The 44,814-nt window shown below is 59.3% G+C and carries 37 protein-coding genes, 1 other RNA gene and 1 pseudogene; 17 read left to right on the top strand and 22 right to left on the bottom strand.

The features are described from left to right. Positions 1-79: 79 nt before the first annotated feature. Positions 80-2,365 (bottom strand): alpha-amylase family glycosyl hydrolase, encoded by a 2,286-nt coding sequence (locus J7E24_RS13305; protein ID WP_215138641.1) that lies wholly within the window; start codon positions 2,363-2,365, stop codon positions 80-82. 350 nt (positions 2,366-2,715) lie between these two features. On the opposite strand from J7E24_RS13305, the gene J7E24_RS13300 reads away from it, so the two are divergent. Further along, positions 2,716-3,516 carry a murein L,D-transpeptidase catalytic domain family protein gene (locus tag J7E24_RS13300; protein WP_251047192.1) on the top strand — a complete coding sequence of 267 codons (801 nt, stop codon included), beginning with the start codon at positions 2,716-2,718 and terminating at the stop codon, positions 3,514-3,516. Positions 3,517-3,620: 104 nt separating this feature from the next. Here the strand turns inward: J7E24_RS13300 and J7E24_RS13295 are convergent, their stop codons facing one another. From J7E24_RS13295 to J7E24_RS13285, 3 genes are all read right to left on the bottom strand, one after another. Continuing rightward, a complete protein-coding gene (locus J7E24_RS13295) occupies positions 3,621-4,514 on the bottom strand; it encodes a family 16 glycosylhydrolase (protein WP_215138640.1) in 894 nt (297 codons plus the stop codon). A gap of 227 nt (positions 4,515-4,741) precedes the next feature. After that, positions 4,742-5,596, bottom strand: coding sequence for a M12 family metallopeptidase (locus J7E24_RS13290; protein WP_215138639.1), 855 nt, complete (start codon positions 5,594-5,596; stop codon positions 4,742-4,744). Between the two features lie 287 nt (positions 5,597-5,883). Then, complete coding sequence (locus J7E24_RS13285; RefSeq protein ID WP_215138638.1) at positions 5,884-6,180, bottom strand: DUF202 domain-containing protein; 297 nt, start codon at positions 6,178-6,180, stop codon at positions 5,884-5,886. A gap of 138 nt (positions 6,181-6,318) precedes the next feature. Between J7E24_RS13285 and J7E24_RS13280 the strand changes: the two genes are divergently transcribed. Then, positions 6,319-7,371, top strand: a complete 1,053-nt coding sequence (locus J7E24_RS13280) for a mechanosensitive ion channel family protein (protein ID WP_215138637.1) — start codon at positions 6,319-6,321, stop codon at positions 7,369-7,371. A 117-nt stretch (positions 7,372-7,488) separates the two neighbouring features. Here the strand turns inward: J7E24_RS13280 and J7E24_RS13275 are convergent, their stop codons facing one another. The 5 genes from J7E24_RS13275 to dnaX form a co-directional block, all read right to left on the bottom strand. Beyond that, positions 7,489-7,779 (bottom strand): nucleotidyltransferase family protein, encoded by a 291-nt coding sequence (locus J7E24_RS13275; protein ID WP_215138636.1) that lies wholly within the window; start codon positions 7,777-7,779, stop codon positions 7,489-7,491. Positions 7,780-7,811: 32 nt separating this feature from the next. Continuing rightward, entirely contained in the window at positions 7,812-8,543 is a 732-nt protein-coding gene (locus J7E24_RS13270) for a hypothetical protein (RefSeq protein ID WP_215138635.1), read from the bottom strand. Between the two features lie 92 nt (positions 8,544-8,635). After that, positions 8,636-9,898, bottom strand: a complete 1,263-nt coding sequence (gene icd / locus J7E24_RS13265; RefSeq protein WP_215138634.1) for an NADP-dependent isocitrate dehydrogenase — start codon at positions 9,896-9,898, stop codon at positions 8,636-8,638. Positions 9,899-10,119: 221 nt separating this feature from the next. Then, on the bottom strand, positions 10,120-13,155 hold the full coding sequence (locus J7E24_RS13260; protein WP_317195658.1) for a M16 family metallopeptidase: 3,036 nt from the start codon (positions 13,153-13,155) through the stop codon (positions 10,120-10,122). 295 nt (positions 13,156-13,450) lie between these two features. After that, the gene (gene dnaX / locus J7E24_RS13255; RefSeq protein WP_215138633.1) at positions 13,451-15,622 is read right to left on the bottom strand and encodes a DNA polymerase III subunit gamma/tau; all 2,172 of its coding nucleotides are present in this window, start codon (positions 15,620-15,622) and stop codon (positions 13,451-13,453) included. A gap of 222 nt (positions 15,623-15,844) precedes the next feature. Here dnaX and ssrA point away from each other — a divergent pair. Beyond that, positions 15,845-16,216: a transfer-messenger RNA gene (gene ssrA / locus J7E24_RS13250) on the top strand. A 212-nt stretch (positions 16,217-16,428) separates the two neighbouring features. Continuing rightward, entirely contained in the window at positions 16,429-16,800 is a 372-nt protein-coding gene (locus tag J7E24_RS13245) for a hypothetical protein (RefSeq protein ID WP_215138632.1), read from the top strand. A gap of 78 nt (positions 16,801-16,878) precedes the next feature. On the opposite strand, the gene J7E24_RS13240 is transcribed toward J7E24_RS13245, so the two are convergent. The 5 genes from J7E24_RS13240 to J7E24_RS13220 all read right to left on the bottom strand — a co-directional run bounded on the left by J7E24_RS13240 (position 16,879) and on the right by J7E24_RS13220 (position 21,327). Then, the gene (locus tag J7E24_RS13240; RefSeq protein ID WP_215138631.1) at positions 16,879-17,226 is read right to left on the bottom strand and encodes a hypothetical protein; all 348 of its coding nucleotides are present in this window, start codon (positions 17,224-17,226) and stop codon (positions 16,879-16,881) included. Between the two features lie 74 nt (positions 17,227-17,300). Continuing rightward, complete coding sequence (gene uvsE / locus J7E24_RS13235) at positions 17,301-18,218, bottom strand: UV DNA damage repair endonuclease UvsE (protein WP_215138630.1); 918 nt, start codon at positions 18,216-18,218, stop codon at positions 17,301-17,303. 145 nt (positions 18,219-18,363) lie between these two features. Beyond that, positions 18,364-19,032 carry a carboxypeptidase-like regulatory domain-containing protein gene (locus J7E24_RS13230; protein ID WP_215138629.1) on the bottom strand — a complete coding sequence of 223 codons (669 nt, stop codon included), beginning with the start codon at positions 19,030-19,032 and terminating at the stop codon, positions 18,364-18,366. 176 nt (positions 19,033-19,208) lie between these two features. Beyond that, positions 19,209-19,874 (bottom strand): hypothetical protein, encoded by a 666-nt coding sequence (locus J7E24_RS13225; protein ID WP_215138628.1) that lies wholly within the window; start codon positions 19,872-19,874, stop codon positions 19,209-19,211. A 205-nt stretch (positions 19,875-20,079) separates the two neighbouring features. Continuing rightward, entirely contained in the window at positions 20,080-21,327 is a 1,248-nt protein-coding gene (locus tag J7E24_RS13220) for a metallophosphoesterase (protein WP_215138627.1), read from the bottom strand. Between the two features lie 193 nt (positions 21,328-21,520). On the opposite strand from J7E24_RS13220, the gene radC reads away from it, so the two are divergent. Both radC and J7E24_RS13210 read left to right on the top strand, forming a co-directional pair. After that, complete coding sequence (gene radC, locus J7E24_RS13215; protein ID WP_215138645.1) at positions 21,521-22,210, top strand: RadC family protein; 690 nt, start codon at positions 21,521-21,523, stop codon at positions 22,208-22,210. Between the two features lie 147 nt (positions 22,211-22,357). Continuing rightward, a complete protein-coding gene (locus tag J7E24_RS13210) occupies positions 22,358-22,972 on the top strand; it encodes a DUF1684 domain-containing protein (protein ID WP_215138626.1) in 615 nt (204 codons plus the stop codon). Between the two features lie 239 nt (positions 22,973-23,211). Here J7E24_RS13210 and J7E24_RS13205 read toward each other — a convergent pair whose 3' ends face one another. Further along, on the bottom strand, positions 23,212-25,674 hold the full coding sequence (locus J7E24_RS13205; protein WP_215138625.1) for a T9SS type A sorting domain-containing protein: 2,463 nt from the start codon (positions 25,672-25,674) through the stop codon (positions 23,212-23,214). Between the two features lie 274 nt (positions 25,675-25,948). Between J7E24_RS13205 and pheT the strand changes: the two genes are divergently transcribed. From pheT to J7E24_RS13180, 5 genes are all read left to right on the top strand, one after another. Beyond that, entirely contained in the window at positions 25,949-28,387 is a 2,439-nt protein-coding gene (gene pheT / locus J7E24_RS13200) for a phenylalanine--tRNA ligase subunit beta (RefSeq protein WP_215138624.1), read from the top strand. A 151-nt stretch (positions 28,388-28,538) separates the two neighbouring features. Beyond that, a complete protein-coding gene (locus J7E24_RS13195) occupies positions 28,539-28,838 on the top strand; it encodes a hypothetical protein (RefSeq protein ID WP_092769557.1) in 300 nt (99 codons plus the stop codon). A gap of 50 nt (positions 28,839-28,888) precedes the next feature. Then, positions 28,889-29,179 (top strand): cell division protein ZapA, encoded by a 291-nt coding sequence (locus J7E24_RS13190; protein WP_176907658.1) that lies wholly within the window; start codon positions 28,889-28,891, stop codon positions 29,177-29,179. A 248-nt stretch (positions 29,180-29,427) separates the two neighbouring features. After that, positions 29,428-31,125, top strand: a complete 1,698-nt coding sequence (gene rny, locus J7E24_RS13185) for a ribonuclease Y (protein ID WP_215138623.1) — start codon at positions 29,428-29,430, stop codon at positions 31,123-31,125. Between the two features lie 160 nt (positions 31,126-31,285). After that, entirely contained in the window at positions 31,286-32,056 is a 771-nt protein-coding gene (locus J7E24_RS13180; protein ID WP_215138622.1) for a hypothetical protein, read from the top strand. 9 nt (positions 32,057-32,065) lie between these two features. On the opposite strand, the gene J7E24_RS13175 is transcribed toward J7E24_RS13180, so the two are convergent. Together J7E24_RS13175 and J7E24_RS13170 are read right to left on the bottom strand one after the other, a co-directional pair. Then, a complete protein-coding gene (locus J7E24_RS13175) occupies positions 32,066-32,764 on the bottom strand; it encodes a hypothetical protein (protein WP_215138621.1) in 699 nt (232 codons plus the stop codon). A gap of 89 nt (positions 32,765-32,853) precedes the next feature. Continuing rightward, positions 32,854-34,254, bottom strand: a complete 1,401-nt coding sequence (locus J7E24_RS13170) for a mercuric reductase (protein WP_215138620.1) — start codon at positions 34,252-34,254, stop codon at positions 32,854-32,856. 239 nt (positions 34,255-34,493) lie between these two features. Between J7E24_RS13170 and J7E24_RS13165 the strand changes: the two genes are divergently transcribed. Further along, positions 34,494-35,237 carry a hypothetical protein gene (locus J7E24_RS13165; protein WP_215138619.1) on the top strand — a complete coding sequence of 248 codons (744 nt, stop codon included), beginning with the start codon at positions 34,494-34,496 and terminating at the stop codon, positions 35,235-35,237. 94 nt (positions 35,238-35,331) lie between these two features. Here the strand turns inward: J7E24_RS13165 and J7E24_RS13160 are convergent, their stop codons facing one another. The 4 genes from J7E24_RS13160 to sucD form a co-directional block, all read right to left on the bottom strand. Beyond that, positions 35,332-36,012 (bottom strand): formyltransferase family protein, encoded by a 681-nt coding sequence (locus tag J7E24_RS13160; RefSeq protein WP_215138618.1) that lies wholly within the window; start codon positions 36,010-36,012, stop codon positions 35,332-35,334. Between the two features lie 18 nt (positions 36,013-36,030). Next, positions 36,031-36,963: a glycosyltransferase family 2 protein gene (locus J7E24_RS13155; protein WP_215138617.1), complete on the bottom strand. Its 933-nt coding sequence runs from the start codon at positions 36,961-36,963 to the stop codon at positions 36,031-36,033. Continuing rightward, the gene (locus J7E24_RS13150) at positions 36,963-37,679 is read right to left on the bottom strand and encodes a WbqC family protein (RefSeq protein WP_215138616.1); all 717 of its coding nucleotides are present in this window, start codon (positions 37,677-37,679) and stop codon (positions 36,963-36,965) included. Before J7E24_RS13150 ends, J7E24_RS13155 begins: the two co-directional genes overlap by 1 nt. Positions 37,680-37,871: 192 nt before the next feature. Beyond that, positions 37,872-38,753, bottom strand: coding sequence for a succinate--CoA ligase subunit alpha (gene sucD, locus J7E24_RS13145; protein ID WP_092738415.1), 882 nt, complete (start codon positions 38,751-38,753; stop codon positions 37,872-37,874). Between the two features lie 217 nt (positions 38,754-38,970). Between sucD and J7E24_RS13140 the strand changes: the two are divergent. Continuing rightward, positions 38,971-39,945, top strand: a pseudogene (locus J7E24_RS13140) (PLP-dependent cysteine synthase family protein); the annotation flags it as partial. A 43-nt stretch (positions 39,946-39,988) separates the two neighbouring features. Then, a complete protein-coding gene (locus J7E24_RS13135; protein ID WP_215138614.1) occupies positions 39,989-40,399 on the top strand; it encodes a response regulator in 411 nt (136 codons plus the stop codon). A 188-nt stretch (positions 40,400-40,587) separates the two neighbouring features. Here the strand turns inward: J7E24_RS13135 and ade are convergent, their stop codons facing one another. Then, positions 40,588-42,264, bottom strand: a complete 1,677-nt coding sequence (gene ade / locus J7E24_RS13130) for an adenine deaminase (protein WP_215138613.1) — start codon at positions 42,262-42,264, stop codon at positions 40,588-40,590. A gap of 307 nt (positions 42,265-42,571) precedes the next feature. On the opposite strand from ade, the gene J7E24_RS13125 reads away from it, so the two are divergent. The 3 genes from J7E24_RS13125 to J7E24_RS13115 all read left to right on the top strand — a co-directional run bounded on the left by J7E24_RS13125 (position 42,572) and on the right by J7E24_RS13115 (position 44,781). Beyond that, complete coding sequence (locus tag J7E24_RS13125; RefSeq protein WP_215138612.1) at positions 42,572-42,964, top strand: hypothetical protein; 393 nt, start codon at positions 42,572-42,574, stop codon at positions 42,962-42,964. 38 nt (positions 42,965-43,002) lie between these two features. After that, positions 43,003-43,698, top strand: coding sequence for a (d)CMP kinase (cmk, locus tag J7E24_RS13120; RefSeq protein ID WP_215138644.1), 696 nt, complete (start codon positions 43,003-43,005; stop codon positions 43,696-43,698). Between the two features lie 198 nt (positions 43,699-43,896). Next, positions 43,897-44,781 (top strand): 4-hydroxy-3-methylbut-2-enyl diphosphate reductase, encoded by an 885-nt coding sequence (locus J7E24_RS13115; RefSeq protein WP_215138611.1) that lies wholly within the window; start codon positions 43,897-43,899, stop codon positions 44,779-44,781. Positions 44,782-44,814: the final 33 nt, after the last annotated feature.

The following is a 44,814-nucleotide window of genomic DNA, read 5'->3' as shown; positions in this document are numbered from 1 at the left end:
TGCCCCCTTACAGTCCCGAACTCAACCACATCGAATTGCTCTGGCACCGCTGCAAGCATTACTGGATAAGGCCACAAGACTATGCCACCGACCAAAGCCTGCTCCAACGACTCGAAGACGTCTTAACCAACGTCGGCAAACAATACACGATTACTTTTGCATGACTACTTAGGTCGCGGGGTGTCTGGAGCACCATGTCGATGCGCCCGGCGCTGGTGGGGTTCGGGTACACCAGCAGGTCGGTGCCGGAGGGGGCGGCCGAAATTGCCGTGCTGGTTACCACGCTTTCGCGCAGGGCAACGCTCGTGAGCACGGCCGGGGCAGTGTAGGTCGCTTTCAGGAAGGCGCGCTGAGCGGGGTTGGCCGTGGAGGTGTTCTTGGCCCGCAGCGTAATCCAACCGGTGGCGGTGGGCGAATAGGTGCCGGTGAGGTTGCCGGTGCCGGTTTTGCTGCTCAGAATAGCGTTGGAGGGGCTCACCAGCTCCACGGCCAGGCTGCGCGTGGCATTGGTTGGGAAGAGGGTATAGGTAACCGTTTTGCCCGATTGCACATAGATGCGGCCCGCCGTGCGGTATGCCGTAGACGCGGCCGGCAGCTGCCCGCCCTGTTTAAGCGACGAAGGGTGCGAGTCGCCTAAATCGTCGGCCAGCTCCCATTCCTGCGTGGTGGGCATAGCAGCCCGCACGTAGTTGGTGCCGATGCCCGTGGGGGCCCATACCGAGTAGCCGCGGCGGCCACCGGCGGCCGTGCCGTTGCAGGGCGGCGTGTTGATGGTGACCGTCTGGGAGCCGCTTACCGTAACGGTAGTGGTGCCATTGGCCCCCGAGTAGTCCTTGAGCACGGTGCCGGGCGCAAAATCGGTGCTGACCGTGCTGTTCTGCCAGGCATTGAAATTGTCGTTGATGCCGATAATGGCCTTCGTGCTCCGCTCAATCACGAGGTGGTCGGCGGCCTGCCAGCGCACTTTGTAGGCGCCATCCTTGAACCGCAGGTTCTGGTGGCACCAAATCAGGTTCTCGATGTCGGAGCGCTGGGGCAGGTCGACGGTGCTGGTGGGCTGGTGCGAATACCGTTTGCCCGTGTTACCGATATTGAACAGGTCTTCAAAGAAAATCTGGGGCGAGCCATCAACGGCCAGCGCGGCGGCATACGCGGCCGAAAGGCGCGGGTCGAAGGGGTCGATGTGCGGGGCCAGCTCCGAGCCCGAATTCCAGCCGGTATAGTTGCCCGTTGCGCTTACCTGGGGCCGGAACGTGTCGTGGTTGTTTACAAACGGTACGGTGCGGTGCACGAATGTGCCGTTGATATTGAATACACGGGCATTCTGCTGATAGCCTGGCAAGGAGCCTATATCGAAGTTACCACCCCCGCTCACGATGCTGTACAAGGCGTTGCGCAGCGAAAAGTCGAAGGTGCCGGCGCGGTTCTGCACGCTGGCCACCCAACTGTCCATCTGGCCGCTGCTGCCCACCCATTCGCCCACGGCGTACATGGTGGCCCCGCCGCTGGCCCAGCCGGCATTGGTTTGTAGGTTATACAGGAAATCCTCCATGGCAAATTCGGGGAAGTGCTTCACGGCATCCAGCCGCACCCCATCAAAGCCCTGCTGCTTCTTGTACCAAACCAGCCAGTTGCGCTGGCCGGTGCGCATATAGTCGGCCCCTTGTGCCGGGTTGAAGGTGGCATTGGAGCTCTGCCCGTACGAGCCGTTGTAGTAGCTGATATCGGGGCCGAACAGCACCTGGTTCTGGTCGCCGGAAGTGGAGTTGTTGCCGGGGTTGGGCGTGAAATTCTGCCAGTTTTTCGGGAAGCGGCCGTTGCGGGCCAGGTAGTTGGCGGCCGTTTCGTCGGTGGCGGGCTTGCTGTAGCTCGCGTACCGGAAGTTCTTGTACTTGCTGGTCGTGAAGTCTTCCCAGGCCGCCGGGTCCTGGCCGCCGGCACCGGTTTGCGAGCCGGCCCCGTCGTTGTGGTTTAGCACGATGTCCTGCACTACCTCAATGCCGTTGGCATGCAGCACGGCCACGGCCCGCAGCAGCTCGTCTTTGTTGCCGAGGCGGGTGGCCGTAAAGCCCTTCTGGTACTTGTCGCCGAGGTCGTAGTTGTCGAAGGGCGAGTAGCCGTTGCCCTGGTTGCCGTTTTTGATGCTGGGGGGCAGCCAGACGGCATCAATGCCCATGGCTTTCAGGCGCGGGGCCAGCAGGGCAATGTAGTTGGCCCAGCCATTGGGGTAGTTGGTGTTCCAGTAATCCCACCAGTAGCCCTGCAGAACTACTTTTTGGGCTTTGGCCGGATGGCCCCCTAATACAAGAAGAGCAGCGGCGGCCAGCGTAAGCTTGCGCCACCAGGAATTGGTAGAAGTGTGCATGTGGGAATTGGGGGAATTGGTTGAGAATTGGCCGGCAGAAATCTGTAGGGCGGTGCCGGCTGTAAGGCACAGAATGGGGTGTTCTAAATTCGGTATTTAAATAGTAAAATACCGATGTTGTGTTGCCGTATACTGGTCGTGCTTTGCCCCTTACATCCAAGCCTGGGAATTTATCGGGTTAGGGCTATGTTTATGCAGGTACCAGGGTCCTGTACCACGCGTTCAACCGCAAAGGCCAGCGCTACGTATATAGGCACCCGGGCGCTTCAGGCGCGTAACGCCCTATCCTGCAACCGAAACGACCTGTGATGATGGAAAATAAAAGTGTGGTTCGCCGTCAGCGGCTCAAATTGAAGTCGCGTCGCCTGGTCCGGCAGGTGCTGCCTTTCGTGGCCGCCCTGTTTATGGCCACGCCCATGGCCGCGCCGGTTACGCGCTCCAAAGCGGCAGCCACTGGTTCCAGAATGCAGCTGCCAGCCCCTGCGCCAGTGATAGTTTCCAATGCCACCGTGTTCGAGCAGAAGGTGCACGACCTGTACCGCGACCTGCAGGTAGAGCAGCAGGGCCTGACCTTCGAGGTATTTGAAAAGGCTATGACCGGCTACCTCAATCTGGAAGAAACTGATAAGCTCAGTGAAAAGAAGCTGCTCACCGTCGTCGATTTTAGTCTGCCCTCCACCGAAAAGCGCCTTTGGGTGCTCGATCTGGAAGCCAAGCAGGTGAAGTTCCATACGCTGGTGGCCCACGGCCGCAACTCGGGCGAGAACATGGCCACGACTTTTTCCAACGAAAACGAGTCGTATAAAAGCAGCCTGGGTTTCTACGTAACCGAAGGTGAGTACGTGGGCAAGCACGGCCGCTCGCTCAAGCTGGCTGGCGTCGATGAGGGCTACAATACCAATGCGCTCATGCGCTCCGTTGTAATGCACGGGGCCGATTATGTGAGCGACGAGTTTATCCGGCAGAACGGCCGCCTGGGCCGTAGCCTGGGTTGCCCGGCCTTGCCCATGGACCAAAAAGACGCCATTATCGAAGCTATTGGCGGTCAGACGGCTATGTTCATCAACGGCCCCGATACCGGCTACTCGTCCAAATATCTCAACCAGGACGTGGCCATTACCACCTTACTCGGCAGCAACTCCATGATTTAGGCTGTTTGCTTCCTGGCGCAGAAAAATGTCAGACTACAAGCCCCAATGCCCGGCTATATGCGGAGGCGTTGGGGCTTTTTTGCAGCTGGCTGGGTAAGCCAGCGCTACTTTCTGGGCTTATACACTTTTATATAGTCTACTACCAGGGCGCTGTAGGGGCCGTTGGGGCCTATAGGCCAGGTCGATACATCGGCGTACGATACTACGGCCTGGTTGACAATAACGTTGGCCGGGGCCGGGAAGGTGGGCACTTGGCGGGCAGGTACGGTTCGCAGCCACCGGCCGTCAAAGTAGAATGTCACTTCAATAGGTGTCCAGATAGCCGAAAAGGTGTGGAAGTCGGCGCTCAGGTCTTTCCAGGGGGGCGAGCGGTAAGAGGCCTGTGCGATACGGGCAGGCTGCTCGTTATTGTAGTGCACATTGTTGGAATACTCTTGGCCGTCACCACCTTCAAACACATCTATTTCGGTGGGGCCGCTGAACAGCCAGAAGGCCGGCCAGGTGCCCGCACCACCGCCAAGCCGGCAGCGAATTTCGAACAGGCCGTACTCAAACCCATAGTTACCCGGCCAGCGCGCCGTGTCGCCTAAAGTGCGGTTTGCCCCAAATTCAGGTTTCAGGCTTAGCCACCCCGACTCGAAGTGCAGCTTTTTGAGCGTGTCGCGGTCGGCTACCTTGAAGGCGAACGTGCGCGGTTCGGGCAACGGTCGGGCTGTGAGGTAGGCGTAGCCGTCGCGCAAGGAAACGGCGGCCTGGTCGTAGTACTCATCCTCGTACTGGTTGCCGGTGAGGGTAGGGCCGTGGTCGGGCGTGAACTGCCAGGGCGAACGGGCAGCCATGTCGGCCACGTCGCGGTAAGTATCAAAGTCTTCCAGAAAAACCAGCTGCCAGTTGGTGTAGCGCAGGCGGCGCTGGGCATCAGCCGGCAGCCCCACCGCTATCAGCGGTAGCAGGCAGAGGAGCAAACGGCAGATGGCCGGCAGATACGGTTTGGACACGTTGAGTGGTTTGGGAACTTGCAAAAGCAGCTTCACTGCCTCCATTGTGAGCTGACAACTGAAGCAGAATAACTTTCTGACATGCCGTAAACGCAGAACGTGCAGGCCGTGATACAGGCTGAAGGGCAAAAAATCGGGCGGCCTTCCCCGAAGGAAAGCCGCCCGATTTAAAACAAAGGCTGCTGGCAGGTGCTTGGCCAGCCTGCCAGCAGCCCAGTGGTTGTCGGTTAATACATGGCGTCGATGCCGCTCTTATCGCCGGCCGAGAGGCCCGTGCGCTGGATGTTGAATGTGGAACCATCCTTTTTGGTGATGGTCGGCTGGCCGTTCGAGGAGAACGAGAACGAGCCGTACATCATGATGGAGCCAAAATCGAGGGCGCCGTAATCGGTGCCGCCGTAACCCGAGGCCGCGTACTTGCTGAAGTTGTTTTCGTAGCCCGACTGGATGTTTTGGGTGAGAATGTTAACGAATGTGTCGCGGTCGTTGCGGGTTTGCTCATGGAACAGGCCTACGGCGTGGCCGATTTCATGAATGGTGTTGCCTGTGCTGCAGCCCGAAGCCAGGTTGATGTACTGGCGGCTGCCAGTACGCCCGATGTTGGAGGAGCAGCCTGAGCCCACCCGGAACGTTACGTAGGCCGTTTGGGTGGTGCGGGCCACAAACCGGACAGGTGAGTTGGCCTGCCAATGCGCAATGGCATCGGTTACGCGGGCCTTGTTGGGCAGGGCCGAGTCGATGGTGTAGTACACGATGCCCGAAGGCCAGCGGCCGGTGGTGCGGCCGGCGCTGCCGGGGCGCTGCTGGTCGCCCTCGGCGCTGGCCGTTAGCTGCTCGCTGGTAAGCAGAATGTCGCCTTCGTACACTTTATCCCCGTTGATTTCCTGGTAGCTGACGGGCTCGCCGCCCCACTCTCCGGTTTTCAACTCCCCGGTTTGGCCGGGGTAAGCCAGCTCGGCCTGATCCTGGGCTACTTGCTCGGGCTGGCTGGGCTGGGCCTGCTGGTCTTTGCTGCAGCTGGCTAATGAAATAGTACCAAATAAGGCCAAATAGGCCAGGGCGGAAAAAGATGGTTTGCGCATGAGGTAGAAGGGTTTGGTTGTGGAGTGTGGTCGAAACGCCAATGATAAAACAATATTTCATTCGCGCCGAAAAGAAGCCCGTGCTTAGCTTTCGTCTCCAACCCAACTTCCTGTTAGTCCAACGCTTCTCGGTACCTATACCTTCCCTGGAAAATGCCCTGTACCTTATTTCAGTGCCATAAAAGAAAACCTGTACGCGGCTGCCTCTATATAGGGCTGAGACAGAGCAAGTCCTGTGCAATGACATAATCATGCACGGTCAGGCGAAGCCCGGAAAGACAGGCTACTTAAACCATTGCATCGGCGGCAGCCACAAACTGCTCGATGTGGCGGGCGCGCACCCGGTAGCGCAGCCAGCCCAGTGCCACAATGGTCAGGCCCAGGGGCAGAAACAGCACGCCAACCCACACATAGGCGCTGCTGCGGAAGAATCTGAAGAACGTTAGGCCGGCAATAACCAGCGTCAGGCCGGTGCGCAGGTAGGCCAGCAGGGTCCGTTCGTTGGCCAGGCGGGTGCGCTCCATGGCCAGCCGGTCGCGCAGTTCGAGGGGGGAGTCGGGGGTGGCGGTGTGCAGCTTTGTCATGATAAGGCCTACGCAGAAAGCGGCAGTCGGGCCGATGCGGGGCTGGCGGCCGCTACAACTATTGGCCGGGTAATTACGTGTGCTATACTGCCGGCCGCTACGCAACGGCCCGTATTCCCAATTATTCCCCGACGTTGTATGGATTTTTCTATTGCCTGGCAGAAGCTCAACGGCATGGGCCGCAGCTTTATGGCCATATTGCCCAACCTGCTTATCGGGTTGATAGTGCTCGTGGTGTTCGTGTTCATTGCCCGGGGTGTCCGCTCATTGGTGCAACGCTTCACCGCCAGCCGCCACCAGAGCCTGACGCTACTGCTGAGCCGCCTGGCCTACGTGTTCGTGCTCATGCTGGGCGTGCTGGTGATGTTTACCATCATGATTCCCAGCTTCACACCTACCAGCCTGCTCAGCGCGTTGGGTATCGGGGGCGTGGCTATCGGCTTTGCGTTCAAGGATATCTTCCAGAACTTCCTGGCCGGCATCCTGCTGCTGCTCACCGAGCCTTTCCGCATCAACGACCAGATCAAGTACAAGGACTTCGAGGGCACCGTGGAAACCATCCAGACCCGGGCCACCACCATCAAAACCTACGACGGCCGCCGGGTGGTGATTCCCAACGCCGAGCTGTTCATCAACGCCGTTACCGTAAACACGGCCTACGATAAGCGCCGCCTGCAGTATGACATCGGCATTGGCTACGGCGACGATATTGAAAAGGCCCGCCAGCTGATTCTGGAGGCCGTTAAATCGGTTGCCGATATCATGTCCGACCCGGCCCCCGAGGCGCTGGTGGTCGAGCTGGCCGACAGCACCGTCAACATCCGGGCCCGCTGGTGGATCGACCCGCCGCGCCGCGCCGACTACATGAACTCGCAGGACGCGGTGCTCACGGCCATCAAGAACAAACTAACCGAAGCCGGCATCGACATGCCCTTCCCCACCCAGCAAATCCTTTTCCACGACCAGACCGAGGAAACCGACGGCAACCGCAAGCAGCAGCGCGAAGGCTGGCCCGCCGGCTCCGGCGACGTGCCCCAGTCGCGGGCCCAGGCGCAGCAGGAGCAGCGCGAGAAACAAGCGGAGCAGCAGCGCCAACTGGCCGACCGCCAAACCGAGCCGTTGCAGCTACCCGAGTCGGCAGAGAAGCCACAGCCCGAGCCCCGGCAGCCGCAGACCGATTCGGTTGGTTAGTGGAGTATTTGCCAGAATTGAAAAGGCCGGACTTCCCTTAGTGGGGGAGTCCGGCCTTTTCAATTCCGACATATTTTTCTGCCTCTCAACTGCGGTAGTAGGAGCGAGGTGCAGGCATCAGATATAGCGGACTTGAGCCAGGATGCCTTCCCGCAACTGCTGCTTCAAAGCGGCTGGTGTCACCAAATCCACCTTTCGGTTTAACGCCTGTTCCAGCAGTTCTTCCAGCTCGAAGAAGTCCCAACCCAACGGCTCACTGAATTCGGCCAAAATATCCACGTCGCTATTCGGGCCTGCTTGGCCGGTAGCAAAGGAGCCAAAATACCCCAGGCGCCGCACATGAAACCGCGCTGCCAGCAGCGGCATCAGGTCGCGGAGAGTAGCTTCGAGCTGCTGATGAGTTTGCATGGACTTAGAATGATTAGCTAACCTTTGTATTCCTACTTGCCAAGTAATTTATCGAAGCTATCCAATTCCCCACGCATCATAAGTTGAATTACTATTTTTATTAATTCGGGTCTATCCGATAGACTACCCAATATGGCTGCATTCTTTTCTTCAGGAGTTAAACTGTCATCTGATGCAGCCTGCATAAAACTTGGATTAGTCATAAGCATAGTAAAAAGATTAACCATGGAATCTACAGGGTTATCCTCCTTTTCTATGTTATACTGTGGGAAATTATGTCGAATGAGTTGAGCATATTGTAGGACTTGGTTATCTGGCTTGGTGGGATTTTTATCGAACCAAGTAAAATATTCTCTAAAAGTCTTAGATAACTCTTTTATTCCTCTTGGGGTGGCTTCATACTCAATGTATCTTTGGTTTGATATATCAAATGGGGCGCGTGTTGTAGCAGCGCTATTTCTAATTAGTATAGTGCCAGGCTTACAACAATGTCTAACGCCTAATTCATAATAAACATTAGGATTAGGATGAGTTATATCTACGATTACATATTCATCATACATTATATGTGATAAAATATCTGTAGTTATACTTCCAGGTATTGCCACTTCATCAGCCCTAACTATTTCTAATGATGGTCGAGCGGAAAGTAAAGCAACCTTTATAACATCTTCATATGTGGATTTTAGATCATCTGAAGATATTACTGTTTCCCCTACTATTTGCTCACTAATTGCCATGACGACGAAACATTTCTCATCCATAAAATTAAGATTTTGAGTTGAGCAAAACCCCCGCGCCGACCTTGCAGCCAACGCGGGGGTTCCGGTTAAAGTAGTTGGCCTATGCCAAGCTACTACATATCCTGAATAATTTCGTCGCCGAATTCGCTGCACTTGAGCAGAGTGGCACCGTCCATCAGGCGCTCGAAGTCGTAGGTGACACGCTTGCTGGCGATGGCGGCTTCGAGGCCTTTGTAGATGAGGTCGGCGGCCTCGTTCCAGCCCAGGTGCTCCAGCATCAGGGCGCCGGAGAGGATAACCGAACCGGGGTTCACCTTGTCGAGGTTGGCGTACTTGGGGGCCGTACCGTGGGTGGCTTCGAAGATGGCGTGGCCGGTGTCGTAGTTGATGTTGGCCCCCGGCGCAATGCCGATACCGCCCACAATGGCGGCCAGCGCGTCGGAGATGTAGTCGCCGTTCAGGTTGAGCGTGGCTACTACCGAGTAGTCGGCGGGGCGGAGCAGGATTTGCTGCAGGAAGGCGTCGGCAATGCTGTCCTTGATGAGAATTTTGCCGCTGTCGAGGGCCAGCTTCTGCTGGGCGTCGGCCATTTCCTGGCCCTGCTTGGCCAGCACCTTGTCGTACTGGGCCCAAGTGTACACCTTGTCGCCAAACTCCTTCTCGGCCAGCTCGTAGCCCCAGGTTTTGAACGCGCCCTCGGTGAACTTCATGATGTTGCCCTTGTGCACGATGGTCACCGAAGGCTTCTTGTGCTTGATGGCGTACTCGATGGCCGCACGCACGAGGCGCTCGGTGCCTTCCTTGCTCACCGGCTTGATGCCGAAGGAGGACGTTTCGGGGAAGCGGATTTTCTTCACGCCCATCTCGTCCTGCAGGAATTCGAGCATTTTCTGGGCCTGGGGCGTGCCGTTCATGTACTCGATGCCGGCGTAGATGTCCTCGGTGTTCTCACGGAAGATGACCATATCGGTCAGCTCGGGCTGCTTTACGGGCGAGGGTACGCCCTCGAACCAGCGCACGGGCCGCACGCAGGCGTACAGATCAAGCTCCTGGCGCAGGGCCACGTTCAGGCTCCGAATGCCGCCGCCCACGGGCGTCGTCAGGGGGCCTTTGATGCCTACCAAGTATTCGCGGAAGGCGTCGAGGGTTTCGTTGGGCAGCCAGTTGTTTACCTGCTTGAAGGCCTTCTCACCGGCCAATACTTCCTTCCACTCCAGCTTACGCTTGCCGTCGTAGGCCTTCTCTACCGCCGCATCAATTACGCGGACGGCAGCCGCCCAAATATCTGGTCCGGTGCCGTCGCCCTCAATGAACGGAATAATCGGCTGATCCGGCACGTTGAGCTTGCCGTTTTTGATGGTTATTTTCTCTGCCATTATTGAAAAAAAGGTGTCAGGTGTTACGTGACAGGTATTTTGAGGTTAGTGCGTGTGTTGTGGGTAAGCGGTGGGCTGGGTGATAAAAAGACGAATGTCATGCTGAGCGCAGCCGAAGCATCTCTACCGTAGTAGTAAACTCAACGACTGGGTTAGCATTGCAGTAGAGATGCTTCGGCTGCGCTCAGCATGACGTTCTTTTTGCCCATTCTATCATACTTCTAATACCCGAAAATCTCCTTCAGCGTCAGCTGCTCGACCTTGCCGTACTTGGCCAGGGCCTTGAAGTTGAGGCGGTCTTTCGAGCCAATGACGAGGATGGTCTGTGGCTGGCCTTTCACGCGGTCCTGCTGAAACTGGAGCAGGTCGGCGAAGCTCATGTTGGCCGTCTGCTCGTACACGTCGCGGCGCAGGTCATAATCGAGGCCGAGGCGCTTGGCGCGCTCGTAGCTGAAGAGGATGTCGGATTTGGTGATGCGGTCGGTGGCGATGCTGTTGCGAATAGACGCCTTGGCAATCTGCAGGTTGGCTTCGGCGGCGGGCATATCGGTGAGCAGGGTTTGCATGCCGGCCATGGCCTCGGGCAGCTTGTCGGCCTGCGCCCCGATGTAGCTCATATTGTAGGAGCTGCGGCCCAGCTTGTCGGCGTTGGAGAAGCGAGAGGAGGCCGAGTAGGCCAGCGCCTGGCTCTCGCGCAGCTCCTGAAACACAATGCTCCCCATGCCGCCCCCAAAGTACTCGTTGTAGAGGCTGGTGGTCGGCACAATGCCCTTGTCGAACACGGGCCCTTTGCTTAGGAACAGGATTTCGGCCTGCACCATGTTGTAATCCACCCAGTACACCTTGGGCGTATTCAACGGCTGCTCGGCGAAGTCTTTGTTGGCAGGCACGGCGGTCAGCGTAGCGGGCGTTTTGTGCAGCGCATCAAGTGTCCAAAGTAAGCCACCACCTACCACACTGTTACCGTCGGGGCGTGGGTCTTTTTCTTTGTAGACTGCTAAAGGAGTGTTATCAGCCTTCCGTGGACCATAGTACAGCACCCGGTGCTCATACGTCGGCAGCTGCTGGATGAGGCTGGTGAGCTGCTCAGGCTTGAGGGCTTTGAGCTCCTTTTCGCTGAGCTGGGTGGTGAAGGGGTTTTTGGGGCCGTACTTGGCGTAGTTCACCATAGCCTGCTGCAAAATCACGCCCTTGTTGAGCTTGGCATCTTCGCGGGCTTTGAGCACGCCGGCCACCATGTTTTTAAGGGCGGCGGCATCGGGCTTGGGCGCGGCCAGCAGGCTTTCGAACAGCGCCAGCGCGGGCTCCATGTTGCTGTCGAGTCCGCTGAGGCTAACCGTGGTGCGGTCCTGGGAACTCTGCACGGCAAATGAGCAGCCCAGCTTATAGAACTCCTGCTGCAGCTGGGCGGCCGAGTATTTGCCGGTGCCCAGATACTGCAGGTAGTCGGTGGCCAGCCCTAGCCGCGGGTTGGTGTTGGTGCCCATATCGAGCACGTAGTACAGGTTGAACAGGTTGTTCTCGGTGTTGCGGGTGTAGAACACCGGAATGCCCGAGGCCAGCTTGGTTTCCTGGATATCCTGCTTGTAATCCAGAAACACCGGCTGCAACTCCGGCGCCGACATGGCCATCACCTGCTTGTAGAACCCGGACGATACCTCGCGGTTGACGGGCACGGGCGTAATGGCGGGCTTCACCACTTTCACCTTGTTGGGGTCTTCGCCGGTGCGCTTGTACACCAACGCGTAGCCCGGGCCGTAGTACTGCTGGGCCACGCGCATCACATCGGCCCGCGTAATTTTGCCGAAGTCGTCCACCTGCTGCAGATAATCCTTCCAGTCTTGGCGGGCCACAAAGGCATCCACGAACGCGCCGGCGCGGGCCTCGTTGCTCTCGTAGCTTTTGGTGCGCTGCAGCTTGTCGTTGTTGATGATGGCCGGAATCAGCCACTCCGGGAAGTCGCCCTTTTTTACCTTGTCGAGCTGGGCCAGCAGCAGGTCGCGCACTTCCTCCAGCTTCTGACCCTGGCGGGGCGTGGCATACAGGATGTGGGCCGAGTAATCGTTGTTGATATTGGTGAACGACGCCGCCTGCAACACTTTCTGCTGCTGGTTGAGGTTGAGGTCAATCAGGCCTGCCTGGCCGTTGCTGAGAATCTTGTCAATCATGCGCAGCACCAGCGCGTCGGGGGTGCTGGTGCCCGGAAAGCGGAAGCCCAGCATCACGTTCTCGGCGCTCGGGCCCACGATTTTGGTAACCACCGGAGCGGTTAGCGGAGCCTGCTGAGCCACCGTGAAGGCGGGCACCGGCTTGCGCTTCAGCTGGCCAAAGTACTTATCAATCGTGCGGATGGTCTGGTCGTAGTCCAGGTCGCCGCTCAGGGCCAAGGCCACGTTGTTGGGCACGTAGTACTTGTCGAAATACGCCTTGATTTCCGTGATGGACGGATTCTGCAGGTGCTCAACGGTGCCGATGGTGGTTTGGGTGCCGTACTGGTGCTGCCGGAACAAGGTGCGGTTGATAGCCTCAAACTCCTTACTGAAGTCGTTGTCGAGGCCCCGGTTTTTTTCCTCGTACACGGCCTCCAACTCGGTATGGAACAGGCGCGGAACCAATTCGCCCAGCCGCTCGCTCTGGATGGCGGCCCACTTTTCCAGCTGGTTGCTCGGAATATCCTCCTGGTACACCGTCTGCTCGACCGAAGTGTAGGCGTTGGAGCCCTGCGAGCCGATGGCGCCCATCACCTTGTCGTACTCGTTGGCCACGGCGTACTTGGCCGCCACGCCCGAAATCGAGTCAATCTGATGGTAGGTTTTCTGGCGGGCAGCGGGGTTGTCGCGCTGGCTGCGGTACTGCTCATACAGCGCCTCAATCTTGTCGAGCTCGGGCTTTTCGGCGGCCCAGTTCTGGGTGCCCAGCTGCGAGGTGCCCTTGAACACCATGTGCTCGAGGTAGTGGGCCAGGCCGGTGGCCGTAGCCGGGTCGTTCTTCGAGCCCGCGCGCACCGCTACGTACGTCTGGATGCGGGGAGCATCTTTGTAATCGGAAAGGTAAACCGTCAGGCCGTTGTCGAGGGTGTAGATGCGGGCCTTGAGCGGGTCGCCGGGAACGGTCTGGTAGGTGTATTCCTTCTGCCGGGGCGTTGCGGGCGCTTCAGTGGCTGGGGTCGAGGCCGAAGTAGCGGGCTTACTGGATTGACACTGGGTCAGGCCAAGGGCAGCCAGGGCCGGAACGAAAAGCAGAAAGGGTTTTCTCACGAGGAAAGGGGGGCGGAGAGAGCAGATTCTAATAATAAACTCAAAGATAGGCGTCCCCCCCGGGAATAAAAAGCCTACCGATACCCGTTCCGCCTTTGAATTGCGAAAAATTGCTTATAGGACCACGGATTAGCACGGATTTTAGCGGATTTCACGGATTTTGTAGCTGGGCCTACCGAGCGTCAGTTCAGGTTGGCACAACTGCAAAACCGAGAAGGCTGCCTCGCCAGAGGCAGCCCTTCACAATCGACTACAAAATCCATGAAATCCGCTAAAATCCGTGCTAATTCGTGATCTAGTCGGCATCCAGCCCCAGGCGCTGCTTCATCTCGGCCAGCATAGGGTACTTTTCGGTCAGGTATTCCAGCTTGTCGGTGGCGGTATAGAGCTTGCGGCCGGTTTCCTGGCGCTCTACAATGCTTACCTGCACGTTTAGGCGCGGGTAGCCGGTGCGGCGGCGCAGCTCGGTTACAAACTCTCCCCGGAAGTCGTTGAACTGGTCTTCCTGCACGGGGTTGTCCACCGTCAGCAGAATAACGTGCTGCTCGTTGGCCTGCACCGGGCGGTTGAGGATGCTGTAGTGCATCATGCTGCCAGCCTTACGCTCCTCAGTCAGCTCCTTCCAGGCGCGTTGCAGCTTGGCGTCGTCGATGGCGGGCAGGCCGGTTACGGGGCCGCTGGGCTCGGCTTCGGCGGTGGCTTTGCCGGCGGCGGCCTGCTCGGCCAGTTGGGCCTTCATGGCGCTCAGGCTACCTAAGCCGGGTAGCTTGGCGCCTAGGCCCAAAGGTTTGCCCATTGGCGGCATACCGGGTTTGGGTACGGGCGGGGGCAGCGGGGCAGCCGTTACGGGCATCATGCCCGGCTCGTGGCCGGCAATGCTGGGGCGGCCGGTTTCGATGTGCGGCACCGTGTCGCGCAACTGGCTGGTGGTGGGCACCTGGGTCGCCGTTTCGTCCTCGATGCTGGGTGTGTCGTGCAGCTCCTCTACGCCGCTTGCCACCGGCACAATGGGCTGCGGGTCGGCGGGGCCGTGGGCCAGTTGGTTGCTAGGGGTTGGTTGCCGATTATCAGGCTGAGTAGCAACGGCAGCAGCAGGTGCAGGGGCCGTGGCATAAGCGGCGGGCGTTTCGGCGGTGCCGTCGGCCACCAGCTGGCCGGTGGGGGCGGGGGCTACTGCGGATGGGACAGTACCCGCGTTACTTTTTTTTTTCGCCTCGCCGTTGGTTGGCGACGCGGCGGGGCCGGCACTCAGGTCGCGGGCAAACTGCACGGCCCCGTTCAGGTAGGCCAGCTTCATCAGCATCAGCTCGACGTGCAGGCGCTGGTTTTTGGCCTGCTTGAACTCCCGGTCGCACAAACTCACCAGGTTCAGGCCCGAGAGCAGAAAGGCCAGCGGAGCCGCCTGGGCCTGCTGCACGTAGCGCGCCCGGATGTTGTCGGACACCTCCAGCAGCTGTACTGTCACGGCATCTTTGCACACCAGCAGGCCCCGCAGGTGTTCGGCCGCGCCCACCACAAAGTTGTGCAGGTCGAAGCCGTTCTGCATCACCTCCTCCAGCAGCAGCAGCGTGGCGCTCAGGTTCTCAGTCAGCAGCGCGTCAGTCAGCCGGAAATAATACTCGTAGTCCAGAATGTGCAGGTTCTGAATCACGTCCTGGTAGCGCAGGTTGTGGCCCGAAAACGTCACCATCTGGTCGAACATGCTCAGCGCGTCGCGCAGGCCGCCGTCGGCTTTCTGGGCCAGCAGGTGAAGGGCGTCGTCTTCGGCCTCAATCTGCTCCTGGGTGGCCACGTGGCGCAAATGGCCCCGAATATCGTCTACCTTGATCCGGTTGAAGTCGAATACCTGGCAGCGCGAGAGGATGGTCGGAATGATTTTGTGGCGCTCGGTAGTGGCCAGAATGAAAATGGCGTAGCCCGGCGGCTCTTCCAGCGTCTTGAGAAACGCGTTGAAAGCCGCATTCGAGAGCATGTGCACCTCGTCGATGATGTAGACCTTGTAGCGGCCCTGCTGGGGTGCATAGCGCACCTGCTCCACGAGGCTGCGGATATCCTCGACCGAGTTGTTGGAGGCCGCATCCAGCTCGTGCACATTAAACGAGGCGCTTTCCTGGAAGGCCCGGCACGAGCCGCACTTGCCGCAGGCTTCCAGCTCGAAGGGCGTATTGTCGGGGTCGGCGGCGGTCAGCAGGGCCTCGGGCACGATGCCGGGCTGCTCGGCAATCAGCTCCGATACGGGCCGGCCGCGGCGCACATGTTCCTCAACAAACTCGCAGTTGATGGTTTTGGCCAGAATGCGGGCGCAGGTGGTTTTGCCCACGCCCCGCGGACCGCAAAACAGGAAGGCCTGAGCCAAATGCTGGCTGGCAATGGCGTTTTGCAGCGTAGTAGTAACGTGCTGCTGCCCCACCACGCTCCTGAACGTGGCCGGGCGGTACTTGCGGGCCGAAACAACGAAATTCTCCATAAGTCTTCCCACAAAGTTACCCCGAAAAGCCCGGCTTTGGAAGCCCGCCCGCTGGCCATTTGCCGGCTCCGGCCGGGGTGGCAGCGCCCGGCCCGGGGCCCCGCTTTATAGCCTGTCTGATCCTTCTGAACCGGAACTTTCATGGGTCTGCGCAACGTTTATCGGGTAGTGTGCGTACATTCGCACCCCGCCACTCGTGGTGGGCATCGTTCTTTTACAACTGGGGCTGACCGGAATTGACAGCTTGTGCACTGCGCGAGTAAGCGTGTCGGGAGTTGGATGAATCTCCCGTAAAAAAAGCCGTCCAAAACACAACTGGCGAGTATAGCTACGCCATGGCTGCTTAGTCTAGGTACTAAGTAATGCCATCGTCCCGCATCCGTCTTCCTGCTCACGGGTGAGTTCGGGGCGTCGAAAGCAGTTAGGATAGTTCGTGGGGCGCTGTGACCTGCGAGCGAAACTTAAACAGATAAGGGGAAATCAAAGGCCTGATGTGCGCCTGGTTTCCTTCGACAATCCAAGCATAGATACACACGTAGAAAGCTCGACGTTTTCCTTGTCTGGACCAGAGTTCGAATCTCTGCAGCTCCACTTCTGAACGATGTGAAAAACCCCATTGGCCCTGGCCGGTGGGGTTTTTTATTTACCCGGCAAAAGCTCTTGAGCTCAACTAACGACTTGTTATATAGAGATTTATATAGATTAAAAATTCAGATTTTTTCGTCTGCGCTCCTATTTCTACCGTATACACGCTTTAAAAAACAGCCTGCCAGGGCTGGTATCAATCCATCCAAAACAACCTTCCGATGAAACTGAATTTCCTGCTGGCTGCTGCCCTGTTTGTGGGCACCGCCACGGCTGCCTCAGCCCAGACAACGCCCACCGGCACGCCCCGAAGCGGCACCATGAACCAGACCACAACACCCATACCTAACCCGGCCAACCCCACCACCAACCCCGGCACGCTTGACCAGCGTACGCCTACTACGAGCAACCCCACGCAAACCGGCGTAGGAACCATGGACCGCACGCCAGCCATGGAAAGCCGCACCACTATGGATGCGGAACGCCGCACCTCCACGATGACGACCACGGAGCCCCGCCGCACCCGTACCACTACCACCAAACGCTCGACCCGCAAAGCCAACGCTCCACGCAGCACTGCCCCAATCAGGTAGCGCACCCCCGCGCTAGCCAGACATACAAAGCCCGGCCCGCATAATGCGGGCCGGGCTTTGTATGTCTGGTGCCGGTAGTTAAGCTTTCTGCTCCAGTTGGCCGCCGGCGCGCAGCAATATGTCGGAGAGTTCGGTGAGGTTAGTGCGGATTTCGCTGGGGGCCTGGGCAACTACCTGCGCAGTTTGCGAGGCCAGCATGCTTAGCGAGCGGCCAATGGCTGGTCCGTTCAGGCCTATGTCGCCCTCGCTGAGTAAAGACTGGAGGTTGCCGATTTCGCGGCCGATGTCTTGGAGGCGGGGCTCGCCACTTTGCAGCAAGTGCTGCTGCCAGGTTTCGGTGTTGTCCTGGGCGGCGCTCAGCGGAATGCCGGTGAGGCCGTTGCTGAGGGAATGGATAGTGGCGTTGAGCAGGTCGGTGAAAATCATAGAAAAAGAAAAAGCGGAAGAAAGACGAATAGCCCCTGTGGGTAAGTAGGCTTACGCAAAAGCAGCTGTAAAGGTCAGGTTGCTACCGGAGCGGGTACGCCGGGCAACAGGCCGGCCCCGCGCATGGTGGCGCAGGCGCGGTGGGCGCTGGCCTCCTTGTCTTTGATTTCGAGCATGATGTCTACATCCAAGTCGCCTAGATCGTGTAGGAAACCGGCGAACAAGTCGTCTTCGAGCGTGGGTGTGTGCTTGCCCTTCCGCTCGCCGGGCGCCTGCGAGCTGTAATCCATCATCATCACGCCATCGCGGGTGGGATGCCAAGTGGCGGCGGCCAGGCGCAGCGCTTCGGCCATTGATTCGCCGTGGTTGAGGCACTCGTGATGGAAATTATCAAACAGCACCGGGATGCCCACCGCCGCGTGTACCCGCAGGCAATCCTGTAGGCTAAACAATCGGTCGTCGTTTTCGATAACCAAGCGGGCGCGCACGGCTTCGGGCAGGCGCTGGTAAGTGGCAATGAAGCGGCTGATGGCCAACTCCCGGTCGTTGTAGAGGCCGCCCACATGAATCTGAAGCTTGTGGGTGGAGTCGAGACCCATCAAATCCAGCATCGAGCCCTGGTAGATAAGCTCCTGGATGCTACGCTCTACAATACCCGCATCGGGCGAATTGAGCACTACAAACTGGTCGGGATGAAACGAGACACGCAGGCTGTTGGCCTTGATGTAGTCGCCGATGGCCCGGAATTCGGCTGCAAAGCGCGTTTGCCAGGGAAACGTGTTGATGGGATGGGAGCCGAAGGGCACTACGCCCGAGCCAATGCGGAAAAAAAGCAGTCCATGAGTCACATTCCATTCCAGAATCCGGTGCAGGCAGCGCAGGTTGTTGGCTACCGTCAGCTCCAGGCGCTCATCGGTGTAGGAAGCCAGCCGGAAAGTGCTGGTAGAAGTGCAGTCGAGCGTTTCGTTGACGCAGGGATAACCTATTCGCATGGCAGGGGCGCGGATAAAAGAAGGGCGTGTCAGGAAGCATACGGCAAAAAAGCCCTTTACGGCCAAAAACCGGGGCTGCCGCTTGGTACCTAGCTACGCCGCCGAAGCATCCTGCTTGCGCCTAGCTCCAGCCCGCCCCACGCCCTTACTCGTAGCCGCGGTTGTCTTTGAAGTTGCGGTTGTAGCGGCGGCGCTCCTGCAGAGCCTTTTTGACAGCTTCCTGGGCCTCAATCTCCCGCATTTTTTCCCGCTCCTTGCCAGCCCTGGAAAACTGCTCGTACAGTAAACTCACGGGGCTGGCCAGGGTGGGGGTGGGGGCCTTGGGTGCCGCCGAATCGACGGGGAACAGGGGCTGGGGGGCTGGGGGTCGCTTCACGGCGCTGGTAGGAGCCGTGCTGGGTCGCTTGATGTTGCGCAGAGCCCGGTCAATGAGCTCCTGGTCGGGCCGGCCCTCGGTTACACGCACCTCGCCCAGCTGCACCGTGTCGGGCCGTAACCGAATCTGCACAACAAGCTGTGAGAGGCCGGTGCCACCCAGCGGCAGTAACCGGGGCTTGAAGCCTACGGCCCGGAAAACAAGTGTATCGGTGCGCTGAGCCGTAACGCCGAAGTCGCCGCTGGCGTCGGCTACCACGGCCAGCTGCGTACGCCGCACCGTAACGGAAGCACCCGGAATAGCCCGGCGCGAGCCTTCTTCCGAAATGCGGCCCGTTACGCGCACCTGCCCAACTGCCAGCCCCGCCAGCAGCAGCAGCGGCGCCAGCAGCACCAGAAAACGAACAGGACTGATGGGTGGGTGGGTGGGAAACAGCATCAATGGGTAAACTACGGCAGCACAACGGGAAAATACGCCTCAGCGGCTGCTTTGTGGGCCGGCCAGCAATCGGCCATAACACCCGAAGGAGACAAAAGAAGCCCGCACCGTTGCAGGTGCGGGCTTCAATAGGCTAACAAATCGTCGGCCGAAAATATGCTGACCGCCGAAAAGAATTACTTGATAACAGTTTTGTCGCCCTCTTCGGCTTTCATTTTCACAGTGCCATCATCACCGTCCATCTTGGCCTTGTTGCCCTCACCATCTTTGATTTTTACGTCGCCGTCGGCTTTCGTTTTCATTTTGCTGCCGTCTTCGCCTTTCATCTTCATCTTCTCCATTTCGGAGCTACTCATGTCAGCCGAGGAGCTGCCGGTCGACATGTTGTCCGACGAACTCATGCTGGTGTTATCCATGTACCGGTCGTCGTAGTAGTTGGCGCGGCTGCTTTCGTAGCTCGAATACTGCGTGGGGTCAGTAAACACGGTTTTCATCTCCGTGTCGGTATTGGCGTACACGTCGCGGCGGGCGGCGGCCATGCCCATCGTGTCGGTCATGTATTTCTGGTTAAGCTCGGCCATGCGTTGGCCCCGGGCCACATAAATGTCGCGTACGCGGGTGCGGGTAGCCTCGTCGAGCTGCATGCTGGTAGCCATATCGGCAGCCATGCGGTCGGCGCGGCTACTTACGGCTTCCGCCGAGTAGTCCATGCTTCCGGCCGTTGAGGTCGTCGTCATGGTGGTGTCGGTGGTCGTGGTGGTGGTTTCGGCGGGCTTGTTCTCTGAGCACGAGCCGAGCGTGAAAGCAGCAGCGGCCGAAAGCAGAAGCAGGGTCTTTTTCATAGGAAGAGAGTGAAAATCAGGAGAGAAAAGAGAAGGAGAGAAAAGGGAATGGCGCATATACGGTAAGAGAAGTTGTTAAGTTTAGCCGCTGCAGCCCGGCCAAGTAATAGCCGCAAAAAGAAGCGAGTGAGCATTTCGGACAGGTAGAAACCCGCCGAAATGCCCACTCGCGCATAGTGCAGCCCTCAGGGCTAGCAGCTTTCTTTTACCCGCGACGCAGCTCAAAAACTGTTATTTCGGGCAGGAAGCCCACCCGGCCGGGGTAGCCAATGAAGCCCAAGCCCGTATTCACGTACAGGTGCTGGCGGCCCCGCTGGTACAGGCCTGCCCACTGCTTGTAGGCGTACTGCACGGGGCTCCACTTTAAAAACGAGAGGTTGACGCCAAACTGCATGCCGTGGGTATGGCCGGCCAGCATCAGGTCGATGTCGGGGTACTCCTGCACCTGCTCATCCCAGTGGGAAGGGTCGTGGGAGAGCAGGATTTTAAACGGGGCCGCGGGGTCGGCGGCGGCGTGGGCTTTGGCCAGGTTGCCGTACTGCGCAAAGCCGCGCGCACCCCAGTTCTGTACTCCAAGCAAGCTTATTTTCTCGCCGTTGCGCTCAATTGTCCGGGCCTCATCCAGTAGCAGGTTCCAGCCCATTTTGGCGTGGTTGGCTTTCATACGGGCCAGGTTGGCCTGTTTGGCCGGCAGCCCGCCCTCCTTGGTCCAGTCCACGTAGTCGGAGTAGTCGTGGTTGCCGAGCACCGAGTACACCGGCAGCTTGGCCCGGATACCGGCCAGCGTATCGATATGCTCCTCGACTTCGGTGGCGTAGTTGTTCACCAGGTCGCCGGTCATCACGACCAGGTCGGCGGCCTGCTCGTTGATGAGCGCCACAGCCCGGCGCAGGGGCGCAAGGCTCTGGAACGAGCCGGCATGGAGGTCGGAAATCTGAAGCATTTTGAACCCATCGAACGAGGCCGGTAGGTTGGGGAAGCACAGCACTACGCGTTTCACGGTGTAGTCGGTACGGCCCTTGAACATGCCCCAGAGCAGCGCCACGAACGGCACGGCCCCTGCCACCAGGGCCGCCTTGCTTAGAAATTCGCTGCGCGAAATAGCCGGGCCCGAGCCGGCTCCGGCCGGCCGGCCCACCAGCTGCACCGCCCAGCGGCCCAGGCGCACCGCATCTTCGAGCAGCAGCGGAATAATGACGACCATTTTGGCCGCAATAACCGCCAGCAGCATGCCGCCCAGATAGGCTTTGTAAGAGGCATGCTCGCGGCGGCTGCTCACGGCCCACATGCCCAGGCCCCACACCAAAATCGTGATAAACCAGTACACCACCACCGTAGTGCGGCGTACGCCGGGCGAAGCCGATTGAACAAGCGTGCGAACGGCCTGGAAAGCATACCACTCGGCAGCGGCTATCAGGGCCAGAAAGATGGGTAGAAAAAGTTTGCGGGACATAGTTGAAAGCGGGTTCCCGGAATTGGGACCACAAAAGTAAGGCACTGAGGCTGGCAACAGGTTGCTGAGCCTGCGGATTTTAAAGTAAATTCCGGGCTTACAACAACGGTGCCCCATGCAAGAGTTTGACAAGCTGTCGGAAAACCCGGCGCAACCCGGCCCAGCCGCCTCCAACGGCACGCCAGCACCCTATATGCCGGTCGTTAGTGGCATCAAGAGCTGGGCCGAGGAAGACCGGCCGCGCGAAAAGCTGCTGCAAAAGGGCCGCGCCGTGCTGTCGGATGCCGAGCTGCTGGCCATTCTGCTGGGCTCGGGCACCGCCAAGTTGTCGGCCGTCGATGTGGCCAAGCTCGTGCTGAAAGCGGCGCAGAATGACCTCAACACGCTGGCCCGCTTCTCGGTGAAAGAGCTGATGAAGCAAAAAGGCATCGGCGAGGCCCGCGCCATTACCATTGTGGCGGCCCTGGAGCTGGGCCGCCGCCGTAAGGAAGCCGACGCGCCGGCCCGCAATACCATCACCTGCTCGCGCGACATCTACCATGTAATGCAGCCCCATCTGCAGGATTTGCCCCACGAGGAGTTCTGGGTGATACTGCTGAACCGGGCCAACGTGGTGATGCGCACCGTCAGCATCAGTAGGGGCGGGGTGGCCGGCACCGTGGCCGACCCCAAGCTCATCTTCAAGGAGGCGCTGGAGCAACTGGCCAGCAGTATTGTGCTGGTGCACAACCACCCCAGCGGCAACCGTAACCCCTCGGCCGCCGATATTGCCCTCACCCGCAAGCTCAAGGAAGCCGGCCAGCTGCTCGACCTGCCCGTACTCGACCACCTCATCTTCACCGACCAGGGCTACCACAGCTTCGCCGATGAAGGCATGCTGTAGAGGATGTGGATACCCAGCTGGCGCAACTTTTATGGCACTGCCTAGTGGCTAGGCCGTGAGCCGTCGGGCAGGCTAGGTTTCATGCAGGCACAGGTAGGGCCCGCTGCCCGGCGCGTGCGGCCAGATAGCAGGCCCTACCTTTGCGCTATGCGTTTCAACCCCAAACTTCTCATCGGCCTGGGCCTGCTGCTCGTGTTCGGCTACTTCGTGCAAGACCTCGTGCTGGGTCAGGACCAGTACACCGCCCGGCTGCTACAGCAGCGCGAAGCCAAAAACAACGCCTTCCGCCGGCCCAACTCTTCGCCCCTCAGCACCGAGCTGCGCCAAAGCTTCGACAGCCTCCGGTTCTATCCGCCCAACCGCGACTTCCGGCTGGAGGCGCAGCTGGAGCACTTTCCGCAGCGCGACACCGTCGAAATGCCCCTCACCGATGGCAAAGCCGATAAGTACCTGCGCTGGGGCCGGGCCAAGTTCATCGTCAACAAGCAGGAGTATCAGCTCACCCTCTTCCTGAAAGCCGATGGCAAGGACACCACCCTGTTTGTGCCCTTCACCGACCGCACCAACGGCTTCGGCAGCTACGGCGGCGGCCGCTACCTCGATGCGCCCCTGCCCGCCGCCGCTGACACCGAAGTGTTGCTCGACTTCAACGAGGCCTACAACCCCTACTGCGCCTACTCTGCCGAATATGTCTGCCCCGTACCCCCGCCCGATAACCGCCTGAAGCTGCAAATTGAAGCCGGCGAAATGGCCTTCAAGTGAGTATTCTTTAGCTGTTAGCTGTTAGCTGTTAGCTGTTAGCTGTTAGCTGTTAGCTGTTAGCTGTTAGCTGTTAGCTGTTAGCCCGTTCTGAGTCCGATGCTGGTATTGGGCTGGCGCAACGCACCATCAAAAAAGGGCGGCCCCTCCGATGAGGAGAGGCCGCCCTTTTTTCACGTTTGGCTGTAGCTCAATGAGAATAAAAAGCTAACAGCTCTCAGCTAATAGCTAGCAGCTAAATGCTACCGCTGAATCAGGATTTTGCGTGAGGCGGCATCGGCACCGTTGCCCAGGCTGAGCTGGTAAATGCCGTTGGCCAGCTGACCCAGGTCGATGGGCAGATTGAGGTTGGCCGTTGCGGGCACTGCCTGCCGGAATACCTCTTGGCCCAGCATGTTGCGCACCACAACCTGCAGGCCGCTGGTAGGCCGGCTGAAGCTGGCCTGCACCCGGAACTGGCCCGCGCTGGGGTTGGGCGACACCACGAGGCTGCCACTGGCTTTCAGCTCCGAAGCTATGCTGGTTACCACGTTGCTAACTACCACATTGTCGATGGCCCATCCCCAGCCGAAGGCGCCAGGGTCGGAGGTGAGGCGGAAGCGCAGGCGCACTTCGTCGCCCACGTTGTACTTGCTGCCCAGGCTGAAGGTGTGGGGCTTAAACAACGAAGCCGAACCCGCGGCGGTGGAGTTGCCGGCTGCCGTAACCTTGGCGTTCCAGGCCGCCAGCCAGTCGGCCTGCAGGCGCGAGTCGTAGCCGTCGGCCACAGGCTTCCAGGTGGCTCCCTGGTCGGTGCTGCCCTCTACCACTACAAAGTCATAAAAATCGACGGTGCCGAAGGGGGCGTTGGGCTCGCCGGGCTCCACCAGCACTACTTCGTCAAACGTCATGCTCGTGTTCTTCGACGTTACCTTGATGGGCACCAGCATCTGGTAGATGAGCGACGAGTCGTTGGTGTACGGATGGTCGGAATGGATAGCCGGGTTGGCGAAGTCGGCGGGCTGGGTGATCCGGAAACCTTCGCCTACGAAATCGAGCGGCGTGGTGGCGTTGAAGTTATTGGCGTACGCCTCCTGAGCGGGCTTAAAGCTTACCACATTCACCGTATAGAAGCCAGTGGCGGGGTTCAGGGTCTGGTTGGCAGCAGCGGCCATGTCGCGGACGACAATGCGGTAGGTAAGCACGTCGCCGGCTACTACGCCCGCAGCCGTCAGGTTGCCCACGAAATTGTCGGAAGTGCCCTGGCGAGTGAGCGTAATGGTGGGCCGGGCCACACCATTAACAAACACTTCGGCCTGTACGGTGCTTACGCCCAGGTTGTCGGTGGCTTGTACCTGCAGGTTCAGCGGCAGCTTATCGGCAAACACGTAGGTTGCGGCCCGGTGCTGCACGAGCGGCGCCACCACATCGGGGCCCACTTTAAACGAGTAGCGGTCGGCAGTTGTCACGTTGGGCTGGTAAGCGGCCGGCGCCGAGTAGGTGCGCTTGGTTTCGTTGTCGGTAGCCGTGATGAAGTAGCTGACGGTGTGGTTGAGGCCCGGGTTCGGAATAACGCCCTGGTAGGTGTTACCGGTGGTGTTGGTCATCGTGACAGCTACGGGCGCGGCATTATCAATGGCATAGTTGAGCTTCACCGAGCCGGGGGTAACGGTGCCGTCGCTGATGATGGTTGCCGTAACCGTAAAGTCGCGGGCCACTTCCGAGTCCTTCAGCGGCGTGGTGCGGATAGCCGTGTTGAACCAGCCCATCTCGTCGAACATCTTCAGCGTAATCGGGCCGGGGTTGTGCATGGCTTCGGCCGCACCAATCTGGGGCGACATCAGCGAGTTGATGTCGCCGGCGCGGTACGTGGCTTCATCGAGGTGCGAAATGCTGGAACCGGCCGAGTAGGTAGCCGGCGCAAACAGCCGGGGCCGGGTGTCGTTGTTGACGGACCGGGCCAGCGGGCTGTTGAAGTACAGCTGGCCACTGGTCAGCTGCGTGCCGAGGGCGGCCGAGCCGTTCGGGAAAGCGGGGTTGTTGGTAATTGGCTCGCCGGCCAGGGTTTCGATGTAGGTGCTGAAAATGGACGGTGGGTTGCCGTAAAACCCGTTGGGAGCCGTGTAGCTGGTGCCGGCAATAAAGCCCAGTCCGTGGCCCAGCTCGTGCAGCACCACCGATACCAGGTCATGCTTGCCGGATGGCGTCTTCATATCGAGCCCGTAGTACCAATTGAAGCTGCTGTTGAAACGGGTGGTGATGTCGGGGTCGGTTGGCAGGTTCAGGTCCTGGCCGCTGATTTTTTCGGCCAGCGCCACCGGATACAGCACGCCGGCGCGGGTAGCGCCGTTCAGGTCGCGGTAGTAAGCCGTAGGGCCGGCCGAACCCAGCACGTTGGTACCCAGCGTGGTCCAGTTGGCATTTACCCGGATGGTCACCGGCGAAATCAGCACCGACTGCCAGATGTCGACGGCGTATTGGAAGGCGGCCTGCGCTTCGGGCGAAAAGCCGGTGTAGGTTACCTCAATTTTGGCTCCGTTAACGCGGCGGCCACTACGCTGCTGCTCCAGGTAGGCAGCGGGCGGCGGCAGCTGCGTGTGCATGCTCTCGGGGCGCGCATAGCAGATAGTAGCCGGAGCGGGGGCAGAGTCGAGGATGAATTTAGGCGTCTGGCTGAAGCCAGCCAGACTTACCAGCAGTGCTGGTACAGTAAGTAAAGTTTTCATCAAATGCGCAAAAATGCTTGATAAACAGTAAAGGAAAGTCCGGAAAGTTACGCGAATGATGCCAGTTATTCAACATAATTCCCACATTTGAAATGAACGATTCTGATGGGCTTACCGGCAGCCCGGCACGCCGCTTTACACCGCCCGCCCGAATCTGTACCTTTGTCCGAATTCAGTTGCCGGTGGTCGGCTGCCAGTTGCCGGTTTGTTTTAAAGCAACCTGGTCACGGCCTATCGAACCTCGGAAACTGGCAACCGACCACTGGCAACCAACATGAAGATATCCTACGACTGGCTCCGCTCGCTCATTCCTACTGATAAACCTGCCGCCGAAATCGGGGCGCTGCTCACCGACTCGGGGCTGGAAGTAGAGGGCATTGAGGAACTGGAGAGCGTGCCCGGCGGGCTGCGCGGCCTGGTGCTGGGCACGGTGCTCACCCGCGAAAAGCACCCCGACGCCGACAAGCTCAGCCTGACCACCGTGGATGTGGGCGACGCCACTCCGCGCCAGATTGTGTGCGGAGCCCCCAACGTGGCCGCCGGCCAGCGCGTGGTGGTAGCCCTCGAAGGCGCCATGCTGTACCCCACGGCCGGCGAGCCGTTCAAAATCAAGAAATCGAAAATCCGGGGTGCGGCCTCCGAGGGCATGATCTGCGCCGAGGACGAAATCGGCCTGGGCCAGTCGCACGCCGGCATTATGGTGCTCGACACCGACCTGCCCAACGGCACGCCCGCCGCCGACTACTTCGGCCTGGGTTCCGACTCGGTATTCGAAATCGGCCTGACGCCAAACCGGGCCGACGCGGCCTCGCACTACGGCGTGGCCCGCGAGCTGCGCGCTCTGCTGCGCCAGCCCTGCCAGCTGCCCGATGTGAGTGGTTTTAAGGCCCCGGCCGAGGCGGCTGCCCAAAATATCAGCGTTACACTCGACGACCCCGCTGCCTGTCCGCGCTACGCCGGGCTGCTGCTCGAGAATGTGCAAGTAGCGTCGTCGCCCGAGTGGCTGCAGCGCCGCCTGCGCAGCATCGGCCTGGCCCCAATCAACAACGTAGTCGACGTGACCAATTTCGTGCTCCACGAGCTGGGCCAGCCGTTGCACGCGTTTGATGCCGACCAACTGGCCGGCCACCACATCCGGGTGAAGCGGGCGGAAGCCGCGGAGAAGTTCACGACGCTTGACGGCGTAGTGCGCACATTGAAGGCCGAGGATTTGGTTATTGCCGATGCCAACGGCCAGCCGCTGGCCTTGGCCGGCGTGTTCGGTGGGCAGACCTCGGGCGTGAGCGACACCACCACCCGGGTGTTTTTGGAAAGCGCCTACTTCGCGCCGGCCGTGGTGCGCAAAACTGCCCAGACGCACCAGCTCAAAACCGATGCCTCGTTCCGTTTCGAGCGCGGCACCGACCCGAACATGGTGCTGCTGGCTCTCAAGCGCGCCGCGTTGCTGCTGCAGGAAGTAGCTGGCGCCACCGTGGCCGCGCCCGTTGTAGACGAGTACCCCGCGCCGATTAAGCCCACGCTGGTGCGCCTGCGCCTGCCGCGGGTCGAGAAGCTCGTGGGCCAGTTCATTGCCCCCGCCCGCATCCGCCAGATTCTTACCGACCTTGACATGCTCATCACGCAGGAGCTAACTGACGAGGCCGGCCATGAGGAATGGATTCTGTCGGTGCCGCCGCACAAGGTGGATGTGACGCGCGAAGCCGACGTGATTGAGGAGATTCTGCGCATCTACGGCTACAACCACGTGGCGCTAAGGCCCCACAATTCGGCCTCATTCCTGGCCAAATTCCCGAATCCCGACCCCGAAATCATCCGCCAGCATGTGGCCCGGCTGCTGAGTGGGCAGGGCTTTTCGGAAATCATCACCAACTCCATCACCAACTCGCGCTATTTCGAAACCGAGGACGCGCCCGATGCCGGGCTGGTGCACCTGCTCAACTTCAACAGCGCCGAGCTGAACGTACTGCGGCCCAGCCTGCTGCCCAGCGGCCTGGAGGTGGTGCGCCACAACGTGAACCGCCGCCAGCGCGATTTGAAGCTCTACGAGTTCGGCAAAACCTACCGCCAGTTGCCTGATGGCAGCCACCAGGAGCAAAACCAGCTCGTCATCTACCTCACCGGCAACACCGCCGCCGAAACCTGGCAGCAGAAATCGGCCAAAAGCTCGTTCCACCAGCTGGCCGGGGCGGTGCAGCAGGTACTAGCCGCGCTGGGCTTCTCCGAGCCTGCCTCGAAGCCCGTCGAGCACCCCTACCTGGCGGGTGGCCTCACGCTGCTGGCCCAAAACCAGCCGGTAGCCCAGCTCGGGGCCGTATCTCCGGCCATGCTTAAGCGCCTCGATGTAAGCCAGCCGGTGTGGTTTGCCGAGCTGGACTGGGACGGCCTGATGCGTAAGTACAAGAGCCGCCTCGTGGCCCAGGAGCTGCCCAAGTTCCCGGAGGTACGCCGCGACCTGAGCCTGGTAGTCGACCGCACCGTGAGCTTCGACCAGCTGCGCCAGATTGCCCGTCGGGCCGAGAAGAAGCTGCTGCGCCATGTGAACGTATTCGACGTGTACGAGGGCGACAACCTGGGCGAAGGCAAGAAGTCGTACTCCGTCAGCTTCCTGCTCCAGGATGCCACCCAGACGCTCACCGACCAGGCCATCGACCAGGTGATGAACCGCCTGATTCAACAGTTCGAGCAGCAGGCCGGGGCCGTTATCCGGCGGTAGATTTAATTGCTGGTTGCCAGTTGTTAGTTGTCAGTTGTTAGTTTGCAGGAGAGAACCCTCTACTTTCTACTGAAATGTAGGCGGCCAACAAGTCAACCAGAACAGTTATCCTGCCTGACAACTAACAACTAACAACTGATAACGAAGAAAAATGGCCTCCACCCAGCAGCTTGCCCAACTCGACCGCCTGGAGCGGCAGGTAACCACTTTAGTGGCTGCCTATCAGCAGTTGCGCGAAGAGCTGGCCGACGCCCAGACTACTGTTCAGCAGCTGCAGGCCGACGTGCGCGACCGGGAGCGGGCCATCAAGGATTTCCAGAATCAGGAGAATATCACTAAACTTGTCAATACCATAGCGACCGGGGAACCGGCCAATGTCAACGAGCTGAAACTTCGCCTGAACGAATACATCCGCGAAATAGATAAGTGCCTTGCCTATTTGAGGGAGTAAACCATACCGAACCAATAGCACCCTAACCTACCACTGCCAGCAACCTGCTGATGTCCGATCTTTCCATTAAAATCCGAATTGCTGACCGGGACTACCCCATGAAGGTAAGCCCCCAGGATGAGGAACGCCTGCGCCTTGCGGGCCGGCTGCTAGGCGAGCGGCTGAAGGAATTTCGGGACCAGTACGGCATTCAGGACAAACAGGACCTGCTGGCCATGATTGCCTTATCGACCATGGCTGACCGCCTAAAGGTCACGACGGAAAAGGATGGGACCGATGCGGCCCTGACCGAGCGCCTCGCGCGTTTGGACGAGCTGCTGTCGGGAACGGTATTGGTCTGAATCGGCCGCCCTACGTGGGCGAAGGGCCGGTTCGGCGCGAAGTAACAGCCCGGTGCGGGGCAGGGCAAACGGCCCGGCCACCGCACGGGCCTTTGGCGTTTCCAGCGGGGGCTGTGGAGTAATGGTTCTGAGTACTTAGTTGTTGGCTCATGGTGGATAGTAGTCAGTATTGACTGCTACCAGCCCAAAAGCAAGAACTGAAAGCTGAGAATCAGCATTCAACTTCCAATTTCAATCCCCTTAAGATCATGTCTCAAACTCTTTATATTGTTCTGGCAGCCGTGCTGGCCCTTGTGGTTGGTGTGGTACTGGGACGCCTGCTGGCCGGTAAGGCCCGGCAGGACCATGAGGGCGACGCCCGCACCAAAGCCAAGCAGTTGCTGGCCGATGCCGAGGCCGAAGCCACCCGCATCCGCGATGAGCGGATTCAGCAATCGAAAGACAAATTCCGTAATCTGAAGCAGGAATTTGAGCAGGAAAGCCGCCGCCAGAAACAGGCCCTCGACCAGGAGTTGACCGAGCGCCGCGCCAGTGTAGTAGAGCAGGAGCAAAGCATCAAGCAGCTCACCCAAACCACCCAAAAGCAACTCGACCAGGTACAGCGCAAAGAGCAGGAGCTCGATGCCGCCAAGGAACGCCTCGAAACCCAGGCCCAGCAGCAGCGCGAGAAGCTGGAGGCCCAGGATGAAAAGCGCAAAGCCACGCTTGAGACGCAGCTGGCCAAGCTCGAAACCCGCGAGCAGGAGGTAGAAACCGAGCTGCGCGAGATTCGCCAGCAGCTCACCGAAAAAATCAGCGCCATTACCACCCAACTCGAGGCTATTTCGGGCCTCACGGCCGCCGAGGCCCGCGAACAGTTGGTGGAAGGCCTCAAGAACGAAGCCCAGATTCAGGCCAGCTCCTATATCAAGGACGTGGTGGCTCAGAGCAAGCTTACGGCCACCAAGGATGCCAAGAAAATCGTGCTCGAAACCATTCAGCGCACCGCCGCCGAGCATGCCATTGAGAACTGCGTCAGCATTTTCAACATCGAAAGTGATGATGTGAAGGGCAAGATTATCGGCCGCGAGGGCCGCAACATCCGGGCCCTGGAAGCTGCTACGGGCGTTGAAATTATTGTGGATGATACGCCCGAGGCCATTATTATCTCGGGCTTCGACCCGGTGCGCCGCGAGGTAGCCCGTCTGAGCCTGCACCTGCTGGTGAAGGATGGCCGCATTCACCCGGCCCGCATCGAGGAGATTGTGGCCAAAACCCGCAAGAACATCGACGAGGAAATCGTGGAAATCGGGGAGAAGACCATCATTGACCTCGGCATCCATGGCCTGCACCCCGAGCTGATTAAAATGGTGGGCCGCATGCGTTTCCGTAGCTCCTACGGCCAGAACCTGCTCCAGCACAGCCGCGAGGTGGCCAACCTCTGCGCCACGATGGCCGCCGAAATGGGCCTCAATGTGAAGCACGCCAAGCGCGCCGGCCTGCTCCACGACATTGGTAAAGTGAGCACCGAGGAGCCCGAGCTGCCCCACGCCATTCTGGGCATGGAGATGGCCAAAAAATACAAGGAGCACCCCGACGTAGTAAACGCCATCGGGGCTCACCACGACGAGATGGAGATGACGGCCATGATTTCGCCGCTCGTGCAGGCCTGCGACGCTATTTCGGGCTCGCGCCCCGGCGCCCGCCGCGAGATGATGGAAAGCTACATCAAGCGCCTCAAGCAGCTCGAAGAAACGGCCAACGGCTTCAAAGGCGTCAACCAGTGTTTTGCCATTCAGGCCGGCCGCGAGCTGCGCGTGATGGTGGATGCCGAAAACGTAACCGACGAGCGCGCCGCCGAACTGAGCTACGAAATCTCCCAGAAAATCGAGAAAGAGATGCAGTACCCCGGCCAGATCAAAATCACGGTTATCCGCGAAATGCGTGCCGTGGCCTACGCTAAATAAGCGAATACCCTGCTACCAATGAAAGCCCGCCGGAAGCACTTCCGGTGGGCTTTTTCGTGCTTCGTGCAACCCTAAATGGCCGTCTCGGCTCCCGTACCTACGCCCGGGTGCCAGCAGCTTAGTGCTGCTTATTGGGTGCCTCACTCAGCCGCGCTATTGTATGAAACCGAAATCCTGGCAGATAAAAGCACTGGCTGGTGTGGTGAGCGGCCTCCTGACGGGCTGTTCGCTATACGTACCCATGTTGCCGGCAGCCCCACAGATTCGCGACAAAGGCCAGGTGGAAATCCACGGCACCTCGTTTCTGAACCGGCGCTGGGAAGCCGGCGTCACGTATTCGCCCGCCAAATACGTGCTGGTGCGGGCCGCCGGAGGCATCCGTACCAACCGGGGTAGCGACAGTGCCTACGCCCGCAACCGTCAGTACGAGTTGGCAGCCGGGGGCTACTACCCTTTGGGGCGGCGCTGGCTGGTGAGCGGGCTAGCCGGCTTCGGGCAGGCCCGCAGCGGCTACGCCTACTCGACCGGAACGGACCGAGGGAATTATTCTATGGGGGAGACCCGCCGCTATGAAGCTCGCTACAACCGTTGGCTTGCCGAATTGGCGGGCTCTTACACAGATAATGGTTTTACGCTTGGTGTAGCCGGCCGCCTCACCGACGTCCGCTACAACGCTCTGACGTTCAACAGTCAACCCCTGGGCCTACGCCGGCTACCCCGCTTCGAGCCCATGGTGTTCTGCCAGCTTAGCCGCCCCGACGGAGCAGTGCCCTGGCTGCGCGGACAAGTAGCAGCCACTGCCTCGGCGGTTCTCAACCAACGGCTAACAACCAACCCGCCCGCTGCCGCTGCCCACCTTATGGAAGCAGTTCCTTGCCTGACGATAAGCGTCATTATCCTGCCACATCTATTTAGAGCAGCCAGCCAGTAACACGAGCGGCTATTCCTCGATGGTTTCCGGCAACACGATTTCGCCCTCAAACTCACCCAAATCGGCCAGATCATGCAGCCAATACTCCGATGAAATCAGACGCACGGCGAAGGTCCCGGGGGCGGCCGCATCGGGCGTTACAGTGAGTTCCCAGAGGATATCATCGGCGGCTTCGAAGGGCGTCGCGGCTTCCAACTCGGCGGCGTATAGGCGCTTGATGAGCGAACGGTCGGAGAGGGCCGGGGCCAGGGCCCGTAGCACTAGGCCGGCGGTAAGTTCTGTGGGGGCAGCTGGGCCGGAGAACTGCATGGTGGCTTCTACCGACACCGCTTCGCCGTTGGGAAACTTGCCGTTGTAGGCTAGCCGCAGGAGTTGGTTGGCATCGAACAGATGGCGGTGCAGACTGATTTCGGGGTACTCCTCAAAAATCTTGTCGTTCTGCATATCGTGCGAAATCTGGTCGATCTGGCCGTCGCTCAACTCGTCGCCCAGGCGGTAGCTCAGCAGCACGGTGGCGGCTTCGGCGGGTTCCAGGTCGGCCAGCGCCATCAGGCTCATTTCGCGGGCATCAGCCTCCGGAATAGTCTCGCCGTCGGGGAAGCCGGCCGCGCTCATGATGCAGCGGTAGTCGGTAAGCTGCCAGGTACCGGGAATTTCGGCCAGCATTTCTTTGCTGGTAATGGTGATTTTGCAGGCAATAGTGGTCATAATAGGCAGATTCGGAAGAAAAAAAGGACTCCGTGCCGGGCATATGCACAGGGCGCGGGGGCAACAGGTTGTAAATAAGGTGCGGGAGGCTAACCCCGCTTGAGCCGCTGAAAAGCATTGTTGAGCACTTCGGCCCAGGTGGGGTGGGCAATAACCATGTCTTCGAGCTGCTGGTAGCGCAGGTCGCCGGCCATGGCCAGCTGGAACATGGTCATCAGTTCGCCACCCTGCTCGCAAAGCACAGCCGCGCCCAGCAGCCGGTCATCGTCGCCTACCAGCACCTCCACGAAGCCCTCGGTCAGGCCTGTTTCTACGGCCCGGCCAATGGTACTGGCCGGCAGCCGGCTCACCCGGTAAGGCACTTTCTGCTTGCGCGCTTCCTCCTTGGAAAGCCCAATGCGGCCCAGCTGCGGCTCCGTAAATACCACGTAGGGCACCGGCCGCTGGTGGTAGTCGCGGGGGCGGCTGTGCAGCAGCTGGTCGCGCACGATGCGGTAGTCGTCGTAGGTGATGTGGGTGAACTGGGGGCCGCCTTTCACGTCGCCGAGGGCATAAACGCCTTTGGCTGCCGTGCGCAGGTCGTTATCTACCTGAATGTAGCCGTCCTCGTCGGTTTTGATGCCGGCCAGCTCCAGGCCCAATTCCGCGGTATTGGGCACGCGGCCGGTGGCCACCAGCAGGTGCGAACCACGAAGGCGCCGTCCGCCGTCTGGCGTATCGGCCGTAAGTGTCAGTACGCCCTCAGCGTTGCGCGACACGTGCCGGGCTTCGGCTTCGAGCACCAGCTCTACTCCCTCGGCTTGGAGTAACTCCTGCAGCGGCCCGCTCACGTCGGTATCTTCACGGTCCATGAGCGTGGCCGAGGTTTCGATGATGGTTACGCGCGAGCCCAACCGCCGAAACATCTGCCCAAACTCGACGCCGATGTAGCTGCCGCCCAGAATGAGCAGGTGTTCGGGTAGCTCCTGCAGGCCCAGCAGCAGCGTGTCGTTGGTGAGGTAGCCGCTTGCTTCGAGGCCCGGAATGGGCGGCACAGCGGCATGCGTGCCGGTATTGATAAAGACGAGCGGAGCCGTCAGCTGCTCCTGCCCGGCAGTGTCGTTCAGGTCGACGTGCAGCGTATTGGGAGCCATGAAGCGGGCCCGCCCGCGCACCAACCGGATGTTGGGGTGGGCGGTGGTGAGCTTACGTTCGATGCCGTTGCGCGAATCCTGCGTCAGCCGGTCTTTGCGGGCTACAACGGCGGCAAAGTCTACGGCCGGCGCGGGTACGCGGATGCCCAATTCGCTGGCTGTGCGCACGAGATGGGCGCGCTGGGCCGAGGCCAGCAGTATTTTGGTGGGCGCGCAACCATAGTTAACGCACGAGCCGCCGAGGTGGGCACTTTCGATGAGGGCCACGCGCCGGCCGGCTTCGGCCAGTGCATAGGCCAGCGGCTTGCCGGCCTGGCCGGAGCCGATGATAAGAGCATCGTAGGAGGTAGCAGGCATTTAGTATTGAGCTGTTAGCTATTAGCGACTAGCAGTTAGCCTATTAAGAAAAGCAATGAGGAAGCAAGCTGGCACCCACCGAGAGCTGTTGGTGGATGCCTGGGTTACTGTACGCAGCCGCCGAGCTTGCGGCCGGACAACGAACCCCGGCTTCGTGCGTTAGGTCGGCAGCCGGAGCGTGCTACCCGTACTTTGGCACGACCTTTCTATCTTCCCGCATCGGCTTTATTTCCCGGTTCATGCTTTTTCAATTCCGCACTCTTTCCGGTCTGTCGCTGCTGGTGTTATTCGTGCTGCTTTCGGGCTGCGCGTCGCTTTACTTCCCGCCGCCGCCCCAGGTGCCGCTGCTCACCCAAAAGGGCGAGTGGAGCGCCGGGGTGCACACCAACCTGAGCCAAAATACGGCCGTGCAGGGCGCCTACGCCATTTCCGACCACCTGGGCGTGATGGGTTCGGCCTCGTTTCTGCACACCAATAAAAAGAAGGAGGCTGTCGACCACGACTTTGCCGAGCTGGGCCTGGGCTATTTCACCCGCCTGCCCGACAAGCGGGTGCTGGAGGTATACGGTGGCTACGGCGGCGGCCGCACCAAGCGCGTGGAGCGGAACCCCACCGAGGGCGTTACGCGCACGCTGGAGGCGGGCCTGAACAAGTACTTTGTGCAGGTAAACTACAGCTCGAAAGAGAAGAAAAGCTACCACCTACTGGGCCGCGACTGGCCCCTGACCTACGGCACGGCCCTGCGCGCCAGCTACGTCACGCTCACCGATTTCCGCCTCGACGGCCTGCCGGCTTCCAACGAAGACAACATCCTGTTCGAGCCCATCACCTACGCCCGCGTCAAGCTCATCGGCCCACTCGACGGCCAGTTCATCAGCGGCTACAACTTCGGCCTCAAGCACCGCAAGTACCTGAAAGCCGCCAATTCAGTGTTTCAGATCGGGATAGTAGTGAACCTGGGCGGGCAGACGGGGGAGAAGTAGGGCTGACGACAGCGCGAACTTAATTGGTGGGTTTACTGCACGGTTTCTATGAAAAGGCAGTAGCGTGCAGCAAGAAGTTCGGATTCGATGGCACTTAGAGGCCTGCTTTCAGCTCTTGCCAGAAAGCCTCATCCAGGCGCGATGCGTCGAAGTATAATGCCGGAGAGAACAGAACCGGACGTAACCAGTCGACTGCGGCACCCAATGGCAACGGCTTCCGGCCAGCATTCATTAGCAGCCCCTGCAACAGTACCAGTCCGGCCCCGCGGAACACCAGTTCATAAACTTCTTGCAAGGAATCACGCTGCCAGTCGACTCCAACAGCAAACTGCGCCAAGCACTTTCCCGCATCAACTTCCTCCTCCACTTCGTGGCAGGTAGCCCCCACAATGGGCACGTTCAACGCTTTGGCCTGGGCAACCGTCTCCATGCCGATCAGGCCCCTGAACGCGGGTAGCAAGGAATAATGCAGATTGATAAAGCGGCCCGCCGGAAGCAGGGCTAAGGTTTCAGGGTCCAGTATTTTGTGAACGGTTGTTACGACGAAATCAGGCTTGATTTCCAATAGTGCTTCGCGTAAAGCGGAGGGGCTTTTACGAGTGTATGGCACCTGCACGGCCGCTATGCCTGCTACCTGGGCGTAATCGAGCGCCCCGCAGGGCCGGTCGGCCACCACGGCTACAACTTGCAAACCTAGCTGCAACCGCTGATTCGCTTGATGAATAAATCTAAGCGTGCCACCGTTGCCGGAAGCTAAAAAAGCTATTTTAATCAACGTAATAAAGGATTATTTTTAAAAATTTTTTCGCTCTACAAAATTAGGGCGACGGGTAGTTTTTAAGTTAATACGGTGAATGTATTCACCTAAAATACCCATGCCTAGTAAAATTAGCCCAACCCCAAAGCCTATGGTAATAATAAGAGTTGGGAAGCCGGGTGATAAATCGTTTAGTACCAGCTTGCGCACCAGAATATAAAGCGAATATGCCGCCGTAATCAGAAATACTACTACGGAAGTAAACGACAGGAGCCGCACCGGTAGATAGGAGAACGTGACAAAAATATTGATCGAGTGCTCGATAAGCCTGGACAAAGAATAGGCGCTTTGGCCGGCGGCGCGCTTCTGGTGTACCACGGTTGTCGCGCTTACGCTCTGGGTAATCCACGCCAGGTAGCCGTCGAGGAAAGTATAGGAGTTGTTCATCTCCAGACAGTAGCGGGCCGTAGTGGCCCGAATCAGCCGGAAGGCTGTGTAGTCGGGGTGCAGGTCCGGAATACCGGCTCTGAGTAACTTCCGGAGCAGTTGGGAGGTAATGTTTCGAAAGGTGCTGTGCTGCAGGGCATCGTAGCGACCATACACCACGTCGTAGTCGCCTTCTGCCTGCTTGGCAATCAGGCGGGCAATGTCAGCCGGGCGGTGTTGCAGGTCTTCGTCCATTGTAATAACGAAGCTACCCTGGGCATGCGAGAAGCCACAAATCAAGGCGTTGTGCTGACCGAAGTTGCGAGTTAGGCGCACAATTTTTATCCGCTCAGGGCCAAATTCGGCCTGCACTTCCTGCATCACGCACCACGAACGGTCGGGGCCGCAGTCATTCACCAGAATAAGCTCGTAGCTCAACCCGGCGTCCCGAAAAAACTCGTCCAGTTGCTGGGCGAGTGGGCGAATGGTGTCCTGTCCCTGATAAGTGGGAACGACCACCGAATACTGGGGCTGCGTAGCCATTAGGATGGAAACTGCGTAGCCGGTTGAACCAAAGTTTTCATGTATTGGGGTGCATCAGGGCCCATATTGAAGAGCAAATCCAGCACCGTCACTCCGTGCTCGAACTTAGCCGGACCTAGTTGCCGGTATTCGGCATAGCCATTATAATCCATCCAATGTAAGCCAATACCAGCCTGCTCGAAAAGGGCGGTATCCAAATAATCATGGGCTGCGGGTCCCGAAAGATAGTCGGTGCCACCGGCATCCTGCACGAGTTGAACCAAGCGTTCTGTTTTGCCTTGGCCCAAAGTATAGTCCGTCGACCGGCTTAACTTGGTTGTGATGCCAAGCCAGCCACATATTGCCCGAATAAAGGTGCTGTTAATCTGGCTTAAATTAATGAAATCCGGGGTTTGATAGATTGCCTCCAGTTCATCTTTGTAGTGTTTGAAGTGCGGGGCATGCGCATAGGTTTGCGCCAGCGTACGCCAATGTTTAACGGCCCACTTGGCATCGACGACTTCGGTTTCGCTGATCGTTTGGGCTCGTTTATACTGTCGTACCGGAATTGTCAACCAATCGGTTCCGTGCACAGTTTTTATTTTGTTGCGGTTGCGCCAATCCCTGTTGGTGTACTGCATGTCATCATAAAAAATAAATTCATCAACCGAATTTATCAAATCAAAATATCCTTTCCAAGGAATGTAATTTGATTGTAGAATGGCAATTTTCTTCATAACACAATAATAGTAGTAGAGTAAATGCGTATGAGTGTTGGGGTAGTAAACAAGGGGTCAGATATCGGCTATTCATTTTCGAGCCGAGTGTTTCCTGGGTTTAGCTAGGAAAAACAAGACGATACGGGCAAAAATAAAAGGCTGCTTTCGATTTTTCGAAAGCAGCCTTTACACGTCTATAAGTAGTCGGAATTACTTTCCGCCCAACACGCGCAGCATGGTGTCGCCGATTTCGGCGGGCGAATCCACCACGTGGATGCCGCACTCGCGCATGATGGCCATTTTGGCCGCGGCCGTATCGTCGGCACCGCCTACGATGGCACCGGCGTGGCCCATGCGGCGGCCGGGAGGGGCGGTCTGGCCGGCAATGAAGCCTACTACGGGCTTCTTGTTGCCGGTTTCTTTGATCCAGCGAGCCGCTTCGGCTTCCATGCCGCCGCCGATTTCGCCAATCATCACGATGCCCTCGGTCTCGGGGTCGTTCATGAGCAGCTCCACGGCCTCCTTGGTGGTGGTGCCGATGATTGGGTCGCCGCCGATGCCGATGGCCGTGGTCTGGCCCAAGCCGGCCTTGGTGAGCTGGTCAACCGCTTCGTAGGTCAGCGTGCCCGACTTCGAAACGATACCGATTTTGCCTTTCGTAAAGATAAAGCCGGGCATGATGCCCACTTTGCACTCGCCGGCGGTCATCACGCCGGGGCAGTTTGGTCCGATCATGCGCAGGCCCTCACGGCCCTTCAAGTACTCTTTCACCGCAATCATGTCCTTGGTCGGGATGCCTTCGGTGATGGTGATGATGACTTTGATACCGCCGTCGGCGGCCTCCATGATGGCGTCGGCGGCGAAAGCCGGCGGCACGAAGATAATGCTGGTGTTGGCGCCGGTTTCGGCTACGGCCTCGGCTACGGTGTTGAACACGGGACGCTCCAAGTGCTGGGTGCCGCCCTTGCCGGGCGTTACGCCGCCCACCACATTGGTGCCGTACTCAATCATCTGCTGGGCATGAAACGAGCCTTCGGAGCCCGTAAAGCCCTGTACTAGCACTTTGGAATCCTTGTTTACCAGAACACTCATAAAAGGGGGATTAGCGGAAATTGCTTCGTGGAAGTGGGAACAGCAGCCGCCAGGCGGGCGGCTGCGCAAAAGTAGGGTTTTCTAGTTAGCTGTTAGCCATTAGCTGCTAGCTATTAGCTTAACAGGCTGGACCAGAACAGTAAGCTGACAGCTAGCAGCTAATGGCTGACAGCTTAAGAAAGGGTTACCTTTGTGTTTGCAAATCACTCACCCGAATATGTATCTGAATAATATTGTTGAAGCCATCGGTAACACGCCAATGGTAAAGCTCAACCGCGTAACTGAAGGCATCAAAGGCACGGTGCTCGTGAAAGTGGAATACTTCAACCCCGGCAACTCGGTGAAGGACCGCATGGCGGTAAAAATGATTGACGACGCCGAAAAGGCCGGCCTGCTGAAGCCCGGTGGCACCATCATCGAAGGCACAAGCGGCAACACGGGTATGGGCCTGGCTCTCACGGCCATTGCCCGCGGCTACAAGTGCATCTTCACGATGAGCGACAAGCAGAGCAAGGAAAAGCAGGATATCCTGAAAGCTGTAGGGGCCGAGGTTATCGTGTGCCCCACCAACGTGCCGGCCGACGACCCGCAGAGCTACTACTCCATTGCGCGCAAGCTCAACGCCGAAATTCCGAACTCGTTCTACCCCAACCAGTACGACAACCCTTCCAACGCCCAGGCCCACTACGAAACCACGGGCCCCGAAATCTGGACCCAGACCGAGGGTAAAATTACCCATTTTGCGGCCGGCGTAGGCACGGGCGGCACCATCTGCGGCACCGGCAAGTACCTGAAGGAGCAGAACCCAGCCATCGTGTCGGTGGGCCTCGACACCTACGGCTCGGTGTTCAAAAAGTACAAGGAAACCGGCATTTTCGATGAGAACGAGATTTACTCGTACAAAACCGAAGGCATCGGCGAAGATATTCTGCCCAAAAACGTCGATTTCGACCTTATCGACCTCTTTATCAAGGTAACCGACAAGGACGCCGCCCTGATGACGCGCCAGCTGGCCAAGGAAGAAGGATTGTTCGTGGGCTGGTCGTGCGGCTCGGCCGTGTTCGGCGCCCTCGAATACGCCCGCGAGCACCTAAACGAGGACGACACGATGGTCATCATTCTGCCCGACCACGGCACGCGCTACCTCGGCAAAATCTACAACGACGACTGGATGCGCGAACAAGGCTGGCTGTAGTCGGTTACGTTTTCATCTGACTACTTTTCCCGCTCCCGGTATGGCTTCTAAGCTCCGCAGCATCGTTTTGGTCGACGACAACGAAACTACCAGCTTCCTCAACAACCGCCTGCTCAGCCGCCTCGGAGTGGCCGAGCAGGTGTACACCTACCATAAAGCCGAGCAGGCGTACCAGCAAATCTGGGGGGAAGAAAAGGACGAAGCGGCCACAGCAAAAGCCCCCGACCTGGTGTTCGTCGACCTGAAGATGCCCGGCATGGATGGCTTTGAGTTTTTGAAGCTGTACAGCGCCCTGCCCTCGGAAGTGCGCCAACAAACCGTGATGGCCGTGCTCACCACCTCCATGCACGCCGCCGACACTGCCCGCGTGGCCCAGTACCCCAACGTGGAGTACCTGGCTAAACCCCTGACAGAGGAAAAGCTGAGCAAACTGCTGGAAAAGCGGTTTTAGGTTTGAGGAGCTACAAGCTGTAAGCTACAAGCGGCAAGCTGACGGCCTGTCATCCTGAGTGAAGCGAAGGACCCTATTGCGTGAAGACGAGTCGTTATTACGGTCGTTCAAGCGTAGTGAGGTCCTTCGCTTTGCTCAGGATGACAGACGGTCAGCTTGCCGCTTGTAGCTTACAGCTTGTAGCTTTTTTACGCTACCACGTTCTCCACAAACCGGAATGCCTCGCCATCAAACAACCCTTTGTCGCTGAGCTTGAGGCTGGGGATGACGAGTAGCGCCATGAAGGAAAGCGTCATGAATGGCGCTTGGAGCGGGGAGCCCAAGGCCTTGGCCGCCGCATCGACGGCCGAGTAGGCAGCGGCCACATCCGGGCCGGATTGGTCGGACATGAGGCCGGCCACCGGCAACGGCAGCACCAGCTCCTGGTCATCGGGCGACACGACGGCCAGGCCACCACGGGCTTCCATCACCAGCTGCACGGCGCGGGCGAGGCTTGCATCGTCGCAGCCCACGGCCGTGATGTTGTGCGAATCGTGGCCGACGCTGCTGGCCAGCGCGCCGCCTTTCAGCCCGAAACCCCGGATGAAGGCTATGGCCGGTGGGGCCGCCTGGTAGCGGTTGACGACTGTTAGCTTCAGCATGTCGCGGCTCAGATCGGACACCACTTGGCCGTTTTCCACCTGCGCCGGCTCGTCGTGCCGGGCCGTAATCAGCTGCCCGTCGAAGCACTCGATCAGGCGGACGGTTGCGCTGGTGTTCGGCTGATTTTCTACGGATGCTATCCGTACCACAAAATCGTGCGCCTGCACCTCGTGAGGCGTGAAGTTGTTGACGACTTCCACCGGCGCGGGCGCAATCAGGGTTTCGCCGTTTTCGGCCACCAGCACGCCGTCGAGGTAAGTCTGGCGAACCTTGAAATCCACCAGGTCGTCTACCACGATAAAGTCGGCCGGGTCGCCTTCGCGGAGCAGGCCCACGGGCAGGCGGTAGTGCTCAACGGGGTTGCGGCAAGCCACGCGCAGCACCTTTAGCACATCCTGGCCCCGGGCCACGGCCCGCTGCACCAGCTGGTCGATGTGGCCTATTAGCAACGTGTCGGGGTGTTTGTCGTCGGAGCAGAACATCATCTGCTCGTAGTGCGCGGGCAGCAGATCAATCAGGGCCTCGAAGTTGCGGGCCGCCGAACCTTCGCGAATCAGGATTTTCATGCCGGCCGCCAGCTTATCCACGGCCTCGCCGGCCATAAAGCACTCGTGGTCGGTGCTGATGCCGGCTTCGGCGTAGCGGCGCGCATCGTTGCCGAGCAGGCCGGGCGCGTGGCCATCAACGGGTCGGTGGTAGCGCTGGGCCAGGGCAATTTTCTCCATCACGCCGACGTCGCGGCTCAGCACGCCGGGCCAGTTCATCATCTCGGCCAGGTAGCCGATTTCGGGGTGGTCGCGGAACAATTCCTCGATGTCGGCGGCCGTTATTTCGGCCCCGGCGGTTTCGAAGGGTGTGGCCGGCACGCACGAGGGAGCTCCGAAGCAAAACTTGAACGGCACCTGGGCAGCGTTGGCCAGCATATACTTCACGCCGGCCACGCCCAGCACATTGCCGATTTCGTGGGGGTCGGATACGGTGGCCACGGTGCCGTGGCGCACGGCCAGGCGGGCAAACTCGGAGGGCACCAGCAGCGAGCTTTCCACGTGCACGTGGGCATCAACGAAACCCGGCAGCGCGTAGGGTAGGGCCGGGTCGGGCGCGGTAGGCCCCAGCGGCTCGATCTGCCGTATCCGGCCCCCGGCTACGTGCACCGTGGCCGGGGTTATGGTATTGCTGAACAGGTTGATAACGTTGGCCTGAAGCGAAAAATCGGTGGGCATATGCGAATCGGAAGATGCGGGGAAAAACCGGGCCGCAGGGCGGCGGGCGGGTAAAGAACCGTATATTTGCCCAAAATCCGCGCCGTGAGAAAGATTGTGACTTTGCTGCTGGTCGCCTGTATTGGGGGCTCGGGTCTGCTGACAGCAGGCTGCGCCACCCGCTCGACTCTTCAGAAAAAAACGGCCAGCTATAAGCGCAAAGCCAAGTCTGGCAAGATTCCCTGTCCCTGCGAGAAGAACTAAAAGGCAGCCAGCCGGCGGGACTCCTGCCGGCTCCTTGCTGTTACTGCCCCTTACCAGCCCGCCCATGCCCGACGAATCGCCCTTAGCCGCCCTGCAGAACGCTGCCGAAGCTGTCCGCCACCAGCTGCGCCTCAACACCTATGATGCCGCCGCCGTGCAGCGGCTCGACGAGTTCATCGAAGTGCAGCGGCCCATCATCAAGGATAATGAGCGCGAAGGTGTAATTAAGGCGCTGGGCTGCTTTCTGGGCCAGTGCATGGTGCAAACCTACGGTGGTACCTGGGCCCAGAACCCGCAGGGCGTAACGGGCGTGGGCATCGGCGAGGTGCACTTTTTCAATCCTTTCTACCGCGTGGGCGAGCAGCTGGTAAAAGGCTCCGCGCATTCGGTGACGGCGTTTTTCGCGAGCCTGCCCGAGCGTATGGCCAATCCGCCCGCCCGTAAAACCTGGATTTAGTGAGTTCTCTATCCGACCCCGGCCGACCCGACCTTGCTATGCAGAAAATTGTCATTGCCATCGACGGCTACTCTTCGTGCGGCAAAAGCACCACGGCCAAGGCCGTAGCCGCCGAGCTGGGGTATGCCTACATCGATACCGGCGCTATGTACCGGGGTGTTACGCTGTACCTGCTCGAAAACGGCATTGCCTTCGACGATTTACCCCGCATCGAGCAGGCCTTGCACGAAATGCAGGTCAGCTTTAAGCGCAACCGCCAAACCGGCCGCAACGAGCTGTGCCTCGATGGCAAAATACGCGAAGATGAAATCCGGCAGATGCGCATTTCCAACTCGGTGAGCGAGGTGTCGGGGCTGCCGCTGGTACGCCACGCCATGGTGCGCCAGCAGCAGCAAATGGCCCGCCACCGCGGCGTGGTGATGGACGGGCGCGATATTGGCACCACTGTTTTCCCCGATGCCGAGGTGAAGGTGTTTATGACGGCCGAAGTGCTGACCCGCGCGTTGCGCCGGCAGGAAGAGCTGGCTATTAAAAACGAGCACGTGCCGGTGGAGGACATTGTGGATAACCTCCAGAAGCGCGACCACCTCGACTCGACCCGCACCGAAAGCCCCCTGCGCCGCGCCCCCGATGCCGTGCTGCTCGATACCACCCACATGATGATTGACGAGCAGGTAGATTTTGTGCTGGAGCGCGTGTCGGCCGCTCTGTTCTCGCGGGCTGCGAAGGGCTGAGGCACGTCGTTCCAGTAAGCAAGCAGCCCCATCCACCCAGCGACGACCTAAACTGCCGCCGCCGCTGTTCTTGTACTGAAGCTGGCCCGCAATTCGCGGGGTCGACCTGCCCACTGCCTAAGCCGGGCAGGAAGCTGCCAGGCAGAACGAAAGCTAACAGCCAGCAGCTACTAGCTAACAGCTTAAACCCACACGCACATGAACGTCCTCATTGATAAGAATTCCGGGTACTGCTTCGGCGTCGAATTCGCCATTCAGATGGCCGAAGACGAGCTGGCGCATGAGCGTAGCCTGTACTGTCTGGGCGACATCGTGCACAACCGCATGGAAGTGGAGCGCCTGCACGCGCTGGGGTTACGCATCATCGACCGGGAGCAGCTTGAAGAAATCCACGATGCCAAAGTGCTCATTCGGGCCCATGGCGAGCCGCCGGCCACCTACGAGCTGGCCCTGCGCAACAATCTGGAGCTGATTGATGCCTCCTGTCCCGTGGTGCTCAAGCTGCAGAACCGCGTGAAGCACGCCTTCGACGCTTCGAACCGCCAGCAGGGCCAGATTGTGATATACGGCCAGCCCGGCCACGCCGAAGTAGCCGGCCTCACGGGCCAGACCCGCAACCAGGCCGTCATCGTGATGACGGAGGCCGACCTCGACCAGGTGGACTTTTCGCGGCCCGTTACGCTGTTCAGCCAGACCACCAAGAGCACGGCCGGTTTCTACCACATGAAGGCCGTTATTGAGGAGCGCATCCTGGCTGCGGGCGGTTCGCTCGACTCCTTCGACGCCAACGACAGCATCTGCCGGCAGGTAAGCAACCGCGAGCCGGCCCTGCGCATTTTTGCCCAGCAGCACGATGTTATCGTCTTCGTGAGCGGGCGCAAAAGCTCCAACGGCAAGGCCCTGTTCTCGGTCGTCAACCAAACCAACCCGCGCAGCTACTTCGTGGAAAACGAGCAGGAACTGGACGAATCCTGGTTTCAGGATGCCCAATCGGTGGGTATCTGTGGTGCTACCAGCACCCCCATGTGGCTGATGGAGCGCGTGAAGAAGCGCATTGAGGAGGCGGGGGAGCTGATTGGGTGAAGACAACGGTGTAGGGGCGGTGCTTAGCTTCGC

The organism is Hymenobacter sp. ISL-91, from assembly GCF_018613725.1.
Lineage (GTDB): Bacteria > Bacteroidota > Bacteroidia > Cytophagales > Hymenobacteraceae > Hymenobacter.
Note: the sequence above shows the minus strand (reverse complement) of the source record. Positions and strands in the feature narration are given on the sequence as shown.

Excerpts from the sequence above, each read along its gene's own strand:
- J7E24_RS13305 (WP_215138641.1), bottom strand. The coding sequence starts at position 2,365 with ATGCACACTTCTACCAATTCCTGGTGGCGCAAGCTTACGCTGGCCGCC.
- J7E24_RS13290 (WP_215138639.1), bottom strand. The coding sequence starts at position 5,596 with ATGCGCAAACCATCTTTTTCCGCCCTGGCCTATTTGGCCTTATTTGGT.
- J7E24_RS13285 (WP_215138638.1), bottom strand. The coding sequence starts at position 6,180 with ATGACAAAGCTGCACACCGCCACCCCCGACTCCCCCCTCGAACTGCGC.
- J7E24_RS13280 (WP_215138637.1), top strand. The coding sequence starts at position 6,319 with ATGGATTTTTCTATTGCCTGGCAGAAGCTCAACGGCATGGGCCGCAGC.
- J7E24_RS13275 (WP_215138636.1), bottom strand. The coding sequence starts at position 7,779 with ATGCAAACTCATCAGCAGCTCGAAGCTACTCTCCGCGACCTGATGCCG.
- J7E24_RS13270 (WP_215138635.1), bottom strand. The coding sequence starts at position 8,543 with ATGGATGAGAAATGTTTCGTCGTCATGGCAATTAGTGAGCAAATAGTA.
- icd (WP_215138634.1), bottom strand. The coding sequence starts at position 9,898 with ATGGCAGAGAAAATAACCATCAAAAACGGCAAGCTCAACGTGCCGGAT.
- dnaX (WP_215138633.1), bottom strand. The coding sequence starts at position 15,622 with ATGGAGAATTTCGTTGTTTCGGCCCGCAAGTACCGCCCGGCCACGTTC.
- J7E24_RS13245 (WP_215138632.1), top strand. The coding sequence starts at position 16,429 with ATGAAACTGAATTTCCTGCTGGCTGCTGCCCTGTTTGTGGGCACCGCC.
- J7E24_RS13240 (WP_215138631.1), bottom strand. The coding sequence starts at position 17,226 with ATGATTTTCACCGACCTGCTCAACGCCACTATCCATTCCCTCAGCAAC.
- uvsE (WP_215138630.1), bottom strand. The coding sequence starts at position 18,218 with ATGCGAATAGGTTATCCCTGCGTCAACGAAACGCTCGACTGCACTTCT.
- J7E24_RS13230 (WP_215138629.1), bottom strand. The coding sequence starts at position 19,032 with ATGCTGTTTCCCACCCACCCACCCATCAGTCCTGTTCGTTTTCTGGTG.
- J7E24_RS13225 (WP_215138628.1), bottom strand. The coding sequence starts at position 19,874 with ATGAAAAAGACCCTGCTTCTGCTTTCGGCCGCTGCTGCTTTCACGCTC.
- J7E24_RS13220 (WP_215138627.1), bottom strand. The coding sequence starts at position 21,327 with ATGTCCCGCAAACTTTTTCTACCCATCTTTCTGGCCCTGATAGCCGCT.
- radC (WP_215138645.1), top strand. The coding sequence starts at position 21,521 with ATGCCGGTCGTTAGTGGCATCAAGAGCTGGGCCGAGGAAGACCGGCCG.
- J7E24_RS13210 (WP_215138626.1), top strand. The coding sequence starts at position 22,358 with ATGCGTTTCAACCCCAAACTTCTCATCGGCCTGGGCCTGCTGCTCGTG.
- J7E24_RS13205 (WP_215138625.1), bottom strand. The coding sequence starts at position 25,674 with ATGAAAACTTTACTTACTGTACCAGCACTGCTGGTAAGTCTGGCTGGC.
- pheT (WP_215138624.1), top strand. The coding sequence starts at position 25,949 with ATGAAGATATCCTACGACTGGCTCCGCTCGCTCATTCCTACTGATAAA.
- J7E24_RS13195 (WP_092769557.1), top strand. The coding sequence starts at position 28,539 with ATGGCCTCCACCCAGCAGCTTGCCCAACTCGACCGCCTGGAGCGGCAG.
- J7E24_RS13190 (WP_176907658.1), top strand. The coding sequence starts at position 28,889 with ATGTCCGATCTTTCCATTAAAATCCGAATTGCTGACCGGGACTACCCC.
- rny (WP_215138623.1), top strand. The coding sequence starts at position 29,428 with ATGTCTCAAACTCTTTATATTGTTCTGGCAGCCGTGCTGGCCCTTGTG.
- J7E24_RS13180 (WP_215138622.1), top strand. The coding sequence starts at position 31,286 with ATGAAACCGAAATCCTGGCAGATAAAAGCACTGGCTGGTGTGGTGAGC.
- J7E24_RS13175 (WP_215138621.1), bottom strand. The coding sequence starts at position 32,764 with ATGACCACTATTGCCTGCAAAATCACCATTACCAGCAAAGAAATGCTG.
- J7E24_RS13170 (WP_215138620.1), bottom strand. The coding sequence starts at position 34,254 with ATGCCTGCTACCTCCTACGATGCTCTTATCATCGGCTCCGGCCAGGCC.
- J7E24_RS13165 (WP_215138619.1), top strand. The coding sequence starts at position 34,494 with ATGCTTTTTCAATTCCGCACTCTTTCCGGTCTGTCGCTGCTGGTGTTA.
- J7E24_RS13155 (WP_215138617.1), bottom strand. The coding sequence starts at position 36,963 with ATGGCTACGCAGCCCCAGTATTCGGTGGTCGTTCCCACTTATCAGGGA.
- J7E24_RS13150 (WP_215138616.1), bottom strand. The coding sequence starts at position 37,679 with ATGAAGAAAATTGCCATTCTACAATCAAATTACATTCCTTGGAAAGGA.
- sucD (WP_092738415.1), bottom strand. The coding sequence starts at position 38,753 with ATGAGTGTTCTGGTAAACAAGGATTCCAAAGTGCTAGTACAGGGCTTT.
- J7E24_RS13135 (WP_215138614.1), top strand. The coding sequence starts at position 39,989 with ATGGCTTCTAAGCTCCGCAGCATCGTTTTGGTCGACGACAACGAAACT.
- ade (WP_215138613.1), bottom strand. The coding sequence starts at position 42,264 with ATGCCCACCGATTTTTCGCTTCAGGCCAACGTTATCAACCTGTTCAGC.
- J7E24_RS13125 (WP_215138612.1), top strand. The coding sequence starts at position 42,572 with ATGCCCGACGAATCGCCCTTAGCCGCCCTGCAGAACGCTGCCGAAGCT.
- cmk (WP_215138644.1), top strand. The coding sequence starts at position 43,003 with ATGCAGAAAATTGTCATTGCCATCGACGGCTACTCTTCGTGCGGCAAA.
- J7E24_RS13115 (WP_215138611.1), top strand. The coding sequence starts at position 43,897 with ATGAACGTCCTCATTGATAAGAATTCCGGGTACTGCTTCGGCGTCGAA.